The organism is Rathayibacter sp. AY1E2, assembly GCF_002932325.1.
In the GTDB taxonomy this organism is placed as follows: Bacteria; Actinomycetota; Actinomycetes; order Actinomycetales; family Microbacteriaceae; genus Rathayibacter.
Genome location: NZ_PSVO01000016.1, coordinates 1 through 55507, shown reverse-complemented (window position 1 = coordinate 55507; position 55507 = coordinate 1). Strand labels below are relative to the sequence as shown.

Below are 55507 nucleotides of genomic sequence, written 5' to 3'. Positions count from 1 at the left end.
GTCCTCCCCCTGGTCGACGTGGTCGAGGAGGGCCGCGCGGCCGATCTGGGGTCCCTCCTCACCGGGCACTACGGCACCCTCTCCGCCTTCTTCATCACGTTCGCCGTGATCGGACGGCTGTGGGCGGTCCACCACTCCGTCTTCGAGGGCGTGGCCCGGTACTCGCCCGCGCTCGTCGTCGCGAACTTCGTCTGGCTGGCCGCGGTCGTCCTGCTCCCCTTCGCGGCGAACCTGATCTCGAACGTGCTCGACACCGACGGCAGCGTCATCGCGCTCTACATCGGCACGATGATCGCGGCGAGCGCGGCGACCCTCGCGATGCAGCTCATCGTGCGCCGCGACCCGGATCTCCTGGCCCCGGGGGCGGAACCGCGGCGCTCCCTCTCGAGGTCGCTGATCGTGATCAGCGTCCTCCTCGCGGCCCTCGTGCTCGCCGTCGCCGTGCCGGCCGTCAACATGTTCGCGCTCCTGCTGCTCCTGCTCTCGGGTCCGATCGAGCGCCTGGTGCACCGCGGTCGCCCCGGAGGACGAGCGGCCCACCGCCGGACGGAGCGCGGGCTCGACCGGCTCGTCAACTTCTCGGACGCGACCGCCGCCATCGCCATCACCGTCCTCGTCCTGCCGCTGGTGCAGCTGGCTCCCGAGGTCGCCCGGGAGGGCGGCGGAGTCCCGGCGCTGCTCGCGGAGCACCTGGACTCGGTCCTCGCCTTCGCGCTCTCCTTCGCGGTCATCGCCGTCTTCTGGATCCCCCACCACCGCGTCTTCGAGATCGCCGGGGACTACGACGGCGCCCTGGTGTGGCTGGACCTGCTCTGGCTGGCCGCGCTGGCGTTCTTCCCGTTCTCGACGAGCGCGCTGGCGCTGTTCCCGGACTCCCGGGCGACGATCGGGCTCTACATCGGCACGATGGCCGCGATGAGCGGGGCGCTGGTCCTGATCGAGCTGCGCCTCTCCCGGCACCCGGAGCTCAGGCGGCCCGGCGCAGGGCCCCTGCCGCTCGCGCCCGCCCTGCTGCCCTTCGCGCTGCTCCTCGTCGCACTGGCGCTGGCGCTGCTTGTCCCGTCGGTCGGGCTCTGGTGGCTGCTCCTGCTCCTGCTGCAGCGGCCCGTCCGGGCACTGCTCGCGCGGCGCTGATCCTCAAGCGCCGGGAGTCCAGCCCAGCTGCGGGGCGATGCGCTCGGCGACGGCGCGCAGGATGCGCCGGTGCGACTCCACCCCGCCGACCGCCGGGAGCGTCACCGTGAGCGCGTCCGCCTCCGCGAGCGCCGGATCCGCGGCGAGCGATGCGACGATCCGCTCCGGGCTCCCGACGTGGAGGGGGCTGAAGCGCATCGGGGCGGCGATGATCGACCGGTCGGCCGTGCGGGGGCGGCCGTCGTCGTCCATCCGCGCGAGGTAGCCCTCGATGAAGGGGCGGTGCGCCTCCTCGTCGGCGGCGTCGAGCAGCGGCAGCACGATCCGGCCCGCCGTCACCCTCGACGTGCGCCCCGGGTGCGCGGCGGCGAAAGCCTCGCGGTAGGCGCGGATCTGCACCGCCTGCTGCTCGGCGAACGGCAGGCCCGTCTCCTCCGTGTTGAGCGTGGACACCTGCAGGTGCATGCCCTGCTCGCCCGCCCGGACCGCGGAGGACACCGTTCCCGCCCCGTACCAGAGCCGGTCGGCGAGGCCGGGCGCGTGCGGCTGCTGGACGAGCGGAGCGCCGACCGGGACCGACATCAGGGCCGACTCCGCGACGCCGAGCACGGCGCCCGAGAGCGCCTCGCGGAGTCGCGCGATGCGCTCCTGCGCCTCCTCGCGGAAGTCGCGCTCGGCCTGCCCGAACACCCCGTCGAAGACGGAGGCGAGATGCGCGAAGCCGCTGCTGACGCCGAGGTCGAGGCGTCCGCCCGAGAGCAGGTCCACGGTCGCGGCGTCCTCGGCGAGGCGCACGGGCGACTCGTAGCGGGCGCCGATGACCGCGGTCCCGAGGCGGAGGCGGCGGGTCCGCTGGGAGGCGGCCGCGAAGAAGGTCATCGGAGACGCGAGGTAGCGCTCGAAGTGCCGCACGCGGACCCAGCCGGTGCCGTAGCCGAGCTCCTCGGCGAGCTCGAGCAGGGCCAGCCCGTCCTCGAGGCTCCGCGCGGCGTCGCCGGGCTGCTCGGGGCCCTCCGGGTACGGCACGAAGGTCAGCAGGTCGAGTCCGAGGCGGCGGGTCACGCTGCGACGCTACTCCGGCCAGGCCCGCCCCGACGACGGAACGGACGGCGCCGCCCGCCGGAGCAGGGGCACCGTCCGTTCCGACGGTGGTGCGGGGAGGACGGGCGCTAGAGCGCCGCGTAGACCTCGCGGAGCAGGGCGGCCGTCTCGGACGGCGTCTTGCCGACCTTCACGCCCGCGGCCTCGAGGGCCTCCTTCTTGGCCTGCGCGGTGCCGGCCGAGCCGGAGACGATGGCGCCGGCGTGGCCCATCGTCTTGCCCTCGGGGGCGGTGAAGCCCGCGACGTAGCCGACGACGGGCTTCGTGACGTTCGCCTTGATGAAGTCCGCGGCGCGCTCCTCGGCGTCGCCGCCGATCTCGCCGATCATCACGATCGCCTTCGTCTCGGGGTCGGCCTCGAACGCGGCGAGCGCGTCGATGTGGGTCGTGCCGATGATCGGGTCGCCGCCGATGCCGATGGCGGTCGAGAAGCCCAGGTCGCGCAGCTCGTACATCATCTGGTAGGTCAGGGTGCCCGACTTCGAGACGAGGCCGATCGGGCCCTTGCCGGTGATCGTCGCGGGGGTGATGCCCACGAGCGACTCGCCCGGCGTGATGATGCCGGGGCAGTTGGGGCCGATGATGCGGGTCTTGTTCCCCTTCTCCTGCGCGTACGCCCAGAACTCCGCGGAGTCCTGCACCGGGATGCCCTCGGTGATGACGACGAGGAGGCCGATCTCGGCGTCGATCGCCTCGATGACGGCGTCCTTCGAGAAGGCGGGCGGCACGAACGCGATGGAGACGTCGGCGCCGGTGGCCTCCATCGCCTCCTTCACGGTGCCGAAGACGGGGAGCTCGACGTCGCCGTGGGTGACGGTCGTGCCGGCCTTGCGGGCGTTGACGCCGCCGACCACGTTCGTGCCGGCCTTGAGCATCAGCGCGGTGTGCTTGGTGCCCTCGCCGCCGGTGATGCCCTGGACGATGACCTTGGAGTCCTTGGTGAGGAAGATCGACATGCTTGTTCTCTGATTCCTTGAGTCGTCGGGTCCGTTACGCGGCGGCGAGTTCGGCGGCCTTGTCGGCGCCCTCGTCCATGGTCGCGGCGAGCGTGATGAGCGGGTTGGCGGCGGCCTGGAGGATCGCGCGGCCCTCCTCGACCTTGTTGCCGTCGAGGCGGACGACGAGCGGCTTCGTGGCCGAGTCGCCGAGGATCTCGAGCGCCTGGAGGATGCCGTTGGCGACCGCGTCGCACGCGGTGATGCCGCCGAAGACGTTGACGAAGACGCTCTTGACCTGCTCGTCGCCGAGGATGACGTCGAGGCCGTTCGCCATCACCTGGGCGGAGGCTCCGCCGCCGATGTCGAGGAAGTTGGCCGGCTTCACGCCGTTGTGCCTCTCTCCGGCGTAGGCGACGACGTCGAGGGTCGACATGACCAGGCCCGCGCCGTTGCCGATGATGCCGACCTCGCCGTCGAGCTTCACGTAGTTGAGGTCGTTCTCCTTGGCCTTCGCCTCGAGCGGGTCGGCGGCGTCCTTGTCCTCGAGCGCGGCGTGGTCCGCGTGGCGGAAGCCGGCGTTCTCGTCGAGCGAGACCTTGCCGTCGAGCGCGACGATGTCGCCCTCCTCGGTGAGCACGAGCGGGTTCACCTCGACGAGCGTGGCGTCCTCGCCGGTGTAGACGTCGTAGAGCTTCACCAGGACGGGCGCGACCTTGGCGATCAGCTCCTCCGGGAACTTCGCCGCGCGGGCGATCTCCTCGGCCTTGGCCTGGTCGATGCCCTGGCCGGGGACGACCTCGACGCGCGCGAGGGCGTCGGGGCGCTCGACGGCGAGCTGCTCGATCTCCATGCCGCCCTCGTAGGAGGTGAGCGAGAGGTAGGAGCGGTTGGCCCGGTCCAGCAGCACCGAGAAGTAGAACTCGCGGTCGATGCGCGCACCGCCGGCGACCATGACGCGCTTGACGACGTGGCCCTTGATGTCGAGGCCGAGGATCGACTGCGCCGCGGCGAAAGCGTCCTCGGGGGTCTTCGCGACCTTCACGCCGCCCGCCTTGCCGCGGCCGCCGATCTTGACCTGCGCCTTGACGACGGTGACGCCGCCCAGCTTCTCCGCCGCGGCGCGCACCTCCTCCGGCGTGTCGGCGACGATGCCCGGGAGCACGGGGACGCCGTACTTCTCGAACAGATCACGGGCCTGGTATTCGAAGAGATCCACGCTGCATTCCCATTCCGCGCCGAGCGCGCTTGCGTTTCGAGTTCGAGGTGGCCCGGACGACGCCGGAGTCTCGGCACTGTCCCTGGGCCGCGCCGAGTCTACTCCGCACCCGCCGGGGGCTTCCCGTGCGGTCGCTCCGCGCCCGCCGGACGCCCGCCGGGGGCACCGGCTCCTCCTCCGCCGGCCGCTCCCGCGTAGCGTGGAGCCATGTCGTCGGCCTCCCGCACCCCGGACGTCTTCCGCGAGGGCGTGTTCCTGCTGGCGGGCGCGCGCGCGATCCTCCTCCAGATCGCGCACCCGGCGGTCGGGCAGGGCGTCGCCGACCACTCCGACTTCGTGCACCGGGCCGTGAACCGCCTGCACGGGACGCTCTCCTACCTCTACGTCCTGCACTACGGCACTCCCGAGGACGTGCGCGCCGTCCGCCGCCGCGTGAACAGGGCGCACGTGCCCGTGCGCGGCCCCGGCTACACGGCCTTCGACCCGGAGCTGCAGCGCTGGGTCGCGGCGACGCTCACCCAGTCGATGCTGCAGCTCTACGAGGGCGCCTTCGGTGCGCTGAGCGAGGAGGAGGCGGACGACATCGTGCGCCGCTCCGTCGTCGTCGGCGCGGCCCTGCAGATGCCCGCGGACCTCTGGCCCGACTCCCGCACCGCATTCGACGCCTACTGGGAGCGGGAGCTGGAGCGCCTCGAGGTCACGCCCGCGGCCCGCCGGGTCGCCCACGACCTGCTGGGCCCGAGCATCGCCGCCTGGTACCTGCGCCCGCTCGGCCCCTACCTCCGCCTGATCACCGCCGGTCTGCTCCCGGCGGCGCTCCGCGAGCCCTTCGGCTTCCACTGGACCGCACGGCAGGAGGCGCGGTTCGAGCGGGCGCTCTCGCGCACCTTCGCCGTCTACCGCCTGCTTCCCGCGATCGTGAGGACGGCGCCCAGCCGCTACTACCTCGCCCGGGTCCGACGCGACGCTCAGAAGCCGGCCACGACCTCCCAGCCCGCGTAGGCGGCGAGCTCCAGCCCGAGCGCCTGCGCGGCCGCGCGCGCCTCGTCGATCCCGCGCTCGTCGCGCACGTCGACGGTGACCGGCACGCTGTCGCCGAACCCCGCGATCTCGACCCGCGCGCTCGTCGGACCGCTGTAGAGCGGGACGTGCGCGTCCGCGGTCCGCGCGCCGACCACTCGCGAGCCGGTCGCCTCTGCGATCACCGCGAGGGCGAACGGAGCCGTCACCACCGCATCCGTGTAGAGCGTCGCCTCGCCGCGCATCGCGCCTCCCGTCGTCCGACCCGCGGGACCGGGCCGCAGCAGTCCGACTGTAGGCAGCCGCCCGCGCCTCCCGCACCCCCTTCCGCTCGGCGCCGAGATGCGCACTCCCCGCCCGTCCGTGCTGAACATCCGATGCGGATCGCTCGACGCGGCCGCCCGGCGGATCTACGGTGAAGCACCCGGCATCCGCCGCGGCGGTCAACGACGACTGGAGCCTTGATGAGCATCACCGAACCCCGCACGGCCGAGGCCCCCGCCGCTCCCCCGCCCGCCGCCGGCTTCGGCACCCTCTCCGTCGCGGCCATCCTGGCGGAGGCGGCGCGGCGCACCCCTGACACGATCGCCATCCGCGTCGGCGAGCAGGCCGTCGACTACGCGACCCTCTGGCGGCAGACCCGTGCCTACGCCGGAGCCCTGCGCGCCCAGGGGATCGGACCGGGCGACCGCGTGGCCCTGCTCGTCCCGAACGTCCCCGACTTCCCCCGCGGCTACTTCGCTGTCCTCGCGCTCGGCGCCGTGGTGGTCCCGGTGCACGCCCTGCTCAAGCACGACGAGATCGCCTACGTCCTGCGCGACTCCGGAGCCGTCGCGCTCGTGTGCGCCGCTCCGCTGCTCGCCGAGGGGGCCGCCGGAGCGGACCTCGCCGGCGTCCCCGTGCTGAGCGTGATGGTACCCGACGGCTCCGGCTCGCCCCTTCCGCGCCTGGAGGACCTCGCCGCGGAGGCGACCCCGATCGACGGCTACGTGCCCCGCTCCCCCTCCGACACGGCGACGATCCTCTACACCAGCGGCACCACCGGCCGCCCGAAGGGGGCGGAGGGGACGCACTTCGCGATCGTCTCGCAGTCGGACGTGCTGCTGATGAACACGTTCGACCTGCACCGCGGCGACGTGGTGCTCGGGGCGCTGCCGCTCTTCCACACCTTCGGGCAGGTCTGCGCGATGAACACGGCCTTCCGCACCGCCGCGACGGTCGTCCTGGTGCCGAAGTTCGACGGCGACGCCGCGCTCGAGGCGATGATCGCCCACGGCTGCACGGTCTTCGAGGGCGTGCCCACGATGTACGTCGCCCTGCTCGACGCCGCGACCCGGCGCGAGGACCGGCCGCCGCTGCGCTACGCGGTCTCGGGAGGCGCTGCCCTGCCCGTCGCCGTGATCGAGCGCTTCCGCGAGGTGTTCGGCGTCGAGATCTACGAGGGCTACGGGCTCACCGAGACCTCCCCGGTCGCCACCTTCAACCACGTCGGAGTCCCGCCGCGGCCGGGCACGGTCGGCACGCCGATCTGGGGCGTCGAGGTCGAGGTCGCCCGCCCCGACGTGACCGACCGAGTCGAGCTGCTCCCCCGGGGCGAGCTCGGCGAGATCGTGGTGCGCGGGCACAACCTGATGAAGGGGTACCTCGGCAACCCGGCGGCGACCGCGGAGGCGGTGATCGACGGCTGGTTCCGCACCGGCGACCTGGGCACGAAGGACGAGGAGGACTACATCCGCATCCTCGACCGCACGAAGGACATGATCATCCGCAACGGCTACAACGTGTACCCGCGCGAGGTCGAGGAGGTGCTGATCGGGCACCCGGCCGTGCAGAACGCGGCGGTCTTCGGGATCCCGGACGAGCGCCACGGCCAGGAGGTGATGGCCGCGGTGATCCTCGCCCCGTCGGCGACCGCCACCGCGGAGGAGCTGATCGCCTACGCGAACGAGCATCTCGCCGCCTTCAAGTTCCCCCGCCGCGTCGAGTTCGTCGACGCCCTCCCGCTCGGGCCCAGCGGCAAGATCCTCAAGCGGGAGCTCGTCGCGCGCTACGCCGGCTGACCCCTTTCGCGAGATGCCACTCGGGTGAGCCCGCCACGGCGTGCCTCCCACTCGAGTGGAATCTCGCGGAAGGCGACCAGAGGGCACACGGGAAGGGACGGACGTCAGCCGAGCAGGGACCAGACGGTCCCGGCGAGGACGGTGCCGACGGCGGCGCCCGCGAGGACCTGGGCGGGGGTGTGCGCGCCGAGGCGCACCCGCGACCAGAGCACCCAGAGGACGATGGGCACGCTGATCAGCAGGGAGAGCGGTCCGTAGGCGATCAGCACGACGACGGCGCAGGTGGCGACCACCGCCGCGTGCCCGGACAGCTTCCAGACCAGGTTGACCACGCCGACGGCGAGCACCACGGCCACCGTCACCACGCCGAACGTGGTCACCGCGGCAGGAGCGCCGAGCACGGCGAGCAGTACCAGGCCGGCCGCGATCGACACCAGCGCCAGCGCGATCGGCAGCGCCCGCTCGCGCCGGTCGGGCACGTGATGGTCGCCGTGGATCCGGCCGGTGCGCATCAGCAGGCGGATGACGAGGTAGGGCACCACGCCGACGAAGAGCGCCGCGAGCGCTCCCCAGGCGACGCCGAGCAGGGGCGGATCCGCGACGCGCGCGCCGACCACGACCGGCACGAGCACCGCGAGGACCGCCGGGGAGAACACCTCCGTCGCGAGCCGCGCGGCCGCCGATCCGGCCGCCACCGGACTAGATCTTCTCGATCGGCGCGACCTTGATCAGCAGCTTCTTCGCGCCCACCTGGTCGAAGAGCACGTGCGCGACGCGCTTCGAGCCCTCGCCCGTCACCGCGTTCACGCGCCCCTCACCGAAGTCGGTGTGCCGGATGCGGTCGCCTGCGATCAGCTCGAGGTCGCCGTTGTCGCGCACCATGCCGGTGATCCGGTTCGGGAACTCGCCCTTGGCCTTCGGCGCCGCGGCGAGCGCCTCCCGGAATTCGGTGTTCGATCGCGACTTGCCGAAGCCGGGCCGCTGAGCGTTCAGGGCCCGGGGCTGCGTGCCGCCGCGCGAGGTCGCCGCGCCGGGCGACTGGCGCCACTGGATCAGCTCTCCCGGGATCTCCTGCAGGAAACGGCTCGGCATCGCGACCGACGTCTCGCCGTACTGCGCGCGGGTCATCGCGAGCGAGAGGTAGAGGCGCTTGCGGGCCCGGGTGATCCCCACGTAGAACAGCCGCCGCTCCTCGGCCGGGCCGCCGGGCTCGTTCGCCGAGATGCGGTGCGGGAGCAGGTCCTCCTCGATGCCGGTGAGGAACACGGCGTCGTACTCGAGGCCCTTCGCCGTGTGCAGCGTCATCAGCGAGACGGTGCCGGAGTCGTCGTCGAGGTCGTCGGCCGCGGCGACCAGCGAGACCTCGGTGAGGAAGTCCACGAGCCCGCCGTCCGGGTTGTTGCGCGCGAACTCCTTGGTGACGGCGATGAGCTCGTCGACGTTCTCGGCGCGGGCCTCGTCCTGCGGGTCGCGGCTGGCGCGGAGCATGTCGAGGTAGCCGCTGCGGGTGAGGAGCGCCGTCAGCACCTCGTGCACCTTCGCCTCGCCGCCCTCCCGTGCGGGGTCGAGCATCAGCGCGCACTCGTCGAGGAGGGTCGCGAGGTCGACGATCGCCTTCGTCACCTTCGGGCCCATCCCGAGTGAGCCGGCGTTGCGCATCGCCTCGCGCAGGGTCACCGCGTTGGTGTCGGCGAACGACTGCAGCTGCGCCTCCGTCGCGGGGCCGATGCCCCGCTTCGGAGTGTTCATGATGCGCCGCAGCGCCAGCACGTCGGCCGGGTTCGCCACCGTGATCAGGTACGCCAGGGCGTCCTTGATCTCGGCGCGCTCGTAGAACTTCGTGCCGCCCAGGATCCGGTAGGGCAGCGCGGAGCGGATGAAGATCTCCTCCAGCGCGCGGGTCTGCGCGTTGGTGCGGTAGAAGACCGCGATCTCGTCGTAGCCCGTGCCCGCCGCGTGCAGGCGGGCGATCTCGTCGACCACGAACTGCGCCTCGTCGTGACCCGAGTACCCGGTGTAGCCGACGATCTTCTCCCCGTCGCCGCTGGAGGACCAGAGGTTCTTCGCGCGACGGTCGAAGTTGTTCGAGATGACGGCGTTGGCCGCCGAGAGGATGTTCTGCGTCGAGCGGTAGTTCTGCTCGAGCAGGATCACGCGGCAGCCCGGGAAGTCGCGCTCGAACTCGACGATGTTGCGGATGTCGGCGCCGCGGAACGCGTAGATGGACTGGTCCGAATCGCCGACGACGGTGAGCGAGGCCCCCGGGATGGAGCCGTCGGCCGTGACCGGTCCGCGGTAGGGGCGGTCGAACTGCGCCGCCGCCATCGTCGCCGGCGGCACGGGCCGGGTCAGCTCGTGGATCAGCGAGTACTGGGCGTGGTTCGTGTCCTGGTACTCGTCGACCAGCACGTGGCGGAAGCGCCGCTGGTACTTCGCGGCGACGTGCGGGAAAGCGCGGAAGAGGTAGACGGTCTGCGCGATCAGGTCGTCGAAGTCGAACGCGTTCGCCCCCTCGAGCGCCCGCGAGTAGGCCCGGAAGACCTGGAGGAACATCTCCTCGTTCGGGTCGCTGAGGTTCGCGGTGCGGGCGTAGGAGTCGACGTCGGCGAGCTCGTTCTTGAGCTTGGAGATCTTCGCGGAGGCGCTCGCGACGGTGATCCCGAGCGAGTCGGCCTCGAGGTCCTTCACGATGCGCTTGAGCAGGGCGCGCTGATCGCCCGAGTCGTAGATCGTGAACGACTTGGTCATGCCGAAGTTCTCGGCCTCGCGGCGCAGGATCCGCACGCACGCGGAGTGGAACGTCGAGATCCACATCCCCTCGGCGCTCTGCCCCACCAGCTTCTCGACGCGCTCGCGCATCTCGGCCGCGGCCTTGTTGGTGAACGTGATCGCGAGGATCTGGCTCGGCCAGGCCTCGCCGTTGCCCAGGAGGCTCGCGATGCGCCGGGTGAGGACGCTGGTCTTGCCCGAGCCCGCACCCGCGACGATGAGCAGCGCGTCTCCGCGGTACTCGACCGCCTCGCGCTGCTGGGGGTTCAGCCCCGCGACGAGCTGCTCGTGCGCCGGGTCGGTGCGGGGCGCGTCCCCGGGGCCGCCGGGGGGACCGACGATGACCGGGGTGGCGCGGGAGTCGCTCGGATCGAAGAGGAAGCTCATGTCCCTCCGAGTGTAGATCGCCCCTCCGACACCGGGAGCGGTCAGGCGGTCCGCTGACGCGGCGCGGGCGAGGTGAGCGCCCCACCGACGTCCAGTCCGCGCCACGCGAGGGAGAAGCCGAGCACGGCGAGCGCCGACGTCGACACCGCCAGGAGCTGCAGGAGCGCGAAGGCGGTGAGGTCCTTCGTGTCGTCGGGGTAGTACTGGATGCCCTGGACGGCGAGAGCCGCGAGCAGCACCACCACGATCACCGAGCACACCAGGAGCAGCCGGTTCACCCCGCGCCGCGCGGGCCTCTTCGGCGCTCGGCCCACCTGGGCCCTGGTGGTCAGCCACGCGCAGGCGGCGGAGGCGGAGGCGAGCGCGACGAGGTCGGCCCCGAGGACGTCGCTCGCCCGGTGCCAGGACGCGGCCATCGTCAGGTTGCCGACCAGCACCACGACTGCGCCGCCCAGCGCGAGCACGACGGTCCGCGCCCGCCCGGGCACGACCATCGCCAGGGCGAAGACCACCGAGACGGCCGCCGCGGTGTGCCCGCTCGGGAAGCTGCCGCCGGTGTACCAGGAGTCGGTGTCGACCAGCTCGGGCCGCTCGAGGACCACGTTCTTGAGCAGCTGGGTGAGCCCGGCCGTGACGACGATCGAGCCGACGGAGGCGACGGCGAGCGCCGGGCGCCTCCGGATCAGTGCGATCGCCGCGACGAGCAGGGCGCCGACGACCATGGAGAGCGGGGTGACGTCCGCGAGCGCCCCCGCGGCGGCGCCGGTGGCGCGGCCGAAGACGAGGTCGGCGCCCCGGAGCCCCGAGTTCTCGACCCCCTGGCCCTGCGGGGTGAGCACGGCGAGCCAGTAGACGACGGCGACGCCGATCACGGCGAGGACGGCGGTGGTGATCCAGCGGCGGGTGATGCGCTCTCGGGTGGACACGGGGCCTCCTCTCGAGGGTCGGGCGGGCGGTGGTGAGCCGATGATGCCAGCGCAGCCTCCGCGTCCGCTCGGCACGCGCCGGAGGAGCGCCCGATCACGATCCGGGTTCAGCCGCGGAGCAGACGCTCCTGCTCGGCCGCCCGCGCCTCGATCGCCAGATCGGGCTGGTCGGCGAAGACGCCGTCCACTCCCGAGCGGAGGATCATCGCGAACTCCTCCTGCCAGCCGCCGTACTCCGCCGGGTCCTTCCCGCGGCGGTGCACCTTCTCGAGGAATCGGTTCTCGGCGCGCAGCGTCCAGCAGTAGACCTCGAGCCCGGCCGCGTGGGCGTCCTCGACGAGCGGACCGGTCCCCGTCGCCCGGCCGGCCGCGTCCCGCGAGAAGAGCATGCTCTTGTCGACGCTGATCCCGTCGACGACTCCGGCGAGGTTCCGCAGTCCCGCCGGCGTGGTGAAGGCGGAGTAGGGGGCCGCGGCGGCGCCGTGGGCGGCCACGAGGTCGGGCGGGGCGCCCCGCGACTCGAGCAGGTAGATCCGGCGGGTGCCGACTCCGCTCACCGCGAGCCGCTCCAGAACGGTCTTCTCGAAGCTCTCGATCGTGAGCCGCGGGTCGCGCGGACCCCAGCCCGCGGCGGCGAGCTCCTCGCGCAGCAGCACGTCCAGCGGCAGCCCGATCCCGGCGAAGTACGTCGCGTGCTTGATCTCGGCGACGAGCCCCGGCGGAGCGAGCGGATCGTCCTCCGCCGCCCGGTCCAGCAGCGCCAGCAGCTCGCTGAAGCGCAGCAGCGGGAACTGCCCGTCGAACGTGGCGCTGGAGCCGCGCACCGCCGGCAGCCGCTCGCGGGCCCGCAGCTCCGACAGCTCGTCCCAGGTGAAGTCCTCGGTGAACCAGCCGGTGATCTCGCGGCCGTCGATCCGCTTGGTGGTGCGGCGCGCAGCGAACTCCGGGCGCTTCTCGACGTCCGTCGTGCCGGAGATCTCGTTCTCGTGGCGGAGGACGAGCACGCCGTCGCGGGTCGCCACCAGATCGGGCTCGAGCGCATCGGCGCCCAGCGCGATCGCCAGCTCGTAGGCGGAGCGGGTGTGCTCCGGTCGGTAGCCGCTCGCTCCGCGGTGGCCGATGACGAGCGGTGACTGGCGCGCGGGCATGCCGCGATCCTACGGGCGGCTCTGCACGGCTCGCAGCGGAGTCGAGGTCCGCTCGAAGAGAACAGCCAGACTCTGAGAGGTGCTCTCAGATAAGGTGGTGTCCATCGTCGCAGTCCTCTCGGATCCGCGGCGCACCCCGCACCCACAGCGACTCAGATCCGCGAGTTCCCTCGGAGACCAGCGCACCTGAGAGAAGAGGAACCATGGCAAGCAACAATCCGGCCTTCGGACGCCCGGAGTTCAGCAACCGCGGCTACGCCGGCCGCGTGCAGGACCTCCCGGACGTCTCCCCCGGCACGCTCGACCAGATGTACTCCCGTCCGGCCGCCGGCTCCGTCGAGACCGACCGGATGACCGTCGAGGACACCCTCGCCAAGACCGCCCTCGCCTTCGTCGTGCTCCTCGCGGGTGCGGCCGTCGGCTGGTTCGTCCCGGGCCTGATGCTCCCCGCCGTGCTCGTCGCGCTGGTGCTGGGCATCGTCAACGCGTTCAAGAAGCAGCCGTCGCCCGCCCTGATCCTCGGCTACGCCGCGACCCAGGGCATCGCGGTCGGCGCGATCTCGAAGTTCTTCGAGAGCGCGTACGCCGGAGCGGTCGTCCAGGCCCTCATGGCGACCGTCATCGTGATCGGCGTCACCCTGGCGCTGTTCATGAACGGCAAGATCCGCACCTCGCCGAAGCTCAACAAGATCTTCTTCATCGGCATGATCAGCTACGCGGTGTTCTCGCTGGTGAACCTGGGCCTCGGCCTCTTCGGCGTCGGCGGCGGCTTCGGTCTCCGCACCGGCTTCATCGGCATCGTGATCGGCCTCATCGCCGTCGCGCTCGCCACGTACTCGCTCGTGATGGACTTCGAGTTCATCCAGCAGGGCGTGCGCAACCGCCTCCCCCGCATCTACGGCTGGACCGGCGCCTACGGCATCCTGGTCACCGTCGTCTGGATGTACCTGGAGATCCTGCGCCTCGTCGCGATCTTCCGCGAGTAGCACGGCGCACCACGCCCGACGGGCGCTCGACCTCCCGGTCGGGCGCCCGTCGTCGTTCCCGGCCCCAGCGCCGTTCCCGGTGCACTGCCGGGAGCGCCTGGCACGATGGAGGGATGAGCGCCGCAGACTCCCGGATCGTCGGCCTCGACGTCGCACGCGGCCTGGCCGTCCTCGGCATGTTCGCCGCCCACCTCGCCCCCGTCGAGAGCGAGATGCTCTGGAACGGCCGCAGCTCCGTCCTCTTCGCCGTGCTGGCGGGAGTGTCGATCGGGCTGATGACGGGCGGCGCACAGCGCTCCTCGCGGCCCTGGCAGGACACTGGATCGATCCTGCTCCGCGGGCTGTACCTGCTCGTCATCGGCGTCGCCCTCACCCTGCTCGGGACGCCGATCGCGGTGATCCTGCCGCACTACGGGGTGATGTTCCTCGTCGCGGCGCTGCTGCTCTTCCTGCCGCGGGCGGTCCTCGCCCTGCTGGTCGCGGTCGCGGCGATCGCCGGGCCCCTCGCGGTCGACGCGCTGACGAGCGCCGGCGGCTCCTGGCTCCCGACCCTGTCGCCCGACGAGGCGCTCCTGGCCGCGCAGCCCCTCATCTGGCTCACCCAGTACTACCCGGTGCCGTCGTGGCTGGCGTACGTGGTCCTCGGCCTCCTGATCGCGCGCTGCGACATCCGGTCCGCGACCACCCAGCGCTGGGTCGTCGTCGGCGGCGCCGTCTCGGCCGTGCTCGGCTACGGCGGCGGGCTGCTGCTCGGGGGTCCGGAGGCGGTGGAGGCGCACGCCAGCACCACTGCCGAGCTGCTCGGGGCGGGCGGGGTCGCCTGCGTCGTCCTCGGCGCGCTGACGGCTCTTCTGCAGCGGCTGCCGCTCCTGGCGCGGGCGGCGACTCCGATCGCGGCCGTCGGTGCGATGCCGCTGACGATCTACTCGCTGCAGCTCGTGGCGCTGGCGGTGTATCTGGTCCCGTACGAGCCGTTCGACTTCGAGGCGTGGCGCAGCTGGGCGCTGCTCGGCGTCTTCGTGGTCGGCTCGATCGTCGCCGCTCTCCTCTGGAGGCGGCTCGTGGGGCAGGGCCCGCTGGAGTGGCTCCTCGCGCGCGCGTCGCTGCGGCCTCGGGGTCCGCGTGCGGCGCTGGGTTAGGGTGGCCGGATGATCACGCGTCGCGAGGCCGCTCAGCGCCTCGACATCCCCCTCGAGATGGCGACGCGGCACGGCATCCCCACCCGTCTGTCGGAGGAGGAGCTCGCCGCCCTCGAGCAGGATCCGCCCGCCTGGCTCGTCCAGTCGCGCGCGAACCGCACCGGCAGGCGTCCCGTGTGGGTGACCCTGAACTGCGCCGTCTGCGGCCGCTCCGAGGCCGCCCGCCCGAAGAAGTGGTGGCCCGAGTTCACGTTCCTCGTCTGCGAGGACCACTCCCCCGCCTCCTGGCCGCACCACCCCGAGGGCCACCGCCGCGACGAGTACGACGGCATCGGCACCCGCTTCATCGGCGTGCTCGACACCCCCGCCTGACCCGCGCTCGCGCGCCTGCCGCCTGCACCTCGGCCCCCGGACCAGCGCCGACCCGCGTTCCCCGACCACTCGGCAGGAGCTCGCTTCTCCGCCGGCACCCCAGGAACGTCCCCGCAGGGCCTCGTCCCGCTGACCGCCACTCGGAACGCCTCGCCAGGCACCGGTCAACCCCGACCGATCCCCCGGCCGATCCCCCGGCCGAACCGCGGCCACCCGTTCCCTGAACAGCCACCTGAGCTCGTTCCCCGACCTGCATCCCGGGAACGGCCCCGCAGGGGCTCGTTCCCCTCTACCTGCACCCGGGAACGGCCCCGCAGGGGCTCGTTCCCACACACTCTCCCCTTAACAAGAAACGGCCCCCTCGAAGGGAGCCGTTCCTGACGTTCCGCGGGTCTCCGCGCGGTCAGCTGCAAGGCGGAGAAGGGCGCGATACCGGAGGTATCGCAACCGCCGACAACGCCGCAGATGACCGTGCGGAGACCCGCGGAATCACTCCCACTCGATGGTGCCGGGGGGCTTGGACGTCACATCCAGCACCACCCGGTTCACGCCGCTCACCTCGTTGGTGATGCGGTTGGAGATTCTGGCGAGGAGGTCGTAGGGCAGGCGGGTCCAGTCGGCGGTCATCGCGTCTTCCGAGGAGACGGGGCGCAGGACGATGGGGTGGCCGTAGGTGCGGCCGTCGCCCTGGACTCCGACGGAGCGGACGTCGGCGAGGAGGACGACGGGGCACTGCCAGATCTCGGTGTCGAGGCCGGCGGCGGTGAGCTCGGCGCGGACGATGGCGTCGGCGTCCTGGAGCAGGTCGAGCCGCTCCTGGGTGACCTCGCCGACGATGCGGATGCCGAGGCCGGGTCCGGGGAAGGGCTGGCGGCCGACGATGACCTCGGGCAGGCCGAGCTCGCGGCCGATCGCGCGGACCTCGTCCTTGAAGAGGGTGCGGAGCGGCTCGACGAGCGCGAACTGCAGGTCCTCGGGGAGTCCGCCCACGTTGTGGTGGGACTTGATGTTGGCGGTGCCGGTGCCGCCGCCGGATTCGACGACGTCGGGGTAGAGCGTGCCCTGGACGAGGAAGTCGATCGTCTCGCCCTCGCCCTGCGCTTCGAGCACGAGCGCTTCGGCGGCGGCCTCGAAGGTGCGGATGAACTCGCGGCCGATGATCTTGCGCTTCTGCTCCGGGTCGCTGACGCCGGCGAGCGCGTCGAGGAACTGCTCGCGCGCGTCGACGGTGACCAGGCGGACGCCGGTCGCGGCGACGTAGTCCTCCTCGACCTGGCGGCGCTCGTCCTTGCGGAGGAGTCCGTGGTCGACGAAGACGCAGGTGAGCTGGTCGCCGATGGCACGGTGCACGATCGCAGCGGCGACGGCGGAGTCGACTCCGCCGGACAGGCCGCAGATGACGCGTCCGGTGCCGACCTGCTCGCGGATCACGGCGACCTGGTCGTCGATCACGTTGGAGGAGTTCCAGTCGGCCGGGATGCCCGCGGCGCGGTGGAGGAAGTTCTCGATGACGGCCTGGCCGTAGGCGGAGTGCTTGACCTCGGGGTGCCACTGCACGCCGTAGAGGCGGCGCTCGTCGTTGCCGAAGGCGGCGACCGGGGTGGAGCTCGTGGAGGCGAGGACCTCGAAGCCCTCGGGCGCCTGTGCGACCGAGTCGCCGTGGCTCATCCACACCGTCTGGTCGGCGGGCTGCTCGCCGAGGAGCACGCCACCGTCGGTCGAGAGGGCGGCGTCCGTCGCTCCGTACTCGCGCAGCCCCGTGTTGGCGACCTCGCCGCCGAGCGTCTTCGCCATCACCTGGAAGCCGTAGCAGATGCCCAGGACCGGGACCCCGAGGTCGAAGATCGCGGGGTCGAGCTGCGGGGCGCCCTCCTCGTACACGCTGGAGGGGCCGCCCGAGAGGATGATGCCGACGGGCGACTTCGCGGCGATCTCGGCGGCCGTGGCGTTGGAGGGCACGATCTCGGAGTAGACGTTCGCCTCGCGGACCCGGCGGGCGATCAGCTGCGCGTACTGCGCGCCGAAGTCGACGACGAGGACGGGCTGCGCGGCCAGGTGCGGCTGGGGAGCGGTGGGCTGCTCGCTAATGGGGGGCCTCCACGGAGTCGGTCGGGGTCTTCGGGTCGGTGCCGGCGGTCCGGCGCTCGAGGTACTGCTCGACCTCGCGGGCGATGCGGGTCTCGACGAAGAAGGAGAGGGTGGGCACCACGCCGCCGAGCGCGATGAGCACGAAGCGCGTGAACGGCCAGCGCATGAGGCTCCACAGGCGGAAGTCGGCGAAGAGGTAGACGACGTAGAACCAGCCGTGCGCGATCAGGATGCCGGTGGACAGGTTCGCGCCGGTGCCGCTCGACCTGAACTCGCCTCCGGGCACCTCGTACATCGGGGCGAAGTGCAGGACGCCCTGCTGGCCGAAGGCGAACAGCTCGAGGTGGAAGACGTACTTGAGGAGCATCTCCGCGCAGAGCAGGAGCAGCATCACGCCGGTGATGATCGAGGTCACCCGGTAGAAGCGCAGCGCGCTCCGGATCGCAGGGAACTGCGCGGGCTTGGGCTCGAGGGGCATGACGACCAGTTTACGGTGCGGGGGCGGGGGCCTCGGCCCGGTCGCCCAGGTCGGCGCGGGCGCGCTCCTCGGCGTCGAGCGCCTCCTCGGCCTCGCGCTCCCACGCGTCCTTGACGAGGCGGAACCAGAGGTAGAGGGCGAAGCCGGCGAAGACGACCCACTCGATCGCGTAGAAGACGTTGAGCCAGTTCAGCGAGACGTCGCTCACGCGCGCCGGGGAGTCGATGGCCCCGAGTCCGGCGACCGGCTCGTCGACGACGACGTAGCCCTGGTAGACGTCCTGCGGCGGGTCCGGCCAGCGGTTGATCAGCGCGGGGACGGAGAGAGCGGTGAGGGTGGCGGGGTCCAGGCCCTCCGCCGGCGCCTCCGCGGCCTCGTTGGCCACGAGGCGGCCGGTGAAGGAGGAGGGCGCCTGCTCGCTCCCGCTGTTGAGCGCGTCCGCGACGGACTGCGCCTGCGTTTCGTCCTGCGTCCAGCCGTAGGCGAGCACCAGGTCGGCGTCGGCGGTGCGGGTGCGGGCGATGACCCACCAGCCCGGCTGCTCGCCGTTCAGGCGGCCGCCGAGGATCTCGGCACCGCCCGGCACGAAGACGGACGAGCCCTCCACGCGCTGTCCGTCGGCGGTCGCCGTGATCGAGCGGGAGGGGGTCGCGACCTCGGCGAGCGGGAGCGTCGTCTCCGACACTCCGGAGTCGGGCGCGGCGGCTTCGACCGCGCGGCCGACCTGCCACTGCCCGAGCGCGGCGAAGAGCCCGGCGATCAGGAGTGCGAGCGCCAGCGCGGCGATCCAGCGCGGGCGCCGGGCCACCTGCCCGACCGTGCTCTGCGTCATTCGTCCCTCGTCCGCCCTCGATCCGTGCGGTGTCCCGCGGGCCGGATCGAGCCTAACCCGTGAGTGTGGGAGCTCCGTGGGATCAGTAGTCGGGCTCCCTCGGGCGGCGGGGCCGGGCGTCGTCGGCGCCGTCGGACTGCTGCATCGCCTGGTCGATGAGCGCCTGGCGCATCGGATCGGGGAACTCGTCGTCGAGCTCGTCCGGCTCCGCGGGGCGCCTCGGAGGAGCGGGGGCCTCCTCCGCGGAGACGGCGGGCGCGGCCATCGCCGCCTCCACGAGCGCGAAGTCCTCCTCGTCCATGGCCGTGGCCGCTGCGGGTGCCGGGCGGTGCCGCCGCCGCGAGAGGAACGCGCCGATGCTCTCGGAGCGCGAGGCGAGGATCGGCCCGACGATCGCCATGATCAGCACGTAGAGGCCGGCGAAGGGCTGGATCCGCTCGTCGAGCCCCGCCGAGAGCGAGAGCGTCGCCAGGATGAGCGCGAACTCGCCGCGGTTGTGCAGGATGAACGCCGCGTTCAGGCCCGCGCGCGGTCCGAGCTTGTTGAGCCACGCGACGAACTGCCCCGCGCCGAGGTTGAGGACGATGGTCATCACCGCGGCGATCAGCACCGGGACCACGACGCTCGGGAACGCGCCGGGATCCAGCCCGAGACCGAAGTTGACGAAGAAGAAGGCTCCGAACACGTCGCGCAGCGGGATCGCGATGTGCTCGACCCTCGACCGGAACCGCGTCGCTCCGATGACCAGTCCGATCAGGAACGCGCCGATGGCGTCCGTCACTCCGAGGACCTCGCCGATGCCGCCGAACAGGATGGCGAGACCGAAGAACAGGATCGTGAACAGCTCGTCGTCGCGAGTGCGGAAGAAGCGGGAGACGACCTTCCCGCCCCAGCGGGCGATCGCGAACATCACCACGAGGAACGCGAACGCGATGACGAGCTTGAGCACCACCGGCCACGGCTCCGTCTCGCCCGAGAGCACGACGGACACGATCGCCAGGTAGACCGCGATGAAGATGTCCTCGACGACCGTGACGCCCAGGATCATCGGCGTCTCGGGGTTCGCCAGGCGCTTGAGCTCGATCAGCAGCTTGGTGACGATCGCGCTCGAGCTCGTCGCCGTGATGCCGGCGATGATCAGCGCCTCGCGGCTTCCCCAGCCCAGCGCGAAGCCGAAGCCGAGGCCGACGGCCATGTTGACCGCGATGTAGGAGCCGCCGGAGAGGATCAGACGGCCGGCGTTCCCGAAGAACTCGTCCTGGTCGAACTCCAGGCCGAGATTGAACAGCAGCAGGATCAGCCCGAAGACCGCGGTCAGCTCGATGTAGCTCGACTCGAAGTCGAGCGGGAAGAGGTGGAAGTTCGGGCTCGCGAGGAGCCCGACGACCATGTAGATCGGGATGGCCGGGAGCCCGATCGTCCTCCCCAGCCGGCCGAGGACGTAGGCGACGACGAACAGGACGCCGAGGACGATGAGGTCTTCGCCGTGGTGCATCCTCAGGCTCCGGGCGGGGCGTCGACCGTCTTGGCGAAGCTGCCGGTGCGGAAGAACGCGAACGCCTTGGCGACCTTCTCGGGGCTGCCGGCGACCACGAGGGTGTCGCCGGGGAAGACGCGGAAGTCGGGGGCCGGCGCCGGATTGGCGGCGTCGCCCCGGACCACGGCGACGACGGTCAGCCCGACGATCCCGCGGTCGGCGGGCTTGCCGAGCTGCTGTCCGGCGATGTGGTCGTCGTAGTCGACGGTGAACCAGTCGATCGAGAGGCCCGGGATCTGGTCGAGCGCGGTCAGCGACTCCGTGATCTGCGTGCCGCCGAGCAGCTCGGCGAGGGTATGCGCCTCGTCGTCGCTCAGGCGGAGGGACACCTTGGCGCCGTCCTGGTCGCCCTCGGCGAACGTGATCAGGTCGCTGTGGCCCGAGCGGTGGGCGATGACCCCGACCTTGCCGCCGTCCGCCGTCAGGAACGTGTGCAGAACGCCGACACCGGGCAGTTTGACCCTGCGGACCTCGACCATGCGTGCTCCCTCCGCGCCGTGCGGCGCTCCCACTCGGGACTTCCAGCTTAGGCGCGTGCGGAGCCCTCCTGCCGAGGGAACCCCGACCCGTCGAGGGATCCCGCAGTTTCCCGGCGGCCTCGACGGTCCGGGCTCCACCGCTGTCCGCAGGGAGTGGAGGGGAGTCTCCACAGAGGGAGCGGGCGGGAGGGGAAGGTGGGCGGAAGCGTGCAGTGGGGATCTATCCAGACGGGGCGTGAGGCCGGTCGGACGAGTTCGTGCGGCTGCGCCGCGGTACGCGCGGACCGGCGAGTGGGCGAGGGCCTCCGCGGACGAGCGGCAGCGGGCGCGGATCGACGCCGTGGCCGCGACCTGGAGCGCGCCCTTCGTCCTCCACGAGTCGGCGGCGGCGGTCCGGGACTCCCCCTGGTCGAGCCGCTCGCGGAGACCGTGCATGTCGAGGGGCGACGGACCTGGGCAGCCGGACGTGGAACGGCGTCGCGGAGCGCGCGTCCGCCCTCACCCGCACTGATCGACGGACTCGCCGTCTCGGATCTCGCGCAGACCGCCGTCGATCCGAACCGACCCGGCGTTCCTCGGGGGCCGCTCGCCCGAGCACGTGCTTCTCGCCGTGAATTGCCGGGAGGATCGGCTCCGCGCGGGTCCGCAGCGTCGTCCGCTGGGGCCGACGCGAGGCCTGCGATGCCCGCCCGCTGATCGTCCGGCCGACCCGGGCCCGCGTCCGCCGCGTCGACGGACCCCCGGGCCGTCGAGGGAGCCCGCTGTTCCTGGCGGCCTCGACGGTCAGGATCGCCTCGGTCGGTGAGCGTCAGCTGGGCTGGTACGGCGCGACGACGACCTCGACCCGCTGGAACTCCTTGAGGTCGGAGTAGCCGGTCGTCGCCATCGAGCGGCGCAGGGCGCCGATGAGGTTCGCCGTGCCGTCGGCGCCGGTGGCCGGGCCGTAGAGGACCTGCTCGAGGGTGCCGACGGTGCCGACCTCGACGCGGCGGCCGCGCGGCAGCTGCGGGTGGTGCGCCTCCGCGCCCCAGTGCCAGCCGCCGCCCGGAGCGTCGGTCGCGCGCGCCAGCGCCGAGCCGAGCATCACGGCGTCCGCGCCCACCGCGACGGCCTTCACGATGTCGCCGGAGGTGCCGAGGCCGCCGTCCGCGATGACGTGCACGTAGCGTCCGCCCGACTCGTCGAGGTAGTCGCGGCGAGCGCCGGCGACATCGGCGACCGCGGTCGCCATCGGAGCCTGGATGCCGAGCGTCGTGCGGGTGGTGGAGGCGGCACCGCCGCCGAACCCGACGAGGACGCCCGCGGCGCCCGTGCGCATGAGGTGCAGGGCCGCGGTGTAGGTGGAGGCGCCGCCGACGATGACGGGCACGTCGAGCTCGTAGATGAACTTCTTGAGGTTCAGCGGCTCGGTGTCGCGCGAGACGTGCTCGGCCGAGACGGTCGTGCCGCGGATGACGAACACGTCGACCCCGGCGTCGACGACGGTCTGGTACAGCTCCGCGGTCCGCTGGGGCGACAGGGCCCCGGCGACGGTCACGCCCGCGGCGCGGATCTCGGCCAGGCGCGCGGTCACCAGCTCGGGGCGGATCGGAGCGGAGTAGATCTCCTGCATCCGCTGCGTCGCGGTCTCGGCCGGAAGCCGACGGATCTCCTCGAGCAGCGGTTCCGGGTCCTCGTACCGCGTCCACAGGCCCTCGAGGTCGAGGACGCCCAGCGCCCCCAGATGCCCGAGCCGGATCGCCGTCGCCGGCGACACCACCGAGTCCATCGGCGCGGCGAGGATCGGCGTCGCGAACTGGTACGCGTCGATCGACCACTTCACCGACACGACCTCGGGGTCGCGCGTCCGGCGGCTCGGGACGACGGCGATGTCGTCGAAGGCGTACGCGCGGCGGGCGCGCTTGGCGCGACCGATCTCGATCTCCATGACGCTGAGTTTACTGTGGCTCGCTCCTCGCTCCGCTCGTCGCTCGCCCGCGGTCGGCCCGAGCGGGCGGTCGCGTTCCGCAGAGCGGGTCGCGTCCGCGCTACGCCGATCCGCTCGCACGCGGATCGCCGGTTACCGCTGAGCGGTGTCAGCCGTGGCTCGCTCCGCTCGCCGCTCGCCGCTCGCCCGCGGTCGGCCCGAGCGGGCGGTCGCGTTCCGCGGAGCGTCCCGCGTCCGCGCTACGCCGATCCGCTCGCACGCGGACCGCCGGCTACCGCTCAGCGGTGTCAGCCGTGGCGCGCTCCTCGCCGGTTACCGCTCGCACCGGGCTCCGCACCGGGCCGCGATCGACGCCAGCGGGCGCACACCACCAGCAGGTGGAGCCAGCGCGGCCGCCACCACGATTCGCTGCAAAGCGGGAAGCCCGTCCCCACTCCGTCGCGCTCGCGCGCGGTGCACGACCACTCCCCCGTCGGCACAGGCGGAAGCCTCCCCCCGCAGTCGCGGCGGCGCCCCGCGCCGCTCGCGCTGCGTCCCCCGCCCCTCAGCCGAGAATCGGTGCTCGTCTACCGGAGGGAGGCGGCGGATCGGGATCGCGGCCCCTCCGGCGTGGTGGGCGTATGGGCCGCAGGCCCATCGGGCAGAGGGGCCGCGATCCCGATCCGCCGCCGGACCCCACCAGACCCCTCAGCGCCGGTAGTTCGGCGCCTCCACCACCATCTGCACATCGTGCGGGTGCGACTCCTTCAGCCCGGCCGCCGTGATGCGCACGAACTTCCCGCGCTCCTTCAGCTCGGGGATGGTGCGCGCTCCGACGTAGAACATCGACTGGCGGAGCCCGCCGGCGAGCTGGTACGCCACGTTCGCGAGCGGGCCGCGATAGGGCACCTGGCCCTCGATGCCCTCGGCGATCAGCTTGTCGTCGGTGGGCACGTCGGACTGGAAGTAGCGGTCCTTCGAGTAGGAGGTCCGCTCGCCGCGGGTCTGCAGGGCGCCGAGGGAGCCCATCCCGCGGTAGGTCTTGAACTGCTTGCCGTTCTGGAACACGAGGTCGCCGGGGCTCTCCTCGCAGCCCGCGAGGAGCGAGCCCAGCATCACGGTGTCGGCGCCGGCGACGAGCGCCTTGGCGATGTCGCCGGAGTACTGGAGGCCGCCGTCGGCGATGACGGGGACGCCGGACTCACGCGCGGCGAGGGACGCCTCGTAGACCGCGGTGACCTGCGGGACTCCGACGCCGGCGACGACGCGGGTGGTGCAGATCGAGCCGGGGCCGACGCCGACCTTGATGGCGTCGGCGCCCGCGTCGACGAGGGCCTGCGCCCCGGAGCGGGTCGCGACGTTGCCGCCGATGACGTCGACGCCGGCGAAGGCGGAGTCGGACTTCAGGCGGCGGATGATGTCGAGCACGCCGGCGGAGTCGCCGTTGGCGGTGTCGACGACGATCACGTCGACGCCCGCGTCGAGCAGGGCGGTGGCGCGCTGCCAGGCGTCGCCGAAGAAGCCGATCGCGGCGCCGACCCGCAGGCGGCCCTCGTCGTCCTTCGTGGCGTTGGGGTACTGCTCCGACTTGTCGAAGTCCTTGACCGTGATGAGGCCGGCGAGCTTGCCCTGCGCGTCGACGAGCGGCAGCTTCTCGATCTTGTGCTGCGCGAAGAGGGCGATGACCTCGCTGTCGGGGATGCCGACGCGTCCCGTGATCAGGCCGGTGCTGGTCATCACGTCGCGGACGAGCGTGGTCGCCTTCTCGAACGGCGAGACGAAGCGCATGTCGCGGTTGGTGATGATGCCCACGAGCACGCCGGTCGAGTCGACGACGGGGAGGCCGCTGATCCGGTACTGTCCGCAGAGGTCGTCGACCTGGGCGACGGTGGCGTCCGGGGTGGTGGTGACGGGGTTCGAGACCATGCCCGACTCGCTCCGCTTCACCCGGTCGACCTGGTCGGCCTGGTCGGCGATGGAGAGGTTGCGGTGCAGGACGCCGAGGCCGCCCTGGCGGGCCATCGCGATCGCCATGCGCGCCTCGGTGACGGTGTCCATCGCCGCGGAGAGCAGCGGGGTCGCCACGCTGATGCGCTTGGTGAGACGGGAGGCCGTGTCGGCCTCGCTCGGGATGACGTCGGTGTGCCCCGGGAGGAGCATGACGTCGTCGTAGGTGAGTCCGAGGAATCCGAAGGGATCCGGCTGGTCCATCAATGCCCCTTAGCAGGTCGAGTGCGGGAGCCCGGAGAGGACGGGAGGAGTCCGCTCACGAGCGCCACGGTTGTTCGATCTTAAGCGCCGCAGGGCCCGCGGTATTCCTCGACGGCGCGGCCGCCGGGCCGCGGATGGGCGCTGGAGCGCTCTCCTCTCCCTCATAATGTCGTCACGCGTAAGTGCGGACGGTGAAACACCGCCGACACATGCGGAACGTATGGTCAACCAACGTTGTTTGACGACGGCGATTCGGGCGTGCCCGGAGACCCCATCCGTCTGTGCACCCTGACGAGAGGTAGACGTCTTGCTCACAGCCAGCCGTTCGATGCGCCGCCAGCGCTCGACGACCCTGCATCCGACGGACCGGGAGGCGCCCCGTGGATAGGAGACGCCCGAGGCTCCGAGACCGGCTCCTGGCCCTGGGTCTGCTCGCCGCGACCCTCACCGGGATCGCCGCGGCGGCCCCCGCCGCACTCGCCGCCACCACTGCCGACCAGTCGATCATCGCCTGGGTCCGCGTGCAGGGGACGAACGAGAACCTGACGGGGGTGACCGTCGAGATCGGCGGCGACGCCTCCGCGACCGTGACCACCGGCGAGGACGGCCGGGCCACGTTCCCCCTCGACGCCGCGGGCACCTACACGGTGACCGTCGACGAGGAGTCCCTGCCCGCCGACAAGGGCTACCCCGCCGCGGGTCAGAACCCGAAGCAGGTGAAGATCGTCGCCTCGCAGAACCAGATCGTGAACTTCATCGTCTCGACGGCCAACCCGAAGGGCTCCGGAGCGACCGTCCCGGTCCCGACGGACTCCGCGGCTCCGACGAGCCCCGCGACCGAGGGCACGACCGGCAACGACGCGACGAACCCCGACGGCACGTCCAATGCGGTGAACCAGCCGGTGTCGGCCGACACGTTCTGGATCATCTTCTGGCCGAAGGTCGTCACCGGCCTGATCTTCGGGCTCCTGATCGCCCTCGCGGCGATCGGCGCCTCGCTGATCTACGGCGTGACCGGCCTGAACAACTTCGCCCACGGCGAGCTGGTCACCTTCGGCGCGCTGATGGCGTACCTCTTCTCCGGGGTCTTCGGACTCCCGGCGCTGCTGGCCATCCCGATCGCGGTGATCCTCGGCGGGGCCTTCGGCTTCGTCCAGGACGGACTGCTCTGGAAGCCGCTGCGGAAGAAGGGCATCCAGCTCATCCCGCTGATGATCGTGACGATCGGCCTCTCGCTGGCCCTGCGCTACGTGTTCGTCTTCTTCTTCGGAGCCGACCGGCTCTCGCTCCCCAACAGCACCGCTCCGTTCTTCACGGTGCCGGAGCTCGGGATCAGCCTGAAGTTCACCGACATCGTCGGCGCCGTCGTCGGCGTCGTCTGCATCGTCGCCGTGGCCTACGTCCTCACGAAGACGAAGATCGGCAAGGCGATGCGGGCGGTCTCGGACAACCGGGCCCTCGCCTCCGCCTCGGGCATCAACGTCGAGCGCGTCATCCGCGTCGTCTGGGTGATGTCGGGCGCTCTCGCCGCGCTGGCGGGCGTCTACATCGGCTACTACCAGTCGCTGCGCTGGGACACGGGAGCGTCGATCCTGCTGCTGATCTTCGCGGCGATCACGCTCGGCGGACTCGGCTCCGCCTACGGCGCGCTGGTCGGCTCGCTCATCATCGGACTGATGATGAACATCTCGACGATCTGGATCCCGGAGAACCTCAAGTACGTGGCTCCGCTCGTTCTCATGATCATCATCCTCCTGGTCAGGCCGCAGGGAATCCTGGGCCGCAAGGAACGGATCGGCTAGGACACCATGAACCTCAACTTCATCTGGCTGGCGATCGGGCAGATCGTCGATCCCACTGTCGCCGCGTACGCGCTGGCGACCATCGGCCTGGTCATCCACTTCGGATTCACGGGGCTGCTCAACTTCGGACAGGCCGGCTTCATGGCGGTGGGCGGCTACGCCTTCGCCATCACGTCGGTCAAGTTCGAATGGCCCGTCTGGGGCTCCTTCCTCGCGACGATCGTCGCGGCGACCGTCTTCGCGCTCATCCTGGGCATCCCGACGCTGCGGCTGCGGGCCGACTACCTCTCGATCGTCACGATCGCGGCGGCGGAGATCATCCGGCTCTCGGTCAAGACCCCCGAGTTCTCGGCGATCACCGGCGGCTCGGAGGGCATCAACGGCGCGGCGAAGGCGTTCAACGACCTCAACCCGCTCCCCGAGGGCCGCTGGGGCATCGGCGTCCTCACCTACAGCCAGGACCAGTGGTGGGTGCGGATCGTCGGCTGGGGCCTCGTGCTCCTGGCCTGCCTCCTGGTGTTCCTCCTGATGCGCAGCCCCTGGGGCCGCGTCATCAAGGGCATCCGCGAGGACGAGGACGCCGTGCGCTCGCTCGGCAAGAACGTCTTCTCGTACAAGATCCAGGCGCTCATCCTGGGCGGCGTGCTCGGAGGCCTCGCAGGAGCGCTGTTCATCCTCCCCCGCTCGCTCCAGCCCGACAACTACGGCACCCAGCTCACGTTCTTCCTCTACACGATCATGCTGCTGGGCGGCGCCGCGACGGTCTTCGGACCCGTCGTCGGCTCGATCATCTTCTGGGTCGTCCTCGGTCTGACCGACGGACTGCTCACGCTCGGGATCGACACCGGGGTCCTCAACAACGACCTCATCCGCCTCACCACCGTGCAGACCGGACCCATCCGGTTCATCGTGGTGGGGGTAGCCCTCATGCTCCTGGTGATCTTCAGACCCCAGGGGATCTTCGGCAAGAAGAAGGATCTGCACTTTGCCTAAGACGCCGGTCTCGGACATCACCGAGGAAGCAATCGTCCCCGGGGTCAGGAAGAAGGACCCCATCGTCGTCGCCGACAACGTCAGCCGCCGCTTCGGCGGCCTGACCGCGGTCGACGTCGAGCACCTCGAGATCCCCCGCGGATCCATCACCGCCCTGATCGGCCCGAACGGGGCCGGCAAGACCACGTTCTTCAACCTGCTGACGGGCTTCGACAAGCCCAACACCGGCAAGTGGAACTTCAAGGGCAAGAACCTCGCCAACGTCCCGGCCTACCGGGTGTCGCGGATGGGCATGGTGCGCACGTTCCAGCTCACCAAGGCGCTCGGCGGCATGACGGTGCTCGAGAACATGCTGCTCGGCGCGAAGGGGCAGAAGGGCGAGAACATCTTCACCTCGCTCATCCGCCCGCTGTGGTCGAAGGAGGAGGACTCGATCGAGCAGCGCGCGATCCGCCTGCTCGAGAAGTTCAAGCTGGACACCAAGCGGGACGACTACGCGTCGAGCCTGTCGGGCGGCCAGAAGAAGCTGCTCGAGATGGCGCGGGCGCTGATGTCGGAGCCCGAGCTCGTCATGCTCGACGAGCCGATGGCCGGCGTGAACCCGGCGCTGACGCAGTCGCTCCTGGGTCACATCGTGAACCTGAAGGACGAGGGCATGACCGTGCTCTTCGTCGAGCACGACATGCACATGGTCAACACGATCGCCGACTGGGTGATCGTGATGGCCGAGGGCAAGGTCGTCGCCGAGGGCCCGCCCTCGACCGTGATGAACGACCCGGCCGTCATCGACGCGTACCTGGGCGCGCACCACGACACCGACCTGGGCACGATCGAGGGCCAGCTCGAGATCGCCGAGGAGATGGACTCCGACCTCGTCCGGGAGGACGTGGAGCGGCAGGCGGAGCAGGCCGGCATCCCGACGCCCGGCCACGACGCTCCGGCCGCCGGAACGGCGTCCCCGTCGGCCTCCGCGCCGACGAGCGTCGCCCCGACGACCGACGCCCCGGCCGTCGAATTCGAGAAGGACGAGAGATGACCGCCGACACGACGACTCCGAACACCCTCGAGACGCACGACCTGCACGCGGGCTACGTGCCGGGGGTCAACATCCTCAACGGCTCGAACGTCTACGTGAAGCGCGGCGAGCTCGTCGGGATCATCGGCCCGAACGGTGCAGGCAAGTCGACGCTGCTGAAGGCGATGTTCGGCCTGGTCAACATCCGCCAGGGCACCGTCCTGCTGAACGGCGAGGACATCACCGGCCTCAAGGCCGACAAGCTGGTGTCCAAGGGCGTGGGCTTCGTGCCGCAGAACAACAACGTCTTCCCGTCGCTCACCATCGAGGAGAACCTCGAGATGGGCATGTACCAGAAGCCGAAGCTGTACAAGGAGCGGCTCGAGTTCGTCACCGAGCTCTTCCCGGAGCTCAGCAAGCGGCTCAAGCAGCGCTCGGGGTCGCTCTCGGGCGGTGAGCGCCAGATGGTGGCGATGTCGCGGGCTCTGATGATGGACCCGTCGATGCTGCTGCTCGACGAGCCCAGCGCCGGCCTGTCCCCGATGCGGCAGGACGAGACCTTCGTCAACGTGCAGCGGATCAACCGCGCGGGCGTCTCGATCATGATCGTCGAGCAGAACGCGCGGCGGGCGCTGCAGATCTGCGACCGCGGCTACGTCCTCGACCAGGGCCGCGACGCCTACGAGGGCGCGGGCCGGGAGCTGATGAACGATCCGAAGGTCATCGAGCTCTACCTGGGCACGCTCGCGACGACCAACGAGGTCACCACGAGCACCCCGACCGTCGGCGGCTGACCCCCGCTGCGAAGGGCCCGTCGTCTCCGGACGGCGGGCCCTTCGTCGTCGCCGGGGCGCGGAGCGGGCGCGAGCGGGGCCGAGGGGCCGGTGCGGCTCCGGGGCGGAGGCGGGGCCGCTCGCCCAGGGCGCCGGGCGGCTCGGAGACCACTCCGAGCAGGGCGGGAAGGCAGGCGGCTCGATGCCCGGAGACGCGCCGGCACGGGGTGCCGCAGAAGGGAGGCGGGGGGGCCGCTCTCCCGGCGCGGACAGGCCTTCACCGGTCTCTCCGCGATGCCCGCCGAACCCCCAGGAAGTCGGCGGAACGGCGGGCCGGACCCTCGGTCTCCTGTCCGCGGGACGAGGGCAGGACAGCGAGAGTCTCTCCGCTTCGGCGACCCCCACGAGGGGGACAGGAGATCGCCCTTCCTGCCGTAGTTTTGGGGACACGGGACAGCCCTGCAGGGGGACGTCCCGCTCCCCTCTCCCCCGGTAGGGACCGCGATCGGTCGCCGATCTCCTCCCCTCCCCGCAGCGCCTCGAGCGCCGCGTCGTCCGCCTCGAAGGAGCCGACCATGAAGAGCTACACCCCCGCCCCTGTGGAACTCGGAGCCGGCTTCGGCACCGGTGCGATCGGCGACTACGAGCGCTGGCGCGTCGTCGGCGTCTACGCCCAGGTCGTCATCGCCGAGACCACCGGCGGCAAGCGCCGCAACTACAGCCGTTCCTTCGTCACGTACCGCCTGGCGCAGGAGGCGGAGCTGCTCCGCGCCTCCTAGGCCCTCCGCACTCCACGAGCGCGCGTCCTCCCCCCGGAGGGCGCGCGCCTCTGCGTTCCCGCTCGACGTCGTCGCTCCCGCCCGCGGTCCGGCAGGGCGCCCTCGAGGCCGGGAGAGGCGCTCGGAGGCGCGTACAGGCCGTCCGAGCCGCTCCTCCCCGGAGTGGCTCCTCGACGCGACGCGAGGCCCAGGACGCCGCGGAGCCGTCCTCCCGCACCCGGCAGCGGTCGCCCTCGCGGACGACCGCCGCGCCTCTCTGCGTCCGCGCGACGACGCGTCTCCGGCTCTGCGCTCCGGGGACGGCGAAGGGGCCCGGTCCGAAGACCGAGCCCCCTCAGGGATGCGGCAGGAGCCGCGTCACCGCGTCGTCAGTTCAGCGAACCCTCGACGGTCTCCTCGAAGGAGGTGGTGTTGCCCGTGCCGTACTTGTAGATCGAGACCGAGGCCTCGCTGGTGTCGCCGTTCTCGTCGAACGAGATCGGGCCGGAGAGGCCGTCGTAGTCGACGTCCTCGCCGTCGGCGATGAGCTTCGCGCAGTCGGCGAAGGTCGTGCACTTGGTGCCGCCCTCCGAGACCGACATGAGGTTGTCGCGGATGGTCGCACCGTCCGTCGCCTTGCCCTGGAGCGCGGCGAGAGCGGTCAGGACCGTGGCGTCGTACGACTCCGGCGCGTAGCTGAACACGGTCAGCGCGTCGTTGCCCTGCGACTCGACGAGCGACTGCAGCTTGCCCTGGAAGTCCTCGGACGCCTGGACGCCCGGGTTGGTGAACTGGGCGCCGGCGATATCGACGTTGGTGTCGGACTCGCCGATGACGCCGTAGTTGCCGTCCGTGCCGTAGAGCTTCGAGAAGTCGAAGCCCTTGGCCGAGAGCTGCTCCGCGATGGTCTTGATCTCGTCGAACGAGATGACGACCAGCGCGTCGGGGTTCGGGGCGAGGACCGAGGTCAGCGCCGAGTTGAAGTCGGTCGAGGCCGGCTCGAAGATCTCCTCGGCCGCGACGGATGCTCCGCCCGCCTCGAGGGTCTCCTTGATGTTCTTCTCGAGGCCGGTGCCGTAGGCGTCGTTCATGTACAGGATCGAGACGTTGGTCTTGCCGTCGCCGAGGATCTTGTTGCCGAGGATGCGGCCCTGGAGCACGTCCGAGGGAGCGGTACGCCAGTAGTAGCCGTCGTCGTCGTAGGTCGTGAAGTCCGGCGAGGTGTTGGCCGGCGAGATCTGGACGACGCCCGCCTGGGTCACCTGGTCGATGAAGGTCTTCGAGACGCCCGAGGACGCCGCGCCGATGATGGCGGAGACGTTGTCGGCGATGAGGGACGTGGCCGACTGCGTCGCGATGTCGGTCGTGGTGTCGCCCGAGTCCTTCTGCTCCACGTCGATCGTGATGCCGGCCTTGGCGTCGTTGATGTCGACGACCGCCTGGTCGACGCCCGCGATCTCGGGCGGGCCGAGGACGGCGAGGGTGCCGGTCTGCGGGAGGATCGTGCCGATCTTGAGGGACAGGTCGCCCGAGCCGCTGTCGCCGCCCGATCCGCTGTCGCCGCCGCCGGCGCAGCCGGCGAGGACGAGAGCGCTGGCGCCCAGAATGGCGACGCCGCCGAGGGTTGCCCGGAGGGACCGCGCGCGGGCCGAGCCGGCCTTCGCGTAAACGCCCATGTTGCTCCTTGAGAGGTGTGTGTCAGTGGGAGCGGCGCCGGTGGCAACCGCTCGGCCAACCTAACCTTCGAAGCAGCCGTGAACAATACAGGGGTGTTACCAATACGTTTCGCGACCGGATCGTTACCATTCCGCTGTCGCGCCGCGCCAGGACGACGCGTTCCGCAGATCAGACGGAGGATCGGCGCCGTCTGCGCTCCGCGGCGACGAGGTCGCCTGAGAAGATCGCCAGGGCGGCCCACACCAGCGCGAAGCCGATCCAGCGCTCGAGCGGCATCTCCTCGTGCAGCACGAAGGCCCCGACGAGGAACTGCAGGAACGGCGTCAGGTACTGCACGAAGCCGACGATCGACAGCGGGAGGCGCCGGGCGGCGCCCGCGAACAGGAGCAGCGGGACGGCCGTGACGATCCCGGCCGAGGCGAGGATGAGGGCGTGCCCCGTCCCCTCCGTCGTCAGGGTCAGCCCCACCGTGGAGCCGACGACCGCCAGCTGCACGACGGCGAGCGGCGTCAGCCAGAGCGTCTCGAGCGTCAGCCCGCCGACCGCGTCCACCGTGCCGCCGACGCGGCTCTTCACCAGGCCGTAGAGGCCGAACGAGAAGGCGAGGGCGAGCGAGATCCACGGGAAGGATCCGTAGCCCACCGCGATGACCAGCACCGCGACCGCGCTGACGCCCATCGCGGCCCACTGCAGGGGCCGGAGGCGCTCGCGCAGCACCAGGACGCCCAGCAGCACCGTGACCAGCGGGTTCATGAAGTAGCCCAGAGCCGCCTCGATGACGTGACCCGTGGTCGTGGCGATCACGTAGACCTGCCAGTTGACGTAGATGAGCACGCCCGCGATCGCCATCACGCCGAGCAGGCGGGGGCGGCGCAGCAGCGCGCCGAAGGAGCGCCAGCCGCGGAGGACCGTGAGCAGGATCACGCAGAAGACGAGCGAGAAGAGCACCCGGAACGCGACGATCTCGAACGGCGACGCCGGCGCCATCGCGATGAAGTAGAGGGGCATCGCACCCCAGAGCAGGTAGGCCGAGAACGCGAACAGCAGCCCCGTGCCGGACATCCCGCCCGGGCGTCCCGCCGCTCCGAGCGCCTCCACTCCTTCGCCGACGGGCACGTCCGAAGGGGACGGCGAGACGGACTCGGCAGGGGTGCGGGAGCTGGTCACTCCCCCGATGCTACGCAGCCGCGGGGTGGGGAGACGGCCCCGTAGCGGGCGGATCAGGCCACTGGCCGCGAGGAGGACCGGGAACGACGGAAGGGCCCGCCGACCGAGGTCGACGGGCCCTTCCGAGGGATGCTGCCTAGCGGACGACGACCGCGAGGACGTCGCGAGCGGAGAGGACCAGCAGGTCCTCGCCACCGAACTTGACCTCGGTTCCGCCGTACTTGGAGTAGATCACCTTGTCGCCGACGGCGACGTCGAGCGGCACGCGGTTGCCGTTGTCGTCGATGCGACCGGGTCCGACGGCGACGACCTCGCCCTCCTGCGGCTTCTCCTTGGCGGTATCGGGGATGACGAGACCGGAAGCGGTCACCTGCTCCGCCTCGACCTGCTTGATGACGATGCGATCTTCGAGCGGCTTGATGGACACCGACACGGTTGACCTCTTTCTTGACGACGATGTGGGCGGAACGCGGTTCTGGCACACACGCTCCGAGAGTGCTAGATCCATCGTAGGGGCTCCGCTGGCACTCGTGCAATCAGAGTGCCAAGCGGGGCGGCGGACCCGCCGGGAGGCCGTGGCCTACCATGGCCGGATGCGACGCGACGAGCTGGTCGAGCTCCTCTCCCCCGAGGGCCTCCGGCTCCTCGACTCCCTCGACGGCTACCGGTCCGACGACCTGGTGCGGGCCGTGGCACGCCTCCGGGCCGCCGGCCACTCCCCCGTCCTCGTCGCCGCGGTGCTCACCCAGGCGAGGCTCCGGCAGAAGGCGGAGGCGAAGTTCGGCGAGTTCGCCCGCTCGATGCTCTTCACGGACGCGGGACTCGAGCAGGCGACGCGGCTGCGCGTCGCCGCCCTGCACGCCGGCCGGTTCGCCGCGGCGGGAGCGGCGCGCGTCGCCGACCTCGGCAGCGGGATCGGCGGCGACGCCCTCGCGATGGCCGCGATCGACCTGGCGGTCACCGCCGTCGAGGCCGACGAGGTCACCGCGACCCTGGCCAGCTTCAACCTCGCCCCGTTCCCCGCGGCGAGCGCCGTGCACTCGACGGCCGAGGCCTTCGACCTCGACGGCTTCGACGCCGTCTACCTGGACCCGGCACGCCGCACGGCGGGCCACCGCGAGACCCGCCGGCTCGACGATCCGGACGACTACTCCCCCTCGCTCGACTTCGCGTTCGGCCTGGCCGAGCAGCGTCCCGTGGGCGTGAAGGTGGGTCCCGGCTTCGACCGCGAGCGCCTGCCGCGGGACGCCGAGGCGCAGTGGGTCTCGGTCGACGGGGAGCTGGTCGAGACCGGGCTCTGGTTCGGTTCTCTGGCGCGCCCGGGCGTGCGCCGCTCCGCTCTGCTGCTCGGCGCGACCGGCTCCTCCGAGCTCACCGCGGCGGGCGACAGCGAGGACGAGGAGGTCGGCCCCCTCGGCGCGTTCGTGCACGAGCCGGACGGCTCCGCGATCCGCGCGCGCCTCCTGGGCGAGCTCGCGCGCTCCAGCGGCTCGCGGATGCTCTCGCCCGGCATCGCCTACCTGACGGGCGACGATGCGGCCGCCTCGCCCTTCCTCCGCAGCTTCCGGGTCCTCGCCGAGCTGCCGCTGGACGAGCGCACGCTGGCGAAGGAGCTGCGCACCCGCGGCATCGGCGTGCTCGAGATCAAGAAGCGCGGGGTGGACGTCGACCCCGCCCGCTTCCGCAAGCGGCTGGGCCTCTCCGGCACCGGCAGCGCGGTGCTGATCCTGACGCGGATCGCCGGGCGCCACCGCGCGCTGCTCGCGGAGCGCGTCGAGCGGCCCGCGCCGGCTCAGTAGCCGGAGGTGCCGGCGGCGAGGGCGACCACGACGAAGACGAGGAAGACCGCCAGGTAGATCAGCGAGACGGCGATGCCGGCGAACCCGGTGATGATCGCGGTCAGCGCGAAGCCGCGCGCGGCCGGCTCGCGCCGGCGTCCGAGGAAGCCGAGCACGACGGCCGGAGCCGACAGCAGGAAGCCGAAACCGGCGGCGAAGAGCGTGATGACCAGGCCGACGATGCCGAGGATCATCCCGACGAGGCTCAGCGTGCGGGGGACGACGGGCGCCGGTGCGGCCGCATAGGCGGCGGGGTGGCCGGGCGCGGAGGAGTAGGCGGGCGCCGAGGGGTACGCGGGCGGCGGCGGCGACCCGTAGGCCGGCGGTGCGGAGTCGGCGAGCGGCACCGACGGCTGCGACGCGGCCGAGGGCGGAGGGGTTCCGTCCGCTCACGCGGGCAGGTACCCGCCGTCGCGCAGGTCGCCGACGAAGGCCGTCCAGGCGAGGTAGGCGATCACCGCGAGGACGATCGCGAGGTAGCCCAGCACGAAGCCGGCGACCGCGAGACCGCGGCCGCGCTGTCCGGAGCGTCGGGCCTGGGCGAAGCCGATGTGGCCGAGGACGATGGCGGCGGGCGCCAGCCCCAGCAGTCCGCACACCAGAGCCGCGACCGCGAGCGGATTCATCGGCGGGCGGCGGGGCGGGAGACCGGGGTAGGGATCGGCGGCGGCCGTCGGCGGCGGGTAGGCCGCCGACGGCTCGCCGAGCGGAGGGGCGAACGGCGCGGGCGCCGGTCCGGTCTGCGGTCCGGGCGCGGTGTCGTCGGTCACGGTGTCCTCCTGGTGGTGCGGGCGCCCCCGAGCCTCGGAGGCGTGTCGATCAGTACCCGGTCGTGGGCATGGTCGCCGCGATCGAGAAGAGCGCGACGAACGAGATGATGGTGATGATGATCGCGACGAAGCCGATGATGACGGCGGCGAGGGCGAGGCCGCGGCCCTTCTCCCCCGTGCGCTTGATCTGCGACAGGGCGATGAAGCCCAGCACGATGCCCACGATGGAGACGAAGAACGAGGCGATGAAGCCGATGATCGCCAGGATGTTGTAGCGGTCGGACGCGGGCGTGTACGGAGTGGTCATGGAATCCCCCAGGGTCAGGAACGAGCGGATGCGGCCAAGAGTGGCAGTGGCACGATCCGCCTGTCAAAAAGCTGGACGGCGCTTGCGCGGCCCGGCCGCCGCCCGGTAGAGGCCTCAGCGGACCTGGATCTCGGTGACCGGGAGGGTCGAGTCGGCCCCGAAGCCGAGCCCCGACGGCGGATGCCCCGCCTCGATCAGCTGCGCCGCCAGTGCGGCGATCATCGCGCCGTTGTCGGTGCAGAGCGAGAGCGCCGGGATCCGCAGGGTCACTCCCGCGGCCGCGCACCGCTCCTCCGCCAGAGCGCGCACCCGGGCGTTGGCGACCACGCCGCCCCCGAGCAGGAGGCGCGGCACGCCCCGGTCGCGGCAGGCGGCGAACGCCTTCGTGAGCAGGACGTCGGCGACCGCCTCGCGGAAGCTCGCCGCGACGTCGGCCACGGGCACCTCCTCCCCCGCGTCCTGGCGCTTCTCGACCCAGCGGGCGACCGCGGTCTTCAGCCCTGAGAACGAGAAGTCGTAGCGGTGGCGCTCGAGGTCCTTCGGCAGGCTGAGCCCGCGGGGGAAGCGGATCGCCTTCGGGTCCCCGTCCGCCGCCACCCGGTCGATCTGCGGTCCGCCGGGATAGGGCAGGCCCAGGACGCGCGCCACCTTGTCGAAGGCCTCGCCGGCGGCGTCGTCGATGGTCTCGCCGAGCAGCTCGACGTCCGACACCAGATCGCGCACGTGCAGGAGCGAGGTGTGCCCGCCCGAGACCAGCAGCGCGATCGTCGGCACCTCGACGGGGCTGCCCTCGCTGCCGTCGGCCCGGAGGACGTCGGCTCCCACATGTCCGACGAGGTGGTTCACGGCGTAGAGCGGCAGGCCGAGCGAGACGGCGAGCGCCTTCGCCGCTCCGACGCCGACCATGAGTGCGCCCGAGAGTCCCGGTCCGCTGGTGACCGCGATCGCGTCCAGGTCGCCGAGCGCGACACCGGCCTCGGAGAGCGCCGCGTGCAGGGCGGGCTCGAGCGCCTCCAGGTGCGCCCGGGCGGCCACCTCGGGCACGACGCCGCCGTAGCGGGCGTGCTCCTCCATCGAGGAGGCGATGGTGTTCGAGAGCAGCGTCGTGCCGCGGACGATGCCGATCCCCGTCTCGTCGCAGCTGGTCTCGATGCCGAGGACGAGGGGTCCGGTGCTCACGGGGTCTCCTGGGTCGGGGTCGGCGGCAGGCGCATCACGATCGCGTCCACTCCGTCGGGCTGGTAGTAGGCGGGGCGGACGCCGATCTCCTCGAAGCCCTCCGAGCGGTAGAGGGTCTGCGCGGCGGGGTTGTCGGCGCGGACCTCGAGGAAGACCTCGCGGGCGCCTCGCTCGCGGGCCGCCTCGAGGAGCGCGCGCAGCAGTCGGCGGCCGAGGCCGGTGCGGCGGACCCGGGCGACGACCGCGATCGTCTGCACGTCGCCCTCGTGAGCGCCGACGGGGCAGAGGAGCCCGGCGTAGCCGACCACCTCGCCGTCCTGCTCGGCGACCAGGTACCGGGTGTGACGGCTCCGGATCTCCTCCGCCATCATCCCCCGCGACCAGGCGTCGCCGACGAACTCGGACTGCTCGATCGCCATGACGGCGTCGAGGTCGTCCGCCTGCGCGTCGCGGAGCACGGCCTCGCTCATGCGGTCACCCGCTTGGGGCCGGCCGACAGCGTGACGTCGGGCGAGCGGAGGTAGAGGGGCTCGTCCGCGGCACCGGGCCGGCCGGCCGCGCGCAGGCGGGCGGCCACGACTCCGAGCTCGCCGGCGGAGACCGACTCGGCCTCCAGGCGCGGGAGCTCCGGATGCGGGAGGGCCGGCGGCTTGTCCAGGCCCGGGCCGGCGAGGCGGACGGGGAGTCCCTGATCGTCGAGCCCGTCGTAGGCGCTCCAGTACAGCTCGCGGCGGCGGGCGTCGGTGACGACGAGGAAGCCGGCGGCGCGCCCGTGCCGCAGCGCGGCGAGCGCGATCGCGTCGTGCGAGACCACGGGGAGGGTGGGGACGCCGCGGCCGAGCGCGAAGGCCCGGGCGGCGGCGATCCCGACCCGGAGGCCGGTGAAGGGGCCGGGGCCCATGCCCACGGCGACCGCCTCGATGCCCCCGGGAGCCACGTCGGCCGCCTCGAGCGCCTCCTGGATCAGCCGGCCGACCACCTCCGCGTGGCGCATGGTGTCGGTCTCGGTGCGCTCCGAGCGCACGGCGCCAGCGGAGTCGACGACGGCGACGGAGGTTCCGGAGGAGGTGTCGATCGCGAGGAGCACGCGTCCAGGGTACCCGCGGGCTCAGCTCCAGCCGGTGCCGCGGAAGCGGACGGTCCGCGGCTCGATCGGCTCCTCGCCCTCCTCGGCGTCGGAGCCGGCGGTCGGCCGCTCGATGACCACGTCGAGCCAGGACTCCGCGACGCCGTCCAGCATCCCGGCCCCCCACTCCACGACGACCACCGAGCGCGCCGGATCGAGGTCGAGGTCGTCGAGCTCGACCGGCGAGCCCACGCGGTAGGCGTCGACGTGCACGAGCGGCGGCCCGTCGTGCAGCGGCGGGTGCGTCCGCGCGATCACGAAGGTGGGGCTCGTCACGGGACCCCGCACGTCGAGGCCCTCGCCGAGCCCGCGCGTGAAGGTCGTCTTGCCCGCGCCGAGCGGCCCCGTCAGCACCAGCAGGTCGCCGGCGCGCAGCACTCGGCCGAGCTCGCGGCCGAGCTCCGCCATGGCCTCCGGATCAGCGACCTCGACGACGCGGTCCGCGAACCAGGAGCGCTCAGGCACGGCCGTCCGCCGCGCTCAGCAGCCGCCGCTGGACGCGCGGCCCGAGCCGGGTGACCAGCTCGTAGTTGATGGTGCCGCACCACCGCGCCCACTCGTCGACCGAGGGGACGCCGGTCGTCGGGTCGCCCCAGAGCGTCACCGGGTCGCCCGTCGCGACGCCCGCATCCCCCGCGTCGACGACGAACTGGTCCATCGCGACCCGCCCGGCGATCCGGTGGCGGCGGCCGCCGATCGAGACCTCCGCGACGCCGGAGGCGCTCCGCGGGATGCCGTCCGCGTAGCCGAACGGCACGAGCGCGAGGGTCGTCCCGCCCTCGGCCCGCCAGGTGTAGTCGTAGCTCACGCCGGTCCCGTGGGGCACCCGGCGGACGCCGGCGACGCGGCCCTGCAGCGTCATCGCCGGGACGAGCCCGAGCTGGAGCGAGGTCTCGTCCTCGAACGGCGAGAGTCCGTAGAGGGCGATGCCGCTGCGCACCATGTCGAGGCGGGCCTCCGGGAGGCGCAGCGCCGCCGCCGTCGCCGCGAGGTGCAGGACCGGCGCCTGCACCCCGTGCGCCGCCAGCACGGCCTCGGCGCGGCGGAGGAGCGCGAGCTGGGCGAGGTCGTCCTCGCGCGAGCTGTTGGACAGGTGCGAGAACAGCCCCGTGAGGTGGACGGTGCCGCGAGCGCTGTGACGGGCGAACGCCTCCGCCAGGTGCGGCCACTCCTCCTCCGCGGCGCCGTTGCGACTGAGGCCCGTGTCGACCTTGAGCTGCACGGCCGCGCGCACGCCGCGGTCCTCCGCCGACTGCGCGAGCGTGTCGAGCTGGTCGACGGAGGAGACGGCGACGTCGATCGAGTGCTCGAGCGCCGCGTCGAAGTCCTCGCCGGGGTCGTGCAGCCAGCAGAGGATCGGAGCGACGACGCCTGCCTCGCGCAGGGCCACGGCCTCCCGCAGCTCCGCGGTGCCGAGGGCGTCCGCGCCGCCGTCGAGCGCCGCCTGCGCCGCGGCCAGGGCGCCGTGCCCGTAGCCGTTGGCCTTGACGACGGCCATGAGCCGTCGGGCACCGGTGAGCTCGCGCAGACGCGCGGCGTTCGCCACCATCGCGTCGACGTCGATCACCGCCTCGCGGTACGACGCGGGGACGCTCACGACTCTGCCACCACGAACGCGCAGGCCACGCCCGCGTCGTGCGTCATCGAGAGGTGCACGCGCGTGATCCCGCGCGCCTCCGCGGCCGCCCGGGCCGGGCCGTGCAGCGCGAAGGACGGATTCCCGTGCTCGTCCCGCTCGACGACCATGTCGTGCCAGCGGGCGCCCACGGAGTCGCCGAGCGCCTTGATCAGCGCCTCCTTGGCGGCGAAGCGGCCCGCCAGCGAGGCGACGGGGAGCGAGCGTTCGCTCTCGGCGAACAGCCGGTCGCGGAGCCGGGGCGTGCGCGTCAGCGAGCGCTCGAAGCGCGCGAGGTCCACGACGTCCACCCCGATCCCCACGATCACGGCTCGATCACTCGACCGTGACCGACTTGGCGAGATTGCGCGGCTGGTCGACGTCGAGGCCCTTGGCGGCGGCGAGCTCCATCGCGAACATCTGCAGCGGGGTGACGGCGAGCAGCGGCTCGAACAGCGGGTCGGCGAGCGGGATCGGCACGACCTCGTCGGCGATCTGGATCGCGGCCGTGTCGCCCTGCTCCGCGATCGCGATGACGCGGGCGCCGCGGGCCTTGATCTCCTGGATGTTCGAGATCACCTTGCGCTGCAGCTCGTACGACTCGCTCGGGCTCGGCACGATCACGAACACGACCTGGCCCGGCTCGATCAGCGCGATCGGGCCGTGCTTGAGCTCGCCCGCCGCGAAGCCCTCGGCGTGGATGTAGGCGAGCTCCTTGAGCTTCAGCGCGCCCTCGAGCGCCACCGGGTAGCCGACGTGGCGGCCGAGGAACAGCACCGCGCGGGTGTCAGCCATCCAGCCCGCCAGCTGGGCGATGTCGTCGGAGGCGTCGAGCACGCGGGAGAGCTTCTCCGGGATCGCGGCGAGCTGGGCCGCCTGCGAGGCGACGAGCTCGGTGGAGGCGGCACCGCGCACCGCGGCCAGGTGCAGCCCGAAGAGGTAGAGCGCCGCGATCTGGGCGACGAAGGCCTTGGTCGAGGCGACCGCCACCTCCGGGCCCGCGTGCGTGTAGAGCACGGCGTCCGACTCGCGTGGGATCGTCGCGCCCTGGGTGTTGCAGACCGAGAGCGTCTTGGCGCCGTGCTCGCGGGCGTACTTGACCGCCATCAGCGTGTCCATCGTCTCGCCGGACTGGCTGATCGAGACGACGAGGGTGCGCGGGGTGAGCACCGGGTCGCGGTAGCGGAACTCGTGGCTGAGCTCGACCTCGACGGGGACGCGCGCCCATTTCTCGATCGCGTACTTGGCGACCATGCCCGAGTAGGCGGCCGTGCCGCAGGCGATGATCGTGATGCGGTCGATCTCCGTCAGCACCGGACCGAGCGCGTCGAGCTCGGGCAGCGTGATCGCGCCCTCGTGGATGCGGCCGCGGAGCGTGTTCGCGACGGCCTCGGGGCCCTCGGTGATCTCCTTCGCCATGAAGCTCGACCAGCCGCCCTTCTCGGACGCCGACGCGTCCCAGGCGATCTCGAACGGCTCGGTCTCGACGGGGTTGCCGAAGAAGTCGGTCACCGTGACGAGCTCCGGGGTGATCGTGACGATCTGGTCCTGGCCTATCGCGACCGCGCGGCGGGTGAACTCGACGAACGCCGCGACGTCCGAGCCGAGGAAGTTCTCCCCGTCGCCCAGGCCGATCACGAGCGGCGAGTTGCGGCGCGCGCCGACGACCACGCCGGGCTGGTCCTGGTGCAGGGCGAGCAGGGTGAACGCGCCCTCGAGGTGCGCGACGACGGCCTGGAAGGCGAGCACGAGGTCGCCGGTGCGGCGGTACTCGCGGGCGATCAGGTGCGCGGCGACCTCGGTGTCGGTCTCGCTCTCGAAGACGGCGCCCTCGGCGAGCAGCTGCTCCTTGAGCGGCTGGAAGTTCTCGATGATGCCGTTGTGGATGACGGCGAGCCTGCCCTCGTCCGCGAGGTGGGGGTGGGCGTTGCGGTCGGTCGGGCCGCCGTGCGTCGCCCAGCGGGTGTGGCCGATGCCCGTGGTGCCCTCCGCCAGCGGGTGCGCTTCGAGGTCGTCGACGAGGACGCTGAGCTTGCCCGAGCGCTTGCGGCTGTCGAGCTGCCCGTCGGCGTCGATCACGGCCACGCCGGCCGAGTCGTAGCCGCGGTACTCCAGACGCTTCAGGCCCCCGAGCAGCACGGCCAGGCTGTCGCGCTCACCGACGTATCCAACGATTCCACACATGCGCTCGATTCTAAGCGGCGCGGAGGCGCCTCCCGCGGCGTCGGGCACCCGGCGGGGCGGACGCTAGGATCGGTCCCCATGCCGTCGTCTCCTCGCGATCCCGCGCGCGACGCGCACCCCTCCCCCTTCGTCGAGATCGTCCGCTCCGACTGGGCCGAGCTCGCCCGCACCACGGAGCTGCCGCTGTCGGAGACCGAAGTCGTGCAGCTGCGGGGGCTGGGCGACCGGCTGAGCCTCACCGAGGTCGCGGAGGTCTACCTGCCGCTCTCGCGGCTGCTGAGCCTGTACGCCGGTGGCGCGCGGCACCTGCACCGCGCAACGAGCACGTTCCTCGGGGAGCGCGCGCAGCCGACTCCGTTCGTGATCGGCGTCGCGGGGTCGGTCGCGGTGGGCAAGTCGACGATCGCGCGCCTGCTGCGGGAGCTGCTCGCCCGCTGGGAGGACACGCCCCGCGTCGAGCTGGTGACCACCGACGGCTTCCTGCTGCCCAACCGCGAGCTGGAGCGCCGCGGTCTGATGAGCCGCAAGGGCTTCCCCGAGTCGTACGACCGGCGGGCGCTGCTCCGCTTCGTCTCGGAGGTGAAGGGCGGGGCCGCGGAGGTGCGCGCGCCGTTCTACTCGCACCTCTCCTACGACATCGTCCCCGACGCCGAGATCGTCGTGCGGCGGCCGGACGTGCTGATCGTCGAGGGCCTGAACGTGCTGCAGCCGCCGGTGCCCGGTCACGGCCTGGCGGTGAGCGACCTGTTCGACTTCACCGTCTACGTCGACGCCCGGACCAGCGACATCGCGCGCTGGTACGAGGAGCGCTTCCTCACCCTGCAGCAGGGCGCGTTCGCGAATCCGAACTCCTACTTCCACCGATACGCGGCGCTCAGCCCGGATGAGGCCCGCGAGCGCGCGCGGAGCATCTGGGCCGCGATCAACGAGCCGAACCTGCTGCAGAACGTGCGCCCCACCCGCTCCCGCGCGAGCCTGGTCCTCCGCAAGCAGGCCGACCACACCGTCTCCTCGGTCCTCCTCCGCAAGATCTGACCGCGCCCCCGGTCGCTGTTCGCCGCCGCGCGCACCGCGCAGCCACCGACCTCGAACCCCTTCACCGCACGATCGGCGCAGGCTCGCCACCACCCACGAGCCGTCAGCGTGAATCGCGTGCCAAGCGATTCACGCGCGGCGATCGCGACCCGCTCCACCCGCGCAACCACCTCGACAAGCCGACCGCGAGGGGCCGCGCAGGGAGCGGCCCCTCAACGAACACAGCCGTCGTGGGAATCGCGTGCCAAGCGATTCACCCGCGGCGAACGCGCCCCGCTCCACCCATCGCAACCACCTCGCGAAGCCGACCGCGAAGGGCCGCGCAGGGAGCGGCCCCGCAACGAACACAGCCGTCGCGGGAATCGCGTGCCAAGCGATTCACCCGCGGCGAACGCGCCCCGCTCCACCCATCGCAACCACCTCGCGAAGCCGACCGCGAGGGGCCGCGCAGGGAGCGGCCCCGCAACGAACACAGCCGCGTGCCAAGCGATTCCCGCGCGGCGAACGCACCCCGCTCCACCCATCGCGACCACCTCTCCAGGCCGACCGCGAGGAGCCGCGCAGGGAGCGGCCCAACCCACGAGCCGTCGTGGGAATCGCGTGCCAAGCGATTCCCACGCGGCGAACGCACCCCGCTCCACCCATCGCGACCACCTCTCCAGGCCGACCGCGAGGAGCCGCGCAGGGAGCGGCTCCTTAAGAACGCAGCCGCTCGAGCACGACCGCGGCGAGCGATTCGGCGAGGCGGTCGGCCGTCTCCTGCGTCTTCGCCTCGACCATGACGCGCACCATCGGCTCCGTGCCGGAGGGGCGCAGGAGCACGCGGCCGTCGCTGCCGAGCTCGGCGGTGGCGTCGGCGACGGCGGAGGCGATGACCTCGTCGTCGCGGACGCCCTCGCGGTCGACGCCGCGCACGTTGAGGAGGGTCTGCGGGAAGACGGACATGACGGCGGCCAGGTCGGCGATCGTGCGTCCGGTCCGGGCCATCTCGGCCGCGAGCTGGAGGCCGGTGAGCACGCCGTCGCCGGTGGTGGCGTAGCGGCTCATGATGACGTGGCCGGACTGCTCCCCGCCGAGCGAGTAGCCGCCGTCGTTCATCGCCTCGAGGACGTAGCGGTCGCCGACCGCGGTCTCGATGACGCGGATGCCGGCGTCGCGCATGGCGAGCTTGAGGCCGAGGTTGCTCATGACGGTGGCCACGAGGACGTCGTCGCGGAGGGCGCCGCGGCGGGCCATGGCTGTCGCGAGGATCGCCATGATCTGGTCGCCGTCGACGATGCGGCCCTCGGCGTCCACTGCGAGGCAGCGGTCGGCGTCGCCGTCGTGGGCGATGCCGATGTCGGCGCCGGCCGCGCGGACGGCGTCGGCGACGTTGTCGAGGTGGGTGGAGCCCACTCCGTCGTTGATGTTGAGGCCGTCGGGGTCGTTGCCGATGACGGTGACGGTCGCTCCGGCGTCGGTGAACACCTGGGGCGAGATGCCGGCGGCGGCGCCGTGCGCGCAGTCGATGACCACGTGCAGGCCGTCGAGACGGGTGCCCTCGAGGGATCCGAGCAGGTGGAGGACGTAGCGGTCCTCCGCGTCGGAGAAGCGGGTGATGCGGCCGACGTCGGCTCCGGTCGGCGTGAGCGGGGGGACTCCGAGGGCCGCTTCGATGCGGTTCTCGAGCTCGTCCGGGAGCTTGCGTCCGCCGGCGGCGAAGAACTTGATGCCGTTGTCGGCGGCGGGGTTGTGCGAGGCCGAGATCATCACGCCGAAGTCGGCGTTCTCGTCGGCGATGAGGTAGGCGGTGGCGGGCGTCGGGATGACGCCGGCGTCGAGCACGTCGACTCCCGCGCTCGCGAGACCCGCCGCGACCGCGGCTCCGATGAACTGACCGGAGATGCGGGGGTCGCGGGCGAGCACGGCGACGGGCCGACGGCCCTCTGCCCGGGCGGCCGCTCCGAGTACACGGGCGGCCGCCTGGGCGAGGCCGAGAGCCAGGTCGGCCGTGACCTCGCGATTCGCGAGGCCACGGACGCCGTCTGTTCCGAACAGGCGCGGCATGGTGCGCAGTCCCTTCTCGAGCTGCTGGTCGTGCGGCCGTCAGGCCGCGTCGACTAGCGCTTCGAGAACTGGGACGCCTTGCGGGCCTTCTTGAGACCGGCCTTCTTGCGCTCGATGACGCGGGCGTCGCGGGTCAGGAAGCCCGCCTTCTTCAGGATCGCGCGGTTGTTCTCGCGGTCGATCTCGTTGAGTGCACGGGCGATGGCGAGGCGCAGCGCGCCGGCCTGGCCGGAGGGGCCGCCGCCGGTGATCTTGGCGACCACGTCGTAGGAGCCGATCAGGTCGAGCACCTTGAAGGGGTCGGTGATCAGCTGCTGGTGCAGCTTGTTGGGGAAGTACTCCGCGAACTCGCGGGCGTTGACGGTCATGCCGCCGTTGCCGGGGACGAGGCGCACGCGGGCGATGGCCTGCTTGCGTCGGCCCACGGCTGCGCCGGAGACGTTGAGGACGGCGCGGGGCGTCGTGGACGCCTCGGTGGCCGGGCTTTCGGTGGAGTAGCTCTCGGGAGCCACGTCGATCTGGTCTGCGATCTTCGCCACGGTGTAGGTGATCCTTTGTCTTCGAAGTCTGGGGTGTCGGGGAGGGCCGGAGCCTACTGGGCGACCTGGGTGAAGGCGTACGCCTGCGGCTGCTGGGCCGCGTGGGGGTGCTCGGATCCCGTGTAGACCTTCAGCTTGCGCAGCTGGGCGCGGCCGAGGGAGTTCTTGGGGAGCATGCCGCGGATGGCCTTCTCGACGGCGCGGACCGGGTTCTTCTCGAGGAGCTCGGCGTACGTGGTGGCGGAGAGGCCGCCCGGGTAGCCGGAGTGGCGGTAGGCCTTCTTCTGGAGGAGCTTCTGGCCGGTGAGGGCGACCTTCTCCGCGTTGACGATGATGACGAAGTCGCCCATGTCCATGTGCGGCGCGAAGGTGGCCTTGTGCTTGCCGCGCAGGAGCGCCGCGGCGTGGGTGGCGAGACGGCCGAGCACGACGTCGGACGCGTCGATGACGATCCAGTCGTGCTGGACGTCAGCCGGCTTCGGAGAAAAAGTGCGAGTCACGTGAGTGCTGCTTTCTGGTCGGAGTGAGGTGTTCGTGGATCCCGCTCCGTGGCCGTTCGACCCGCGAGGGGGCCGAACCGATCCGGTGGAGGGCTCAACTTCGGGCGCTCGGCACACGGCCGAAAACACCAAGGGTCGACATTACAGCAAAGCCCCCGTGCGGCCAAGCACGGATCGTGGCGGCAGGGGCTCCGGCGGCGGGAGGTGCGGCCCGGGCCGCCACGGGTCGCGGGGCGCAGTCGCGCGCCCTCGCCTCACTCCGAGTCCTCCGGGTCCGGCCCCTCGGTCCGCACGGTGCGCTTCGCCCGGGTGAGCAGGGCCCGCTCGGCGAGTGCGTCGTCCTCGGGGTAGTCGACCTCGCGGAGGATGAGGCCGCGGGCCGGCATCACCGCGAACGCGTTGGTCCGTCGGGCGGCGTCCCGGAGCAGCGGGACCGCCCCCGCCTCGAGCTTCCCGGCGCCGACCGCGACGCACGCCCCCACGAGGGCCCGCACCATGCTGTGGCAGAAGGCGTCCGCGCGCAGGTGGGCGTGCAGGACTCCGTCGGCGTCGCGCTCCCAGGTGAAGTCGAGCAGGCTCCGGATGGTGGTGGCCCCTGCGCGGGCACGGCAGAACGACGCGTAGTCGTGAAGGCCCAGGAGCGAGCGGGCCGCGGCCGTCATCGCGTCGAGGTCGAGGGAGTCGGTGATCCAGGTGGTGTACGTGCGGTCGAGCGGGTGGCGCATCGAGGAGGCGTCGGCCAGCCGGTACTCGTACCGCCGCCAGCGCGCCGAGAACCGCGCGTCGAACCCCTCCGGCGCCTCCGTCACCCGGTGCACCGAGACGTCGGTGTACTGCCCGAGGATCCCGCGGAGCCGCCGCTCCAGGATCGACGCGGGCGGGAACGGCTCCTCCCCCGGTCGGCGCCTGCCGCTGCTGATGCGGCCCCACTGCTCGGGGGTGAGGTCGACGTGGGCGACCTGGGCGCTGGCGTGCACGCCGACGTCGGTGCGCCCGGCGACCGTCACGGTCGGGTGCTGCTCGGAGCGCAGCACCAGGGCGAGCGACTCCTCGAGCACCCCCTGCACGGTGCGGAGGCCGGGCTGCTTGGCCCAGCCGGAGAAGTGCGAGCCGTCGTAGGCCAGGTCGAGGCGGACGCGGTGGAGCATCAGACGAGTCTAGAGCGCGCCGTGGTCGCGGCTCAGGCGACCGCGAGCGGGACGTCGACGGTCGCCAGGGCCGAGACCGCCCAGCCGACCAGCGTCGACTGCTCGCCGACCGAGGAGACGATCCGCGCCTCCCAGCCGCCTGCGAGCACGGCCAGCTCGGAGGGGGCGGAGGCGATGCCCTGCACCCAGTAGGCGGCCGTGCCCAGCGAGACCGGCACGGCGCCGAGCGCCTCGCCCGCACCGGTGAAGGTCTCGACGAGGGGCCCGTGGTGCAGCGTCAGCACGACGACCGGGTCGCCGCCGTCGACGGCGTAGGAGCACGTGTCTCCCGCGGCGGTGATCGACACGGTGCCCGCCGTCAGGCCGGCCTCCTGCTCGACGAGGGAGGCGGGGAGAGCGGTCGCGCAGTCCACACCCTCGCTCGACGGCACGGAGGGCACGGAGGACACGGTCGGTGCGGCCGACGGCACGGGGGTCGTGCTCGCGAGGCCCGCCGATTCCGGCACGTCGATCACCTCGCCGGAGGCGCAGCCGCTCACTCCGGCCGCGAGTGCCAGGGCGAGGAGCGCCGCAGCGGCCGAGGAGCGCAGTCGCACAGGAGTCCTCCGAGGATCGTCGGGGCGGACCCCGGGAGCGCCGGTCGTGACGCGGCCGCACCCGACGAGCGCAGCCGTGCCATCGTAAGCGACGATTCGCGCCACTCGGCCCCGTGGAACGACGAGAGCCCCCCGCCCCGGAGGGGACGGAGGGCTCTCGGCAGAGGGGGCGTGACTACTTGGTCGCGCCGGTCTCCTCGACAGGAGCGTCCTGCGCGGCGTCCTCGACGGGAGCGTCCTGCACGGGCGCCTCCTCGACGGGGGTCTCCTCGGCAGTGGTCTCCTCGGCAGTGGGCTCCTCGGCGGGGGCCTCGTCCACCGGACCGGACACGGGCGCCGTGGCGGTGCGCGACTTCTTCGCCTTGGGCGTGACGGGCTCGAGGACGAGCTCGATCACGGCCATGGGCGCGTTGTCTCCCTTGCGGGGGCCGATCTTGGTGATGCGGGTGTAGCCGCCCTCGCGCTCGGCGACGAGCGGAGCGATCTCGGTGAAGAGCTCGTGGACGACCGACTTGTCGCCGATCGTCGCGAGGACGCGACGGCGGGCGTGCAGGTCGCCGCGCTTGGCGAAGGTCACCAGGCGCTCGGCGAGCGGACGAAGGCGCTTGGCCTTGGTCTCGGTCGTCTTGATGCTCTTGTGCGTGAACAGGGCCGCGGCCAGGTTCGCCAGCAGCAGGCGCTCGTGTGCGGGTCCGCCTCCGAGGCGGGGGCCCTTGGTGGGCTTGGGCATGGGTTTACTCCAGTACTAAAGGGGTGTCAGCAGGTCGGACGCGAGGAGCCGGGGCTCCGGAGCGGAGGACCTAGATGCTCTCGTCGTCGTAGCTGTAGAAGTGGGCGCCGTCGAACCCGGGGACCGAGTCCTTGAGCGACAGGCCGAGCTCCGTCAGCTTCTCCTTGACCTCATCCACCGACTTCTGACCGAAGTTGCGGATGTTCATGAGCTGCGTCTCCGAGAGGGCGACGAGCTCATTGACGTTGTTGATGCCCTCGCGCTTGAGGCAGTTGTAGCTGCGCACCGAGAGGTCGAGGTCCTCGATGGGCATGGACAGCTCGGTCGAGAGGACCGCGTCGACCGGCGCGGGGCCGATCTCGATGCCCTCGGCCGCGTTGTTCAGCTCGCGGGCGAGACCGAACAGCTCGGTCAGCGTGCGTCCGGCGGAGGCGATGGCGTCGCGCGGCGAGATCGCGGCCTTCGTCTCCACGTCCACGACCAGGCGGTCGAAGTCGGTGCGCTCGCCGGCACGGGTGGCCTCGACACGGTAGGTGACCTTCAGCACGGGCGAGTAGATCGAGTCGACCGGGATCTGGCCGGCCTCGGAGAACTCGCTGCGGTTCTGGGTCGCCGAGACGTAGCCGCGGCCGCGCTCGATCGTGAGCTCGAGCTCGAACTTCGCCTTGTCGTTCAGCGTGGCGATGACGAGCTCCGGGTTGTGGATCTCGACACCGGCCGGAGCCGAGATGTCCGCGGCGGTGACCTGGCCGGCTCCCTGCTTGCGCAGGTAGGCGGTGATCGGCTCGTCGTGCTCGGAGGAGACGACGAGTCCCTTGATGTTCAGGATGATCTCGGTGACGTCCTCGCGGACGCCCGGGACGGTCGTGAACTCGTGCAGGACTCCGTCGATCCGGATGCTGGTGACAGCGGCGCCGGGGATGGAGGACAGCAGGGTGCGACGCAGCGAGTTGCCGAGCGTGTAGCCGAAGCCGGGCTCGAGGGGCTCGATGACGAAGCGGGAACGGAACTCCGAGATGTTCTCCTCGGTGAGCGTCGGACGCTGTGCGATAAGCACTGATGATTCCTTTCGATCACGTGTCCGCTATATGACACGTGCGTTTGCGAGGTGTGGAGTTGTGAAAGAAATGCGCGATCCGTCGGCCGGCCGCACTCCCCGCCCGGAGGCGGTTCGTGCGGCCGGCCGACGGCTGCGAGTGCTGCTTAGACGCGACGACGCTTGGGCGGGCGGCAGCCGTTGTGCGCCTGCGGGGTGACGTCGTTGATCGAGCCGACCTCGAGGCCTGCGGCCTGGAGCGAGCGGATCGCGGTCTCACGACCCGAGCCGGGGCCCTTCACGAAGACGTCCACCTTCTTCATGCCGTGCTCCTGAGCCTGGCGCGCGGCCGACTCGGCGGCGAGCTGGGCGGCGAACGGCGTCGACTTGCGCGAGCCCTTGAAGCCGACTCCGCCGGACGAGGCCCAGCTGATGACGGCCCCGGAGGGGTCGGTGATCGAGACGATGGTGTTGTTGAACGTCGACTTGATGTGGGCCTGGCCCACAGCGATGTTCTTCTTCTCCTTGCGGCGCGGCTTGCGCGCGGCCGACTTGGGGGTAGCCAATTCTGTATCTCCTCTAGGTCCGTGTCGCCCGCGTTACTTGCGGCCGGCCTTCTTCTTGCCGGCGACGGTGCGCTTGGGTCCCTTGCGGGTGCGCGCGTTCGTCTTGGTGCGCTGTCCACGGACCGGGAGGCCGCGACGGTGGCGGAGGCCCTCGTACGAGCCGATCTCGACCTTGCGGCGGATGTCGGCGGCGACCTCGCGGCGGAGGTCGCCCTCCACCTTGTAGTTGCCCTCGATGTAGTCGCGGAGCGAGACGAGCTGGTCGTCGCTGAGGTCCTTGACGCGGATGTTGCCGTCGATCCCGGTGTCGCTCAGGGTCTTGAGCGCGCGAGTGCGGCCGACACCGTAGATGTAGGTCAGTGCGACCTCCACGCGCTTCTCGCGCGGGATGTCTACTCCTGCCAGACGTGCCATTGTGGCTTCTCCTGTGAGTGAGTGGAGGTGTGAAGCAGCACCGGTGCCTCGGCCTCCGACCGAAGGTGTCCTCGCCGTCCACCCCGGGGTCGCCGGGGTGCTGCGCGATTTCTGGTGCTGCGGGTGTGTTCAGTTGTGCAGTGGGGCGGCACGCCGCCCCTGCGCTCCCTCGCGGAAGCAGCGGGACTAGCCCTGGCGCTGCTTGTGGCGGGGGTTGCTGCTGCAGATGACCATCACGTTGCCGTGGCGGCGGATGATCTTGCAGTGGTCGCAGATGCGCTTGACGCTGGGGTTGACCTTCATTGTTCTTGTCCTTGTTTTCGCTGGCGTCGTGCTCCCGGCGGATGCCGGGGCCGTTCCTTACAGGACACGCACGTCGCGAACGTCAGCGGAGCGAACGTCTACTTGTAGCGGTAGACGATCCGGCCGCGGGTCAGGTCGTAGGGGCTCAGCTCCACGATCACCCGGTCCTCGGGGAGGATCCGGATGTAGTGCTGACGCATCTTGCCCGAGATATGGGCGAGAACTTTGTGTCCGTTGGTCAGCTCCACGCGGAACATCGCGTTGGGGAGCGCCTCGACAACCGCACCTTCGATTTCGATGACACCGTCTTTTTTGGCCATAGCCTCACTGTCGTTCGGAAGTAGTGTGTGTACTGGTCGTGCGAATGTTTCCGCGACGAGCCACCACCGGGCGAGAGCCCGGATCGGGGTTCGCGGGCATGCCGGAGCACGCGCAAAACACCAAGGGTCGATGCTACGCGAATCGCGGCCGCTCCGCCACCTCGGGCGTGTCGCCCCCTCCTCCGCCTCCGCGCCCGACGCGCGCCCCCTGCCCGGCCCTGCGTCCGCCGCCGCCTAGGCTGGCTCCGTCGAGCCGGAGGGAGAGCACATGGCGCGCACGACGAGGTCCGCGACCGCGAGGCGGAGCTGGTACTCGCACCCGGTGGTGACGATCCTGGCGGCGATCGCGGTCATCGCCCTGGTGCAGACCTTCTTCGTGAAGGTGTACACGGTGCCGACCGGCTCGATGGAGAACACCCTCCAGGGCGGAGGGTTCTTCGGCGACCGCATCCTGGTCGACCGCACCCTCGCCCTCCAGGGCGGGCCGGAGGAGGGGCAGATCGTCGTCTTCTCGCGCGACGCCGACTGGGGCGCGAGCGACGAGGCCGGCAGCCCCCTCTCCGAGATCGTGAAGACCTTCGGCGACGTCACCAGCATCGGCCCCTCCCACGAGGAGTTCCTCGTCAAGAGACTGATCGCCGAGGGGGGCCACACCGTCTCCTGCTGCGACGCCGAGGGGCACGTGCTGGTCGACGGGAAGCCGCTGGACGAGTCCTACGTGTTCGAGGACTTCCCCTTCACCCCCGGGACCCTCGACTGCACGACGAGCCCCGCGTCCCTCCGCTGCTTCGACGAGTACACCGTCCCCGAGGGCTCCCTCTTCGTCCTGGGCGACCACCGGTCGAACTCCAACGACTCGCTCGGCGAGTGCCGCGGCGCCGGCGGGCCGATCGACACGTGCGTGAAGACCGTGCCGATCGACAGGGTCACCGGACGCGTCTTCGCCGTGGCCTGGCCGCTCACGCGCTGGCGGCTGTTCTAGCGCTCCGCCCGAGCCGCCGCAGACGACGACGAGGTCCCCCGCGGGAAGCAGGGGACCTCGTCGTCGTTCACCGTCGTGCGGCCACGGGACTAGCCGCGGACGACCGCCACGACCCGGTCGAAGAGCGGATGCTCGGCCGTAAGGCCGGTGACCTCCGCCACGAACTCCTCCGGGGTGAGCGCGGCCAGCTTCTCGTGGAGCTCCACGCTCTGGGGGTCCTCGGGCACGTCGAAGCGCAGCGCGGCGCCGATCGCGGCGAGCAGGCCCTCCGGCGTGCGCCCGCGCTCGGCGAGCTCGGCCGCCGGTCCGATGAAGCGCTCGTGCCGCGACAGCTTCCGCAGCGGCTGGCGTCCCACCCGGTCGACCGTGTCGGTCAGGTACGGGTTGGCGAAGCGCTTCAGCGTCTTCTCGAGGTAGGCCTGCTGCTCCTCGTCGCTGAAGCCGTGCTTGGCCACGATGAGCGCCTTGGTGTCCTCGAGCGCGGCCTTGACCGCGTCGTGCACCTCGGGCATCGCCAGCGCGTCGGAGAGTTTGTGCGCTCCGGCCGCGAAGCCGGTGTAGGCGGCCGTCGCGTGGCCGGTGTTCACCGTGAAGAGCTTCCGCTCGATGAAGGGCTCGAGGTCGTCGACCCAGGTCGCGCCCGGGATCTCCGGCTCGGTGCCCTCGAACGGAGTGCGGTCGACGACCCACTCGAAGAAGCTCTCCACTGTCACGTCCAGGCCCTGGCCCGGGTCCTGGTTCGGGACGATGCGGTCCACCGCGGTGTCGGCGAAGACGGCGCGGGTGCGCAGGCGCTCCCACTCGTCCGCGCCGAGGTTCGCGGCGACCTCGGTCTGCAGGAGGCGCGTGGCGTTGATCGCGTTCTCGCAGGCCATGACCGCCAGCCGCGGCGCCGACTCGTCGCGGGCGGCGAGACCCTTCGCGATCACGGGGGCGACGAAGCGCAGGATGTTCGGGCCGACGGCCGTGGTGACGATGTCGGCGGCGGCGATCTCGCGGACGAGCGCCTCCTCGTCGGCGGCCGAGTCGATCGCGCGGAAGCGGTCGACGACGTGCGTGGCCGCCTCCTCCCCCACCTCGTGCACCTCGTAGCTGTCGGCGGCGGCGAGGCGGCCGATCAGCTCGGAGTTGACGTCGGCGAAGACGAGCTCGTAGCCGGCGCCGTGCAGGATCAGGCCGACGAAGCCGCGGCCGATGTTGCCGGCGCCGAAGTGGACGGCGGTGGGCATCAGGAGTTGACCTCGCCCAGCAGGCTGTAGAGCGACTGCGCGTCCGGGGCGTCGAGGAGCTTCTGCACCTCGTCCTCCTCCGAGAAGATGATCGCGATCTTGGAGAGGATCTCGAGGTGCTCGTTGTCGACGCCGGCGATGCCGACGACGAAGCGCACCTCGTTGCCGTCCCAGTCGATCGGCTGCGCATAGCGCACGAACGAGAGGGCGGAGGAGCGGATCTCGTCCTTCGCGTCGTTGGTGCCGTGCGGGATGGCGAGCAGGTTGCCCATGTAGGTCGAGACGGTCGCCTCGCGGGCGAGCATGGCCTCGTAGTAGGCGGGGGTGACCGCGCCGACGCCGACCAGCATGTCGGCGGCCTCCTTGATGGCGGCCTCCTTCGTGGTGGCGGTGCCGGAGGCGTCGATCTGTCCGATGGTGAGCACGTCGCTCATGGGGTGCGTCCTTCCGTGGAGGTGCTGACAGCGAGGGAACCCGCAGGGGCGAGCGGAGCGTGTCCGCCCTGTCGCACCCTACGGGTTCCCTCCGAATGGTTGGCGTACTACTTGCCGTGCTGCTCCGCGACCAGCGAGACGACCTCGTCGTACTTCGGGCTGTTCATGAAGTTGTCCACGGAGACGTGGATCGCGCCCGGGGTGCGCTGGCGGGCGCGCTCCGTGAGCTCGGCCTGGGTGATGACCAGGTCCACGTCGTCCTCGAGAGCGGCGATCGCCTTGTTGGTGACCGTGACGTCCTCGAAGCCCGCCTTCTTCATCTTGTTCCGCAGCACCGAGGCGCCCATCGCGGACGAGCCCATGCCGGCGTCGCAGGCGAAGACGATGTTCCGGACCTGGGTCGCGGTGGCCGTGGCCCCCGCGGTCGAGGCGCCGGCCGAGTCCTGCGGAGCGTTGGCGCCGCGGGCGTTGATGAGCGAGCCGACGGCGCTCTCCTTGCCCTTGTTCGCCTCGTTGGCGGCGACGGCGGCGGCGAGCTTGTCGTCGCCCTCCTGCTCCGCGGCCAGGTCGCGCTTGCGGCCGGACCGGATGATGACCGAGGCCACCAGGAACGACACGGCGGTCGCGAGGATCACCGAGAGGATGACGCCGAGGAAGCTGTCGTTCGCGGTCTGCAGGAGCACCGCGATGATCGAGCCGGGCGAGGCGGGGGCGCGGAGGCCGGAGTTGAACGCGACGTTCGTCGCGACACCGGTCGCACCGCCGAGGATGACGGCCGCGAGCAGCGCCGGCTTCATCAGCACGTACGGGAAGTAGATCTCGTGGATGCCGCCGATGAAGTGGATGATCGCCGCACCGGGAGCGGAGGCGCGGGCCGCGCCGACGCCGAAGAACGCGAAGGCCAGGAGCACGCCCATGCCGGGGCCGGGGTTGGCCTCGAGGAGGAAGAGGTAGGACTTGCCCGCCTCCTCCGCCTGCTGGACGCCCAGCGGCGTGAGGATGCCGTGGTTGATGGCGTTGTTCAGGAAGAGGATCTTCGCCGGCTCGATGAAGAGCGAGGTCAGCGGGAGCAGGCCCGCGTTGACCAGGAACTCCACGCCCGCACCGAGGGCGGTCGAGAGGCCGACCACGAGCGGCGCGACGCCCGCGAAGGCGAGGAGCGCGAGGAGGAGGCCGAGGATTCCGGCGGAGAAGTTATTGACCAGCATCTCGAAGCCGGGCTTGATCTTGCCGTCCCAGATCGAGTCGACCTTCTTCATGAGCCACGCCGACAGCGGGCCCATGATCATGGCGCCGATGAACATCGGGATGCCGGCGCCGACGATGACGCCCATGGTCGCGATGGTGCCGACCACGCCTCCGCGGGCGCCGTAGACCATGCGGCCGCCGGTGTTCGCGATGAGGAGCGGGAGGAGGTAGGTGATCATCGGGGCGACGAGGCCGGTGTTGACGACGTCGGGATCCGTGCTCCAGCCGCCGAACTGCTGGACCCAGGTGGCGTCGATGCCGAGGAGGGGGAGCCATCCGGTCTGGATGAAGAGGGCCGTGATGAAGCCCCAGGCGATGAAGGCCGCGATGTTCGGCATGACCATTCCCGAGAGGAAGGTGCCGAAGCGCTGGACGTGGACGCGCGCTCCACCGCGCGTCGACGTCGCTGACGTCGTTGTCATGTGGTGTGTTCTCCGATTTCTAGGGGCG

Annotated in this window: 56 protein-coding genes (1 of these 56 cut by a window edge); 14 read left to right on the top strand and 42 right to left on the bottom strand. The window is 71.6% G+C overall.

The window, feature by feature from the left end; translation table 11 throughout:
• Nucleotides 1-1134, top strand: the 3' portion of a protein-coding gene (locus C5C49_RS12190; RefSeq protein WP_181067853.1) for a TMEM175 family protein. It extends 93 nt beyond the left edge of the window; only the last 1134 of its 1227 coding nucleotides appear in the window; the start codon falls outside the window, past its left edge; it ends in the stop codon at nt 1132-1134.
• A gap of 3 nt (nt 1135-1137) precedes the next feature.
• Here C5C49_RS12190 and C5C49_RS12185 read toward each other — a convergent pair whose 3' ends face one another.
• From C5C49_RS12185 to sucC, 3 genes are all read right to left on the bottom strand, one after another.
• Entirely contained in the window at nt 1138-2196 is a 1059-nt protein-coding gene (locus C5C49_RS12185) for an LLM class flavin-dependent oxidoreductase (RefSeq protein WP_104346253.1), read from the bottom strand.
• 107 nt (nt 2197-2303) lie between these two features.
• Nucleotides 2304-3191 carry a succinate--CoA ligase subunit alpha gene (gene sucD / locus C5C49_RS12180; protein WP_104224929.1) on the bottom strand — a complete coding sequence of 296 codons (888 nt, stop codon included), beginning with the start codon at nt 3189-3191 and terminating at the stop codon, nt 2304-2306.
• Between the two features lie 34 nt (nt 3192-3225).
• Nucleotides 3226-4389, bottom strand: coding sequence for an ADP-forming succinate--CoA ligase subunit beta (gene sucC, locus C5C49_RS12175; RefSeq protein WP_104224928.1), 1164 nt, complete (start codon nt 4387-4389; stop codon nt 3226-3228).
• A 207-nt stretch (nt 4390-4596) separates the two neighbouring features.
• Between sucC and C5C49_RS12170 the strand changes: the two genes are divergently transcribed.
• The gene (locus tag C5C49_RS12170; RefSeq protein ID WP_104292886.1) at nt 4597-5391 is read left to right on the top strand and encodes an oxygenase MpaB family protein; all 795 of its coding nucleotides are present in this window, start codon (nt 4597-4599) and stop codon (nt 5389-5391) included.
• Here C5C49_RS12170 and C5C49_RS12165 read toward each other — a convergent pair.
• Nucleotides 5358-5654: a hypothetical protein gene (locus tag C5C49_RS12165; RefSeq protein WP_104224926.1), complete on the bottom strand. Its 297-nt coding sequence runs from the start codon at nt 5652-5654 to the stop codon at nt 5358-5360. The genes C5C49_RS12170 and C5C49_RS12165 overlap by 34 nt on opposite strands.
• A 219-nt stretch (nt 5655-5873) precedes the next feature.
• Between C5C49_RS12165 and C5C49_RS12160 the strand changes: the two genes are divergently transcribed.
• Nucleotides 5874-7469, top strand: a complete 1596-nt coding sequence (locus C5C49_RS12160) for a long-chain fatty acid--CoA ligase (protein WP_104346252.1) — start codon at nt 5874-5876, stop codon at nt 7467-7469.
• Between the two features lie 104 nt (nt 7470-7573).
• Here C5C49_RS12160 and C5C49_RS12155 read toward each other — a convergent pair whose 3' ends face one another.
• The 4 genes from C5C49_RS12155 to C5C49_RS12140 form a co-directional block, all read right to left on the bottom strand.
• Nucleotides 7574-8164 (bottom strand): phosphatase PAP2 family protein, encoded by a 591-nt coding sequence (locus tag C5C49_RS12155; RefSeq protein WP_104227299.1) that lies wholly within the window; start codon nt 8162-8164, stop codon nt 7574-7576.
• 4 nt (nt 8165-8168) lie between these two features.
• Nucleotides 8169-10625, bottom strand: coding sequence for an ATP-dependent helicase (locus C5C49_RS12150; RefSeq protein ID WP_104261607.1), 2457 nt, complete (start codon nt 10623-10625; stop codon nt 8169-8171).
• A 41-nt stretch (nt 10626-10666) separates the two neighbouring features.
• Nucleotides 10667-11551, bottom strand: coding sequence for a phosphatase PAP2 family protein (locus C5C49_RS12145; RefSeq protein ID WP_104224743.1), 885 nt, complete (start codon nt 11549-11551; stop codon nt 10667-10669).
• Between the two features lie 107 nt (nt 11552-11658).
• Nucleotides 11659-12699 carry a glycerophosphodiester phosphodiesterase family protein gene (locus C5C49_RS12140; RefSeq protein ID WP_104256113.1) on the bottom strand — a complete coding sequence of 347 codons (1041 nt, stop codon included), beginning with the start codon at nt 12697-12699 and terminating at the stop codon, nt 11659-11661.
• Nucleotides 12700-12902: 203 nt separating this feature from the next.
• Here C5C49_RS12140 and C5C49_RS12135 point away from each other — a divergent pair, with 203 nt between their 5' ends.
• From C5C49_RS12135 to C5C49_RS12125, 3 genes are all read left to right on the top strand, one after another.
• A complete protein-coding gene (locus C5C49_RS12135) occupies nt 12903-13685 on the top strand; it encodes a Bax inhibitor-1/YccA family protein (protein ID WP_104224741.1) in 783 nt (260 codons plus the stop codon).
• 113 nt (nt 13686-13798) lie between these two features.
• Nucleotides 13799-14824: a DUF418 domain-containing protein gene (locus C5C49_RS12130; protein WP_104346251.1), complete on the top strand. Its 1026-nt coding sequence runs from the start codon at nt 13799-13801 to the stop codon at nt 14822-14824.
• Between the two features lie 9 nt (nt 14825-14833).
• The gene (locus C5C49_RS12125) at nt 14834-15196 is read left to right on the top strand and encodes a DUF5997 family protein (protein ID WP_104346250.1); all 363 of its coding nucleotides are present in this window, start codon (nt 14834-14836) and stop codon (nt 15194-15196) included.
• 489 nt (nt 15197-15685) lie between these two features.
• Here C5C49_RS12125 and guaA read toward each other — a convergent pair whose 3' ends face one another.
• The 7 genes from guaA to guaB form a co-directional block, all read right to left on the bottom strand.
• Nucleotides 15686-17251: a glutamine-hydrolyzing GMP synthase gene (guaA, locus tag C5C49_RS12120; RefSeq protein WP_104227304.1), complete on the bottom strand. Its 1566-nt coding sequence runs from the start codon at nt 17249-17251 to the stop codon at nt 15686-15688.
• Between the two features lie 28 nt (nt 17252-17279).
• Nucleotides 17280-17762, bottom strand: coding sequence for a DUF3817 domain-containing protein (locus C5C49_RS12115; protein WP_104256110.1), 483 nt, complete (start codon nt 17760-17762; stop codon nt 17280-17282).
• Nucleotides 17763-17772: 10 nt separating this feature from the next.
• The gene (locus tag C5C49_RS12110) at nt 17773-18594 is read right to left on the bottom strand and encodes an SURF1 family cytochrome oxidase biogenesis protein (protein ID WP_104238461.1); all 822 of its coding nucleotides are present in this window, start codon (nt 18592-18594) and stop codon (nt 17773-17775) included.
• Nucleotides 18595-18676: 82 nt separating this feature from the next.
• Nucleotides 18677-20089 carry a cation:proton antiporter gene (locus C5C49_RS12105; protein ID WP_104234167.1) on the bottom strand — a complete coding sequence of 471 codons (1413 nt, stop codon included), beginning with the start codon at nt 20087-20089 and terminating at the stop codon, nt 18677-18679.
• A gap of 2 nt (nt 20090-20091) precedes the next feature.
• Complete coding sequence (locus C5C49_RS12100) at nt 20092-20610, bottom strand: cation:proton antiporter regulatory subunit (protein WP_068256939.1); 519 nt, start codon at nt 20608-20610, stop codon at nt 20092-20094.
• Nucleotides 20611-21418: 808 nt separating this feature from the next.
• Entirely contained in the window at nt 21419-22537 is a 1119-nt protein-coding gene (locus tag C5C49_RS12095; RefSeq protein WP_104224734.1) for a GuaB3 family IMP dehydrogenase-related protein, read from the bottom strand.
• 687 nt (nt 22538-23224) lie between these two features.
• Nucleotides 23225-24727: an IMP dehydrogenase gene (gene guaB / locus C5C49_RS12090; RefSeq protein WP_104224733.1), complete on the bottom strand. Its 1503-nt coding sequence runs from the start codon at nt 24725-24727 to the stop codon at nt 23225-23227.
• A gap of 380 nt (nt 24728-25107) precedes the next feature.
• On the opposite strand from guaB, the gene C5C49_RS12085 reads away from it, so the two are divergent.
• The 5 genes from C5C49_RS12085 (at nt 25108) to C5C49_RS12065 (ending at nt 30089) form a co-directional block, all read left to right on the top strand.
• Nucleotides 25108-26529 (top strand): branched-chain amino acid ABC transporter permease, encoded by a 1422-nt coding sequence (locus C5C49_RS12085; protein ID WP_104224732.1) that lies wholly within the window; start codon nt 25108-25110, stop codon nt 26527-26529.
• A 6-nt stretch (nt 26530-26535) separates the two neighbouring features.
• On the top strand, nt 26536-27522 hold the full coding sequence (locus C5C49_RS12080) for a branched-chain amino acid ABC transporter permease (RefSeq protein ID WP_104224731.1): 987 nt from the start codon (nt 26536-26538) through the stop codon (nt 27520-27522).
• The gene (locus tag C5C49_RS12075; protein ID WP_104251056.1) at nt 27515-28558 is read left to right on the top strand and encodes an ABC transporter ATP-binding protein; all 1044 of its coding nucleotides are present in this window, start codon (nt 27515-27517) and stop codon (nt 28556-28558) included. Before C5C49_RS12080 ends, C5C49_RS12075 begins: the two co-directional genes overlap by 8 nt.
• Nucleotides 28555-29331 carry an ABC transporter ATP-binding protein gene (locus C5C49_RS12070; RefSeq protein ID WP_104224729.1) on the top strand — a complete coding sequence of 259 codons (777 nt, stop codon included), beginning with the start codon at nt 28555-28557 and terminating at the stop codon, nt 29329-29331. Before C5C49_RS12075 ends, C5C49_RS12070 begins: the two co-directional genes overlap by 4 nt.
• A 554-nt stretch (nt 29332-29885) precedes the next feature.
• Nucleotides 29886-30089 carry a hypothetical protein gene (locus C5C49_RS12065; RefSeq protein ID WP_104234164.1) on the top strand — a complete coding sequence of 68 codons (204 nt, stop codon included), beginning with the start codon at nt 29886-29888 and terminating at the stop codon, nt 30087-30089.
• Nucleotides 30090-30457: 368 nt separating this feature from the next.
• On the opposite strand, the gene C5C49_RS12060 is transcribed toward C5C49_RS12065, so the two are convergent.
• The 3 genes from C5C49_RS12060 to groES form a co-directional block, all read right to left on the bottom strand.
• The gene (locus C5C49_RS12060) at nt 30458-31744 is read right to left on the bottom strand and encodes an ABC transporter substrate-binding protein (protein ID WP_104238457.1); all 1287 of its coding nucleotides are present in this window, start codon (nt 31742-31744) and stop codon (nt 30458-30460) included.
• A gap of 169 nt (nt 31745-31913) precedes the next feature.
• A complete protein-coding gene (gene rarD / locus C5C49_RS12055; RefSeq protein ID WP_104224726.1) occupies nt 31914-32807 on the bottom strand; it encodes an EamA family transporter RarD in 894 nt (297 codons plus the stop codon).
• A gap of 241 nt (nt 32808-33048) precedes the next feature.
• Nucleotides 33049-33345, bottom strand: a complete 297-nt coding sequence (gene groES, locus C5C49_RS12050; RefSeq protein WP_097167691.1) for a co-chaperone GroES — start codon at nt 33343-33345, stop codon at nt 33049-33051.
• Nucleotides 33346-33505: 160 nt separating this feature from the next.
• Here groES and C5C49_RS12045 point away from each other — a divergent pair, with 160 nt between their 5' ends.
• Nucleotides 33506-34711, top strand: coding sequence for an SAM-dependent methyltransferase (locus tag C5C49_RS12045; RefSeq protein ID WP_104256105.1), 1206 nt, complete (start codon nt 33506-33508; stop codon nt 34709-34711).
• Here the strand turns inward: C5C49_RS12045 and C5C49_RS12040 are convergent.
• The 10 genes from C5C49_RS12040 to glmS all read right to left on the bottom strand — a co-directional run bounded on the left by C5C49_RS12040 (nt 34705) and on the right by glmS (nt 41931).
• Entirely contained in the window at nt 34705-35097 is a 393-nt protein-coding gene (locus tag C5C49_RS12040; RefSeq protein ID WP_104256104.1) for a hypothetical protein, read from the bottom strand. The genes C5C49_RS12045 and C5C49_RS12040 overlap by 7 nt on opposite strands.
• Before the next feature lie 42 nt (nt 35098-35139).
• Nucleotides 35140-35520, bottom strand: coding sequence for a DUF4190 domain-containing protein (locus C5C49_RS12035; RefSeq protein WP_104234159.1), 381 nt, complete (start codon nt 35518-35520; stop codon nt 35140-35142).
• A gap of 49 nt (nt 35521-35569) precedes the next feature.
• Entirely contained in the window at nt 35570-35827 is a 258-nt protein-coding gene (locus C5C49_RS12030; protein WP_104234158.1) for a DUF4190 domain-containing protein, read from the bottom strand.
• Between the two features lie 114 nt (nt 35828-35941).
• Nucleotides 35942-37006, bottom strand: coding sequence for a tRNA (adenosine(37)-N6)-threonylcarbamoyltransferase complex transferase subunit TsaD (gene tsaD, locus C5C49_RS12025; protein ID WP_104256581.1), 1065 nt, complete (start codon nt 37004-37006; stop codon nt 35942-35944).
• Nucleotides 37003-37476, bottom strand: coding sequence for a ribosomal protein S18-alanine N-acetyltransferase (rimI, locus tag C5C49_RS12020; protein ID WP_104256580.1), 474 nt, complete (start codon nt 37474-37476; stop codon nt 37003-37005). Before rimI ends, tsaD begins: the two co-directional genes overlap by 4 nt.
• On the bottom strand, nt 37473-38093 hold the full coding sequence (gene tsaB / locus C5C49_RS12015) for a tRNA (adenosine(37)-N6)-threonylcarbamoyltransferase complex dimerization subunit type 1 TsaB (protein WP_104225011.1): 621 nt from the start codon (nt 38091-38093) through the stop codon (nt 37473-37475). Before tsaB ends, rimI begins: the two co-directional genes overlap by 4 nt.
• Before the next feature lie 21 nt (nt 38094-38114).
• Nucleotides 38115-38540, bottom strand: coding sequence for a tRNA (adenosine(37)-N6)-threonylcarbamoyltransferase complex ATPase subunit type 1 TsaE (gene tsaE, locus C5C49_RS12010; RefSeq protein WP_104225016.1), 426 nt, complete (start codon nt 38538-38540; stop codon nt 38115-38117).
• Between the two features lie 49 nt (nt 38541-38589).
• A complete protein-coding gene (gene alr, locus C5C49_RS12005; RefSeq protein WP_104346249.1) occupies nt 38590-39729 on the bottom strand; it encodes an alanine racemase in 1140 nt (379 codons plus the stop codon).
• Nucleotides 39726-40076 (bottom strand): holo-ACP synthase, encoded by a 351-nt coding sequence (locus C5C49_RS12000; protein WP_104225009.1) that lies wholly within the window; start codon nt 40074-40076, stop codon nt 39726-39728. The genes alr and C5C49_RS12000 overlap by 4 nt, the downstream gene beginning before the upstream one ends.
• Before the next feature lie 7 nt (nt 40077-40083).
• Nucleotides 40084-41931 (bottom strand): glutamine--fructose-6-phosphate transaminase (isomerizing), encoded by a 1848-nt coding sequence (glmS, locus tag C5C49_RS11995; RefSeq protein ID WP_104227413.1) that lies wholly within the window; start codon nt 41929-41931, stop codon nt 40084-40086.
• A gap of 78 nt (nt 41932-42009) precedes the next feature.
• On the opposite strand from glmS, the gene coaA reads away from it, so the two are divergent.
• Nucleotides 42010-42966 (top strand): type I pantothenate kinase, encoded by a 957-nt coding sequence (gene coaA / locus C5C49_RS11990; protein ID WP_104234153.1) that lies wholly within the window; start codon nt 42010-42012, stop codon nt 42964-42966.
• Nucleotides 42967-43662: 696 nt separating this feature from the next.
• Here coaA and glmM read toward each other — a convergent pair.
• The 11 genes from glmM to infA all read right to left on the bottom strand — a co-directional run bounded on the left by glmM (nt 43663) and on the right by infA (nt 51164).
• Nucleotides 43663-45012, bottom strand: a complete 1350-nt coding sequence (glmM, locus tag C5C49_RS11985) for a phosphoglucosamine mutase (protein ID WP_104251130.1) — start codon at nt 45010-45012, stop codon at nt 43663-43665.
• Nucleotides 45013-45065: 53 nt separating this feature from the next.
• Nucleotides 45066-45551, bottom strand: coding sequence for a 30S ribosomal protein S9 (rpsI, locus tag C5C49_RS11980; protein WP_104225004.1), 486 nt, complete (start codon nt 45549-45551; stop codon nt 45066-45068).
• 53 nt (nt 45552-45604) lie between these two features.
• Nucleotides 45605-46051, bottom strand: coding sequence for a 50S ribosomal protein L13 (rplM, locus tag C5C49_RS11975; protein WP_104225003.1), 447 nt, complete (start codon nt 46049-46051; stop codon nt 45605-45607).
• A 254-nt stretch (nt 46052-46305) separates the two neighbouring features.
• On the bottom strand, nt 46306-47199 hold the full coding sequence (locus C5C49_RS11970; RefSeq protein ID WP_104238770.1) for a tRNA pseudouridine(38-40) synthase TruA: 894 nt from the start codon (nt 47197-47199) through the stop codon (nt 46306-46308).
• Nucleotides 47200-47231: 32 nt separating this feature from the next.
• A complete protein-coding gene (locus C5C49_RS11965) occupies nt 47232-47795 on the bottom strand; it encodes a hypothetical protein (RefSeq protein ID WP_104346248.1) in 564 nt (187 codons plus the stop codon).
• A 175-nt stretch (nt 47796-47970) separates the two neighbouring features.
• Nucleotides 47971-48525 carry a 50S ribosomal protein L17 gene (gene rplQ, locus C5C49_RS11960; protein WP_104346247.1) on the bottom strand — a complete coding sequence of 185 codons (555 nt, stop codon included), beginning with the start codon at nt 48523-48525 and terminating at the stop codon, nt 47971-47973.
• Between the two features lie 70 nt (nt 48526-48595).
• Complete coding sequence (locus tag C5C49_RS11955) at nt 48596-49582, bottom strand: DNA-directed RNA polymerase subunit alpha (protein ID WP_104224999.1); 987 nt, start codon at nt 49580-49582, stop codon at nt 48596-48598.
• A 146-nt stretch (nt 49583-49728) separates the two neighbouring features.
• A complete protein-coding gene (gene rpsK, locus C5C49_RS11950) occupies nt 49729-50127 on the bottom strand; it encodes a 30S ribosomal protein S11 (protein WP_055787170.1) in 399 nt (132 codons plus the stop codon).
• A gap of 33 nt (nt 50128-50160) precedes the next feature.
• Entirely contained in the window at nt 50161-50541 is a 381-nt protein-coding gene (rpsM, locus tag C5C49_RS11945; protein ID WP_068251511.1) for a 30S ribosomal protein S13, read from the bottom strand.
• A 186-nt stretch (nt 50542-50727) separates the two neighbouring features.
• On the bottom strand, nt 50728-50844 hold the full coding sequence (gene rpmJ, locus C5C49_RS11940) for a 50S ribosomal protein L36 (protein WP_055787164.1): 117 nt from the start codon (nt 50842-50844) through the stop codon (nt 50728-50730).
• A gap of 98 nt (nt 50845-50942) precedes the next feature.
• Nucleotides 50943-51164 (bottom strand): translation initiation factor IF-1, encoded by a 222-nt coding sequence (gene infA / locus C5C49_RS11935; RefSeq protein WP_022883252.1) that lies wholly within the window; start codon nt 51162-51164, stop codon nt 50943-50945.
• A gap of 268 nt (nt 51165-51432) precedes the next feature.
• On the opposite strand from infA, the gene lepB reads away from it, so the two are divergent.
• Nucleotides 51433-52146: a signal peptidase I gene (lepB, locus tag C5C49_RS11930; protein WP_104224998.1), complete on the top strand. Its 714-nt coding sequence runs from the start codon at nt 51433-51435 to the stop codon at nt 52144-52146.
• A gap of 89 nt (nt 52147-52235) precedes the next feature.
• On the opposite strand, the gene C5C49_RS11925 is transcribed toward lepB, so the two are convergent.
• The 3 genes from C5C49_RS11925 to C5C49_RS11915 all read right to left on the bottom strand — a co-directional run bounded on the left by C5C49_RS11925 (nt 52236) and on the right by C5C49_RS11915 (nt 55479).
• The gene (locus tag C5C49_RS11925; RefSeq protein ID WP_104317203.1) at nt 52236-53375 is read right to left on the bottom strand and encodes a mannitol-1-phosphate 5-dehydrogenase; all 1140 of its coding nucleotides are present in this window, start codon (nt 53373-53375) and stop codon (nt 52236-52238) included.
• Complete coding sequence (locus C5C49_RS11920; protein ID WP_104224996.1) at nt 53375-53809, bottom strand: PTS sugar transporter subunit IIA; 435 nt, start codon at nt 53807-53809, stop codon at nt 53375-53377. Before C5C49_RS11920 ends, C5C49_RS11925 begins: the two co-directional genes overlap by 1 nt.
• A 107-nt stretch (nt 53810-53916) precedes the next feature.
• On the bottom strand, nt 53917-55479 hold the full coding sequence (locus tag C5C49_RS11915; protein WP_104224995.1) for a PTS mannitol transporter subunit IICB: 1563 nt from the start codon (nt 55477-55479) through the stop codon (nt 53917-53919).
• Between the last annotated feature and the right edge of the window lie 28 nt (nt 55480-55507).

What these genes read in the sequence shown, in the direction of transcription:
- sucD (WP_104224929.1), bottom strand. Translation starts at nt 3,191, where the DNA reads ATGTCGATCTTCCTCACCAAGGACTCCAAGGTCATCGTCCAGGGCATC.
- C5C49_RS12170 (WP_104292886.1), top strand. Translation starts at nt 4,597, where the DNA reads ATGTCGTCGGCCTCCCGCACCCCGGACGTCTTCCGCGAGGGCGTGTTC.
- C5C49_RS12165 (WP_104224926.1), bottom strand. Translation starts at nt 5,654, where the DNA reads ATGCGCGGCGAGGCGACGCTCTACACGGATGCGGTGGTGACGGCTCCG.
- C5C49_RS12160 (WP_104346252.1), top strand. Translation starts at nt 5,874, where the DNA reads ATGAGCATCACCGAACCCCGCACGGCCGAGGCCCCCGCCGCTCCCCCG.
- C5C49_RS12150 (WP_104261607.1), bottom strand. Translation starts at nt 10,625, where the DNA reads ATGAGCTTCCTCTTCGATCCGAGCGACTCCCGCGCCACCCCGGTCATC.
- C5C49_RS12140 (WP_104256113.1), bottom strand. Translation starts at nt 12,699, where the DNA reads ATGCCCGCGCGCCAGTCACCGCTCGTCATCGGCCACCGCGGAGCGAGC.
- C5C49_RS12135 (WP_104224741.1), top strand. Translation starts at nt 12,903, where the DNA reads ATGGCAAGCAACAATCCGGCCTTCGGACGCCCGGAGTTCAGCAACCGC.
- C5C49_RS12130 (WP_104346251.1), top strand. Translation starts at nt 13,799, where the DNA reads ATGAGCGCCGCAGACTCCCGGATCGTCGGCCTCGACGTCGCACGCGGC.
- C5C49_RS12125 (WP_104346250.1), top strand. Translation starts at nt 14,834, where the DNA reads ATGATCACGCGTCGCGAGGCCGCTCAGCGCCTCGACATCCCCCTCGAG.
- C5C49_RS12115 (WP_104256110.1), bottom strand. Translation starts at nt 17,762, where the DNA reads ATGCCCCTCGAGCCCAAGCCCGCGCAGTTCCCTGCGATCCGGAGCGCG.
- C5C49_RS12110 (WP_104238461.1), bottom strand. Translation starts at nt 18,594, where the DNA reads ATGACGCAGAGCACGGTCGGGCAGGTGGCCCGGCGCCCGCGCTGGATC.
- C5C49_RS12105 (WP_104234167.1), bottom strand. Translation starts at nt 20,089, where the DNA reads ATGCACCACGGCGAAGACCTCATCGTCCTCGGCGTCCTGTTCGTCGTC.
- C5C49_RS12100 (WP_068256939.1), bottom strand. Translation starts at nt 20,610, where the DNA reads ATGGTCGAGGTCCGCAGGGTCAAACTGCCCGGTGTCGGCGTTCTGCAC.
- C5C49_RS12095 (WP_104224734.1), bottom strand. Translation starts at nt 22,537, where the DNA reads ATGGAGATCGAGATCGGTCGCGCCAAGCGCGCCCGCCGCGCGTACGCC.
- guaB (WP_104224733.1), bottom strand. Translation starts at nt 24,727, where the DNA reads ATGGACCAGCCGGATCCCTTCGGATTCCTCGGACTCACCTACGACGAC.
- C5C49_RS12080 (WP_104224731.1), top strand. Translation starts at nt 26,536, where the DNA reads ATGAACCTCAACTTCATCTGGCTGGCGATCGGGCAGATCGTCGATCCC.
- C5C49_RS12070 (WP_104224729.1), top strand. Translation starts at nt 28,555, where the DNA reads ATGACCGCCGACACGACGACTCCGAACACCCTCGAGACGCACGACCTG.
- C5C49_RS12065 (WP_104234164.1), top strand. Translation starts at nt 29,886, where the DNA reads ATGAAGAGCTACACCCCCGCCCCTGTGGAACTCGGAGCCGGCTTCGGC.
- C5C49_RS12060 (WP_104238457.1), bottom strand. Translation starts at nt 31,744, where the DNA reads ATGGGCGTTTACGCGAAGGCCGGCTCGGCCCGCGCGCGGTCCCTCCGG.
- rarD (WP_104224726.1), bottom strand. Translation starts at nt 32,807, where the DNA reads ATGTCCGGCACGGGGCTGCTGTTCGCGTTCTCGGCCTACCTGCTCTGG.
- C5C49_RS12045 (WP_104256105.1), top strand. Translation starts at nt 33,506, where the DNA reads ATGCGACGCGACGAGCTGGTCGAGCTCCTCTCCCCCGAGGGCCTCCGG.
- C5C49_RS12030 (WP_104234158.1), bottom strand. Translation starts at nt 35,827, where the DNA reads ATGACCACTCCGTACACGCCCGCGTCCGACCGCTACAACATCCTGGCG.
- rimI (WP_104256580.1), bottom strand. Translation starts at nt 37,476, where the DNA reads ATGAGCGAGGCCGTGCTCCGCGACGCGCAGGCGGACGACCTCGACGCC.
- tsaE (WP_104225016.1), bottom strand. Translation starts at nt 38,540, where the DNA reads ATGGCGGAGCTCGGCCGCGAGCTCGGCCGAGTGCTGCGCGCCGGCGAC.
- glmS (WP_104227413.1), bottom strand. Translation starts at nt 41,931, where the DNA reads ATGTGTGGAATCGTTGGATACGTCGGTGAGCGCGACAGCCTGGCCGTG.
- coaA (WP_104234153.1), top strand. Translation starts at nt 42,010, where the DNA reads ATGCCGTCGTCTCCTCGCGATCCCGCGCGCGACGCGCACCCCTCCCCC.
- glmM (WP_104251130.1), bottom strand. Translation starts at nt 45,012, where the DNA reads ATGCCGCGCCTGTTCGGAACAGACGGCGTCCGTGGCCTCGCGAATCGC.
- C5C49_RS11970 (WP_104238770.1), bottom strand. Translation starts at nt 47,199, where the DNA reads ATGCTCCACCGCGTCCGCCTCGACCTGGCCTACGACGGCTCGCACTTC.
- rplQ (WP_104346247.1), bottom strand. Translation starts at nt 48,525, where the DNA reads ATGCCCAAGCCCACCAAGGGCCCCCGCCTCGGAGGCGGACCCGCACAC.
- rpsM (WP_068251511.1), bottom strand. Translation starts at nt 50,541, where the DNA reads ATGGCACGTCTGGCAGGAGTAGACATCCCGCGCGAGAAGCGCGTGGAG.
- rpmJ (WP_055787164.1), bottom strand. Translation starts at nt 50,844, where the DNA reads ATGAAGGTCAACCCCAGCGTCAAGCGCATCTGCGACCACTGCAAGATC.
- infA (WP_022883252.1), bottom strand. Translation starts at nt 51,164, where the DNA reads ATGGCCAAAAAAGACGGTGTCATCGAAATCGAAGGTGCGGTTGTCGAG.
- lepB (WP_104224998.1), top strand. Translation starts at nt 51,433, where the DNA reads ATGGCGCGCACGACGAGGTCCGCGACCGCGAGGCGGAGCTGGTACTCG.
- C5C49_RS11925 (WP_104317203.1), bottom strand. Translation starts at nt 53,375, where the DNA reads ATGCCCACCGCCGTCCACTTCGGCGCCGGCAACATCGGCCGCGGCTTC.
- C5C49_RS11920 (WP_104224996.1), bottom strand. Translation starts at nt 53,809, where the DNA reads ATGAGCGACGTGCTCACCATCGGACAGATCGACGCCTCCGGCACCGCC.
- C5C49_RS11915 (WP_104224995.1), bottom strand. Translation starts at nt 55,479, where the DNA reads ATGACAACGACGTCAGCGACGTCGACGCGCGGTGGAGCGCGCGTCCAC.